The organism is Kitasatospora albolonga (assembly GCF_039535905.1).
GTDB lineage: Bacteria > Actinomycetota > Actinomycetes > Streptomycetales > Streptomycetaceae > Kitasatospora > Kitasatospora albolonga.
Genome location: NZ_BAAAYB010000059.1, coordinates 1 through 41,605, shown reverse-complemented (window position 1 = coordinate 41,605; position 41,605 = coordinate 1). Strand labels below are relative to the sequence as shown.

At 73.7% G+C, this 41,605-nt stretch carries 37 protein-coding genes, 2 tRNA genes and 4 pseudogenes; 13 read left to right on the top strand and 30 right to left on the bottom strand.

Annotated features, from left to right (window positions below; all coding sequences use genetic code 11):
• Positions 1-199: hypothetical protein (locus ABD946_RS14140; RefSeq protein ID WP_345283454.1), on the bottom strand; the 199-nt coding region annotated here is incomplete at its 3' end.
• Between the two features lie 10 nt (positions 200-209).
• Between ABD946_RS14140 and ABD946_RS14135 the strand changes: the two genes are divergently transcribed.
• A complete protein-coding gene (locus tag ABD946_RS14135; protein ID WP_345283453.1) occupies positions 210-554 on the top strand; it encodes a SpoIIE family protein phosphatase in 345 nt (114 codons plus the stop codon).
• Positions 555-837: 283 nt separating this feature from the next.
• Here ABD946_RS14135 and ABD946_RS14130 read toward each other — a convergent pair whose 3' ends face one another.
• From ABD946_RS14130 to ABD946_RS14100, 7 genes and pseudogenes are all read right to left on the bottom strand, one after another.
• The gene (locus ABD946_RS14130; protein WP_345283447.1) at positions 838-1,290 is read right to left on the bottom strand and encodes an ATP-binding cassette domain-containing protein; all 453 of its coding nucleotides are present in this window, start codon (positions 1,288-1,290) and stop codon (positions 838-840) included.
• Positions 1,201-1,438 (bottom strand): annotated as a pseudogene (locus ABD946_RS14125) (hypothetical protein); the annotation flags it as partial. The pseudogene ABD946_RS14125 and the gene ABD946_RS14130, both read right to left, overlap by 90 nt.
• A 173-nt stretch (positions 1,439-1,611) precedes the next feature.
• Entirely contained in the window at positions 1,612-1,755 is a 144-nt protein-coding gene (locus ABD946_RS14120; RefSeq protein WP_345283451.1) for a hypothetical protein, read from the bottom strand.
• A 508-nt stretch (positions 1,756-2,263) separates the two neighbouring features.
• On the bottom strand, positions 2,264-2,920 hold the full coding sequence (locus ABD946_RS14115) for an ABC transporter permease family protein (protein WP_345283446.1): 657 nt from the start codon (positions 2,918-2,920) through the stop codon (positions 2,264-2,266).
• A gap of 79 nt (positions 2,921-2,999) precedes the next feature.
• Positions 3,000-4,615 (bottom strand): annotated as a pseudogene (locus ABD946_RS14110) (ABC transporter substrate-binding protein); the annotation flags it as partial.
• Positions 4,616-4,683: 68 nt separating this feature from the next.
• A pseudogene (locus tag ABD946_RS42710) lies at positions 4,684-4,731 on the bottom strand (hypothetical protein); the annotation flags it as partial.
• A 387-nt stretch (positions 4,732-5,118) separates the two neighbouring features.
• Positions 5,119-6,126, bottom strand: coding sequence for an ABC transporter permease (locus ABD946_RS14100; RefSeq protein ID WP_345283441.1), 1,008 nt, complete (start codon positions 6,124-6,126; stop codon positions 5,119-5,121).
• Between the two features lie 285 nt (positions 6,127-6,411).
• Here ABD946_RS14100 and ABD946_RS14095 point away from each other — a divergent pair, with 285 nt between their 5' ends.
• From ABD946_RS14095 to ABD946_RS14085, 3 genes are all read left to right on the top strand, one after another.
• Positions 6,412-6,963, top strand: coding sequence for an HAD domain-containing protein (locus ABD946_RS14095; RefSeq protein WP_345283440.1), 552 nt, complete (start codon positions 6,412-6,414; stop codon positions 6,961-6,963).
• A tRNA-Ile gene (locus ABD946_RS14090) sits at positions 6,954-7,027 on the top strand. Before ABD946_RS14095 ends, ABD946_RS14090 begins: the two co-directional genes overlap by 10 nt.
• Positions 7,028-7,101: transfer RNA gene (locus tag ABD946_RS14085), tRNA-Trp, on the top strand.
• Positions 7,102-7,292: 191 nt separating this feature from the next.
• Here the strand turns inward: ABD946_RS14085 and ABD946_RS14080 are convergent.
• Positions 7,293-7,724, bottom strand: a pseudogene (locus ABD946_RS14080) (TrmH family RNA methyltransferase); the annotation flags it as partial.
• 19 nt (positions 7,725-7,743) lie between these two features.
• Between ABD946_RS14080 and ABD946_RS14075 the strand changes: the two are divergent.
• From ABD946_RS14075 to ABD946_RS14065, 3 genes are all read left to right on the top strand, one after another.
• The gene (locus ABD946_RS14075; protein WP_345283439.1) at positions 7,744-7,875 is read left to right on the top strand and encodes a hypothetical protein; all 132 of its coding nucleotides are present in this window, start codon (positions 7,744-7,746) and stop codon (positions 7,873-7,875) included.
• 126 nt (positions 7,876-8,001) lie between these two features.
• A complete protein-coding gene (locus ABD946_RS14070; protein ID WP_345283438.1) occupies positions 8,002-8,373 on the top strand; it encodes a hypothetical protein in 372 nt (123 codons plus the stop codon).
• Between the two features lie 219 nt (positions 8,374-8,592).
• Entirely contained in the window at positions 8,593-9,930 is a 1,338-nt protein-coding gene (locus ABD946_RS14065; RefSeq protein WP_345283436.1) for an LPXTG cell wall anchor domain-containing protein, read from the top strand.
• Between the two features lie 7 nt (positions 9,931-9,937).
• Here the strand turns inward: ABD946_RS14065 and ABD946_RS14060 are convergent, their stop codons facing one another.
• Positions 9,938-10,921 (bottom strand): Rossmann-fold NAD(P)-binding domain-containing protein, encoded by a 984-nt coding sequence (locus ABD946_RS14060; RefSeq protein ID WP_345283435.1) that lies wholly within the window; start codon positions 10,919-10,921, stop codon positions 9,938-9,940.
• An 89-nt stretch (positions 10,922-11,010) separates the two neighbouring features.
• Positions 11,011-11,748 (bottom strand): VOC family protein, encoded by a 738-nt coding sequence (locus ABD946_RS14055; protein ID WP_345283434.1) that lies wholly within the window; start codon positions 11,746-11,748, stop codon positions 11,011-11,013.
• A gap of 186 nt (positions 11,749-11,934) precedes the next feature.
• Between ABD946_RS14055 and ABD946_RS14050 the strand changes: the two genes are divergently transcribed.
• A complete protein-coding gene (locus ABD946_RS14050; protein ID WP_345283432.1) occupies positions 11,935-12,408 on the top strand; it encodes a hypothetical protein in 474 nt (157 codons plus the stop codon).
• 30 nt (positions 12,409-12,438) lie between these two features.
• Positions 12,439-13,008 (top strand): Uma2 family endonuclease, encoded by a 570-nt coding sequence (locus tag ABD946_RS14045; protein WP_345283431.1) that lies wholly within the window; start codon positions 12,439-12,441, stop codon positions 13,006-13,008.
• A gap of 14 nt (positions 13,009-13,022) precedes the next feature.
• Here ABD946_RS14045 and ABD946_RS14040 read toward each other — a convergent pair whose 3' ends face one another.
• The 19 genes from ABD946_RS14040 to argG all read right to left on the bottom strand — a co-directional run bounded on the left by ABD946_RS14040 (position 13,023) and on the right by argG (position 34,678).
• Positions 13,023-13,379, bottom strand: coding sequence for a hypothetical protein (locus ABD946_RS14040; protein ID WP_345283430.1), 357 nt, complete (start codon positions 13,377-13,379; stop codon positions 13,023-13,025).
• Between the two features lie 162 nt (positions 13,380-13,541).
• Entirely contained in the window at positions 13,542-14,783 is a 1,242-nt protein-coding gene (cobA, locus tag ABD946_RS14035; RefSeq protein WP_345283428.1) for a uroporphyrinogen-III C-methyltransferase, read from the bottom strand.
• A gap of 269 nt (positions 14,784-15,052) precedes the next feature.
• Positions 15,053-18,589 (bottom strand): nicotinate-nucleotide--dimethylbenzimidazole phosphoribosyltransferase, encoded by a 3,537-nt coding sequence (cobT, locus tag ABD946_RS14030; protein WP_345283426.1) that lies wholly within the window; start codon positions 18,587-18,589, stop codon positions 15,053-15,055.
• 815 nt (positions 18,590-19,404) lie between these two features.
• Positions 19,405-20,664: a precorrin-6y C5,15-methyltransferase (decarboxylating) subunit CbiE gene (gene cbiE, locus ABD946_RS14025; protein ID WP_345283425.1), complete on the bottom strand. Its 1,260-nt coding sequence runs from the start codon at positions 20,662-20,664 to the stop codon at positions 19,405-19,407.
• Between the two features lie 156 nt (positions 20,665-20,820).
• Positions 20,821-21,441, bottom strand: coding sequence for a GNAT family N-acetyltransferase (locus tag ABD946_RS14020; protein ID WP_345283424.1), 621 nt, complete (start codon positions 21,439-21,441; stop codon positions 20,821-20,823).
• Between the two features lie 149 nt (positions 21,442-21,590).
• Complete coding sequence (locus ABD946_RS14015) at positions 21,591-22,418, bottom strand: MetQ/NlpA family ABC transporter substrate-binding protein (RefSeq protein WP_345283423.1); 828 nt, start codon at positions 22,416-22,418, stop codon at positions 21,591-21,593.
• Positions 22,419-22,464: 46 nt separating this feature from the next.
• Positions 22,465-23,202, bottom strand: coding sequence for a methionine ABC transporter permease (locus ABD946_RS14010; RefSeq protein WP_345283422.1), 738 nt, complete (start codon positions 23,200-23,202; stop codon positions 22,465-22,467).
• Positions 23,199-24,224, bottom strand: coding sequence for a methionine ABC transporter ATP-binding protein (locus tag ABD946_RS14005; protein WP_345283420.1), 1,026 nt, complete (start codon positions 24,222-24,224; stop codon positions 23,199-23,201). The genes ABD946_RS14010 and ABD946_RS14005 overlap by 4 nt, the downstream gene beginning before the upstream one ends.
• A gap of 403 nt (positions 24,225-24,627) precedes the next feature.
• The gene (locus ABD946_RS14000) at positions 24,628-25,122 is read right to left on the bottom strand and encodes a GNAT family N-acetyltransferase (protein ID WP_345283419.1); all 495 of its coding nucleotides are present in this window, start codon (positions 25,120-25,122) and stop codon (positions 24,628-24,630) included.
• A gap of 256 nt (positions 25,123-25,378) precedes the next feature.
• Positions 25,379-25,699 (bottom strand): RNA polymerase sigma factor, encoded by a 321-nt coding sequence (locus ABD946_RS13995; protein WP_345283418.1) that lies wholly within the window; start codon positions 25,697-25,699, stop codon positions 25,379-25,381.
• Positions 25,700-25,728: 29 nt separating this feature from the next.
• Positions 25,729-27,153, bottom strand: a complete 1,425-nt coding sequence (gene argH / locus ABD946_RS13990) for an argininosuccinate lyase (RefSeq protein ID WP_345283416.1) — start codon at positions 27,151-27,153, stop codon at positions 25,729-25,731.
• A gap of 223 nt (positions 27,154-27,376) precedes the next feature.
• A complete protein-coding gene (locus tag ABD946_RS13985; RefSeq protein WP_345283415.1) occupies positions 27,377-27,787 on the bottom strand; it encodes a hypothetical protein in 411 nt (136 codons plus the stop codon).
• 55 nt (positions 27,788-27,842) lie between these two features.
• On the bottom strand, positions 27,843-28,391 hold the full coding sequence (locus ABD946_RS13980) for an arginine repressor (protein WP_345283413.1): 549 nt from the start codon (positions 28,389-28,391) through the stop codon (positions 27,843-27,845).
• A 24-nt stretch (positions 28,392-28,415) separates the two neighbouring features.
• Positions 28,416-29,606 (bottom strand): acetylornithine transaminase, encoded by a 1,191-nt coding sequence (locus tag ABD946_RS13975; protein ID WP_345283412.1) that lies wholly within the window; start codon positions 29,604-29,606, stop codon positions 28,416-28,418.
• The gene (gene argB / locus ABD946_RS13970) at positions 29,603-30,478 is read right to left on the bottom strand and encodes an acetylglutamate kinase (protein ID WP_345283449.1); all 876 of its coding nucleotides are present in this window, start codon (positions 30,476-30,478) and stop codon (positions 29,603-29,605) included. The genes ABD946_RS13975 and argB overlap by 4 nt, the downstream gene beginning before the upstream one ends.
• Before the next feature lie 76 nt (positions 30,479-30,554).
• Positions 30,555-31,724, bottom strand: coding sequence for a bifunctional glutamate N-acetyltransferase/amino-acid acetyltransferase ArgJ (gene argJ / locus ABD946_RS13965; RefSeq protein ID WP_345283411.1), 1,170 nt, complete (start codon positions 31,722-31,724; stop codon positions 30,555-30,557).
• The gene (argC, locus tag ABD946_RS13960; RefSeq protein WP_345283409.1) at positions 31,721-32,749 is read right to left on the bottom strand and encodes an N-acetyl-gamma-glutamyl-phosphate reductase; all 1,029 of its coding nucleotides are present in this window, start codon (positions 32,747-32,749) and stop codon (positions 31,721-31,723) included. The genes argJ and argC overlap by 4 nt, the downstream gene beginning before the upstream one ends.
• 48 nt (positions 32,750-32,797) lie before the next feature.
• Positions 32,798-33,118 (bottom strand): hypothetical protein, encoded by a 321-nt coding sequence (locus ABD946_RS13955; protein WP_345283408.1) that lies wholly within the window; start codon positions 33,116-33,118, stop codon positions 32,798-32,800.
• A gap of 105 nt (positions 33,119-33,223) precedes the next feature.
• Positions 33,224-34,678: an argininosuccinate synthase gene (gene argG / locus ABD946_RS13950; protein ID WP_345283406.1), complete on the bottom strand. Its 1,455-nt coding sequence runs from the start codon at positions 34,676-34,678 to the stop codon at positions 33,224-33,226.
• A 154-nt stretch (positions 34,679-34,832) separates the two neighbouring features.
• Here argG and ABD946_RS13945 point away from each other — a divergent pair, with 154 nt between their 5' ends.
• The 4 genes from ABD946_RS13945 to ABD946_RS13930 all read left to right on the top strand — a co-directional run bounded on the left by ABD946_RS13945 (position 34,833) and on the right by ABD946_RS13930 (position 40,418).
• Positions 34,833-35,654, top strand: a complete 822-nt coding sequence (locus tag ABD946_RS13945) for a DUF1963 domain-containing protein (protein WP_345283405.1) — start codon at positions 34,833-34,835, stop codon at positions 35,652-35,654.
• 99 nt (positions 35,655-35,753) lie between these two features.
• Positions 35,754-37,250: an alpha/beta hydrolase gene (locus tag ABD946_RS13940; RefSeq protein WP_345283403.1), complete on the top strand. Its 1,497-nt coding sequence runs from the start codon at positions 35,754-35,756 to the stop codon at positions 37,248-37,250.
• A gap of 196 nt (positions 37,251-37,446) precedes the next feature.
• Positions 37,447-39,396: a M6 family metalloprotease domain-containing protein gene (locus ABD946_RS13935; RefSeq protein WP_345283402.1), complete on the top strand. Its 1,950-nt coding sequence runs from the start codon at positions 37,447-37,449 to the stop codon at positions 39,394-39,396.
• Positions 39,393-40,418, top strand: a complete 1,026-nt coding sequence (locus ABD946_RS13930; protein ID WP_345283400.1) for a hypothetical protein — start codon at positions 39,393-39,395, stop codon at positions 40,416-40,418. Before ABD946_RS13935 ends, ABD946_RS13930 begins: the two co-directional genes overlap by 4 nt.
• Positions 40,419-41,605 lie beyond the last annotated feature (1,187 nt).

The window sequence follows — 41,605 nt, the reverse complement described above, 5'->3', positions numbered from 1 at the left end:
GGGACTGGAGACCGTCCGCTGGCGCCGCGTGGTGCTGGCCGCGTTCCGGGAGTCGGCTCCGGGCCTCGCCGACCTCGGTGACGTCGGCCGGCGCATCGAGGCGGCGCTGGAGCGCCGGACCGACGGGCAGCGTTTCGTCACCGGCATCCTGGCCCAGATCGACCTCCAGGGGCTGGTCACCCTGTTCAACCACGGCCACCCCGCGCCCACTGCTGCTCCCGGCCGGCGGGGAGGACGAGCTGGTCGAACCGTCCGAGACGGTGCCGCCGTTCGGGCTGGCCGCCCTGACGGGCGGCGGACAGCAGGACAGCGTCACGCGGTTGACACTCCGTCAGGGCGACCGGCTGCTGCTCTACACCGACGGCCTGAGCGAGGCCCGCGACCGGGAGGGCCGGTTCTACCCCGTGCGCGAACGGGGGCGCGGCCGCTGCTGCGCGGCTGCGCCCCGAGGAGGGCGCTGCGGCGACTGCGGGCGGACGTGGCCGCCTTCACGGGCGCGTCCGCCCGACGACGACTCCGCGCTGCTCCTGCTGGAGTTCGTCCCGCCGTCCTGACCCGCCGTCCGGCGAACCGCCCCGTCTCAGTGGGCGGGCCGCCAGGAGGGAGCGGGTGTAGTCGGTGTGCGGGGCGGCGAAGAGCTCGTCGCGCGGAGACTGTTCGACCAGGCGGCCGTGGTGCATGACGGCGATGCGGTCGCAGAAGTGGCGGACCACGGCGAGGTCGTGGGAGACGAAGAGGAAGGGCGACGTCGAGGCGCTCGCGCAGTTCGGCGAGCAGGTTGAGGACCTGGGCCTGGGACGGAGACGTCGAGGGCGGAGACCGGTTCGTCGGCGATGATCAGGCGCGCGGGCCGGGGGCCAGGGCCCGGGCGATGCCGATGCGTTGGCGCTGGCCGCCGGAGAACTCGTGCGGGTGGCGGTCGAGGTGGGCGGCGGAGAGGCCGACCTGTTCGAGGAGTTCGGCGGCGCGCTCGCGGGCGTTCGGGGGCGGTGAGGGCGGTGTGCAGGCGCAGCGGGGTGTCCAGGGTCTGGGCGACCGTGCGGCGGGGGTTGAGGGAGGCGTACGGGTCCTGGAAGACCAGCTGGACCTCGCGGCCAGGCGGCGGCGCAGGGCGCGGTCGGGGCGGGTGGCGTCCTGTCCGTCGTAGCGGATCGTGCCGCCGGTGGGGGCGTTGGAGGCCGGCCAGCACCCGGGAGGTGGTGGACTTGCCCGAGCCGGACTCGCCGACCAGGCGAGGCTCTCGCCCGGGGCGATCCGCAGGCTCAACCCCTCGACGGCGCGGAAGGGCATCGGCCGTGCGGAAGGGGTGACGGCGGCGGCCCGGGAAGTGCACGGACAGGTCCTCGACCTCGACCCAGCCAGGAGGTCGGGGTACGGTGGGCCGCCCTGGGTGCCGTACGGGCCGGGGCGGGTGACGGGTCGTCGACGTGGGCAGCACCGAGCCCGGGACGGTGTCCAGGGTGACGCGCGGCCCCGACCAGGGCGCGGGTGTACGGCTGCCGCGGGGCGGCCAGCAGGCTCGGCGGTCGGGGCGGTCTCCACCGTCTCGCCGTGGCGGAGCACCAGGGTGCGGTTCGGTGTGACGGGCCACCACCCCGAGGTCGTGACTGATCAGCAGGACGGCGGTGCCGTTGCTCGCGCCGCAACATCGCCCAGCAGATCCAGCACTTGGCTCTGCACCCGGGGCGTCCAGGGCGGTGGTGGTTCGTCGGCGACCAGGACGTCGGGCCCGTTCATCAGGGCCATCGCGATCATCACCCGCTGGCGCATCCCGCCGGAGAGACCGGTGCGGATGGTCGCGGGTCCGGGCCGCCGGGATGCCGACCCGGTCGAGCATCTCGGCCGCCCGGCGGCGGGCCTCCGCCGTCCCGCGCCGGGGTGGTGCAAGCCGGTACATCTCGGAGAGCTGGGCGCCGACGGTGTGGAACGGGCTGAGCGAGGTCAGCGCGTCCTGGAAGACCAGGCGATCCTCTCCCCGCGCACCCGGCGCAGCTCCTGCCTCCCACCCGCGCCGACCAGCTCCTGTCCGCCGAGACGGGCGGAGCCGGTGGACGGTGGTGGTGCGGGGTCGTGCAGGCCGAGCAGGGCCAGCCCGGTGCGGACTTGCCGGAGCCGGACTCACCGACAGCCCAGGACTTCGCCCGGGGCGACGGTCGAAGGGAGAGGCGCGCACGGCCCGTACGGGTTCGGCCCCGTCGCGGGCGGCGAAGCCGACGGAGGAGGTCGCGGACGCTGAGCACCGGCGCGGTCGAGGTGTTCGTGGTCATCGGGAAAGCTCCTGAGGCGGGGTCAGCTGAGGCGGATGCGCGGGTCGAGCCAGGCCACCACCAGGTCGGCCAGGGCCACGAAGAGGACCACGAAGCAGGCGGCGAGCAGCACGGTGCCGACCACGGCGGGGCAGGTCCTGGCCCGCCACCGCCTCGGCGGCGAAGGTGCCGACGCCGTTCAGGCCGAAGACGGTCTCGGTGATCACGGCCCCGCCGAGCAGGGCGCCCGCCTCCAGCCCGAGCAGCTGGACCAGCGGCCCGGCCGCGCCGCGCGCGCCGTGTACTTCAGGTGGGCCCGCAGCCGGCTCAGGCCCTTGCCGCGCGCGGTCCGGACGTACTCCTCGTCCATGGTCTCCAGCAGCTGGGGCGCGGGAGAGCCGGGCGAAGACGGCGGAGTTGACGAAGCCGAGCACCAGCCAGGGCAGCAGCATCCCGCCCACCCAGGCGGCGGGGTCGGTGGCGGGCGGGGTGTAGGCGGGCAGCGGCAGCAGGCCGGTCGAGTGGACCAGGCCCCACTGGGCGAGGTAGCCGAGGAAGTAGATCTGCACGACTGGCGCCGAGCAGGGTGAAGCCGGAGAGCAGCCGGTCGGTGCGGGTGCCGTGTGGCACAGCGCGGAGACGAAGCCGGTGCCCAGGCCGAGGACCAGCAGCACGGCCAGGGCCCCGGCGGTGGAGCGAGAAGGTGACCGGCAGGTGCTCGGTCAGGGCCTGGGTGACGGGCTGGTGGAGCCGGTAGGAGTAGCCCAGGCAGGGGGCGGCGCAGTCGATGACCGAGCCGTCCACGTCGCTGATCCCACGTCCGGCGACGACCCCGGCGAGGTAGTCGGTGTACTGGTGAGCAACGGCTGGTCCAGGCCCATGCTCTGACGGACCGCCGCCACCTGCCCGGAGTCGCAGCGCGGGCCGCAGGCGGCCCGGGCCGGGTCGGCGGGGCGGCGTGGGAAGAGCACGAAGGCGGCGGCGGAGACCGCGGGCCAGCACGGCGAGGGGCCTGGAGGGCCCGCCGCAGGGCGAAGGAGAGCATGGCCGGTCCGGTTCGTGGATGCGGGTGGTACGAGGTGGGTGCGGCCCGCCGGCCCGGCGGAGGCGGGGCCGTGCGGAGGCGTCAGGCCTTGAGGAAGACCCACGCGAGGCTGACGGACCCGTAGATCGGGTGGATGAAGGCGCCGCCGACGTTGGCGCCGCGCAGCTGGGTGGCGTTGGGGTAGGGCGAAGGGCAGCACCGGGACGTCCTTCATCACGGTCTGCTCCAGCGCGTACAGCTCCTTGGCCTTCTGCCGGGGCTCGCCGATCTGGTTGATCCGGTCGATCTCCTTGTCCACCGCCGGGTTGCGGTAGCGGGCCGAGTTGAGGTCGCTGTTGGCCCGGCCGTCGAAGGAGAACGGGACGAGCGTGGACGGCGTCGGCCAGTCCACCGAGCTGGTCTCCTCGAACAGGTCGTACGGGGAGTCGGCCCGGTGCGCCTCGTCCAGCAGCGCCTTGGCGTCCACCGGCTTGGGCACGATGGTGATCCCCGCCTTGGCGAAGCCGTCCACCAGCACCTGGGCGACCCGCTGCCCGTTCGGGGTGTTGGCGTACGCGTAGGTGAGGCTGGTGGGCGCCTGCTTGGCCTTGGCCAGGGCCTGCTTGGCGGCCTCCGGGTCGCCCGCGGGCTTGGCCGGGTAGAGGTCGTACTTCTGCCAGTCGAGCAGCGCCGGGGAGCTGAGCGTGGTGGCCAGCTCGCCGACCCGGGAGCCGCCGAGCACCTGGCGGGCCTGCTGGCGCGGGTAGGCCAGGTGCAGGGCCTTGCGGACCTCGGGGTCGGCGACCCGCTCGTTGTTCACCACCAGCTGGGTGACGAAGGCGCCCTGACGGCCGGTCACCACCAGCTCCTTGGCCTTCGGGTCGGTGTCGGTGGTCTGGTACAGCTCGGGCGAGAGCTGGGTCGCCACGGTGGTGGCGTTGGCGCCGCCGTCCCGGCCGGAGAGGATCTCCTGGTTGATGTTGAGCGCCTCCTTGCCGAAGCTGAAGACGAACTTCTCCGGGTACTGATTGCGGATCGGGTCGGTCTCCGGCTTCCAGTGCGGGTTGCGCTCCAGCACCAGGCGGGTGTTCTGGACGTGCTCGGCGATCCGGTACGGGCCGCTGGCGAAGGGCAGGCGGTCGTAGTCGGTGCCGGTGTCCTTGTCCTTGCGGACGGGGGAGGACGAGGACTGCGCGGCCATGTACGGCACGTCGGCCTGCGGCTGCGGGAAGCGGAGGACCAGGGTGCGCTCGTCCGGGGTCTCGATCGCGGCCAGGTCGCCGTCCTGCGGGCCGGCGCGTACTTCTTCCGGGCGTCCTCGTAACTGGCCTCGCCGGTCAGCCACTGCGCCCAGTACGGCGGGCCGACCTCGAAACCCTTCCCGAAGGAGCGCTCGATGCCGTACTTCACCTGCTGGGAGGTGATCGGCTGCCCGTCCTCCCAGGCCACGCCCGCCTTCAGCCGGTACGTCCAGGTGCGGCCGCCGTCGGTGGCGGTACCGGTGTCGGTGGCGAGGTCCGCCGACCAGCTTCGCCTTGCCGTCCACCACCTGGTACTGGGTCAGCTGACGGCCCCACAGCAGCGAGGTGTTGTAGGCGGCGCCCGCGTAGACCTTCTGCGGGTCGAGGTGGCGGAGTCGGTGGTGTTGTAGACGTTCACCGTGCCGCGGGCTTCGCACCGGGGACGGCGGGCGCCGGGCCGGCGCTCTCCTGCTCGGTCGCCGAGGGCGGCGGTGCAGCGGGGAGGTGTCCTTCGCTCCGGGGCCGCGCCACCGCCGCCCGCACCGGCTCCCGCCGAGCAGGCGGTGGCGAGCCAGCGCGGTGGCGAGGACGGCGAGGGTCGCTTTGGTCAGGCGCATGGCGGAGTGACTCCTTGCCCCGACGTGCGGGGCGGTAGGGGTGGTTGTCGTTCTGACGGTGGCTCAGCGGGCGGAGCGGGGATCCAGCGCGTCGCGGACCGCGTCGCCGAGCAGAGTTGAAGGCGAGCACGAAGACCAGCAGCGCCACGCCGGGGAAGACCATGTAGGTCGGATCGGCCTGGAAGACCTCGGAACCGCGCGAGATCATCCGGGCCCCAGTCCGGGACGGGCTCGGTGATGCCGACCCCGAGGAAGGAGAGCACCGCCTCGGAGGCCACGAAGCCCGGCACCGCCATCGTCGCGTGCACCAGCAGCTGGGCCCGGACGTTCGGCAGCAGTTCCCGGAGGACGATGTGGAATCCGCCGGCCCCCTGGGCCTTCGCCGACTGCACGAAATCCCTTTCCCGGAGGGAACGCACCGCCGAGCGGAGGGAGAGCGCGAGCGGAATCCAGCCGAATGCGGAGAACACCAGGATCAGCACCAGGAATTGCATCCACTCCGGCTCGGCCTCGCTCGGATCGACCAGCCGGGACTGCACCACGGGGCTGAGCGCGAGGAGCAGGAGCAGGGTCGGGAAGGCGAGCAGGACGTTCGAGAGGAAGCCGAAGATCCGGTCCGTCAGACCGCCCAGGTAGCCGACCGCGACGCCGGCCAGGACGCCGAGCAGGGTGGTGACGGCGGCTGCCGCGAAGGCGATCAGGAGGGAGGTGCGGATGCCGTAGAGCAGCTGGGTGAACACGTCCCGCCCGAGGCCCGGCTCCAGGCCGAACCAGAAGTCGGCCGAGATCCCGCCGTTGGGGAGCATCGGCAGGCCCGAGTCGCTGAGCAGGCCGGGCGCGTTCTGGCCGTAGTGCTCGGTGGGGTTCTTGCCGTAGGCGGCGGCGATCAGCGGGGCGGCGAGGGCGAGGAGGAGGAAGAGCGTCACCACCGCGAGGGCGGTGGCGCCGGTGCGGTCGCGGAGCAGCCGGGAGAGCGGCGAGTTGCGTACTGCGGGCATGAGAGGCGTACTCCCCGAAATTCTCCGCCGCCCCGTGGGTGAGGGTGCGCTGATGTGCATGAAGGGACGGCCTTCCAGGGGTTTCCCGGCGGCCCGTCGAATGCCATCAGATCGGATGCGATGCGCCTTTCGCAAATCATTCTCCGGCGCTGATTGCACACTGTTTCGCACAGGACGACGGCTTCATTCCACCGCAATGTTGCCGACACGGGAAAACGGGCAAATACCTACACAACGGTTCGACGGCGGCCCGACTGAGACCTCCGCCACACGTAAGGTGCCGCCATGCCTCCACTGCTCTTCCTCGATGTCGACGGCCCGCTCATCCCGTTCGGCGGAGCACCCGAGGAGTACCCCGCCCACGGGGCCGACGACGCGAACCCCCTCCTGCGCCGGATCGACCCCGCGCACGGGCCACGGCTGGCGGCGCTCCCGTGCGAACTCGTCTGGGCGACGACCTGGGAGGAGGAGGCGAACGAGTACGTCGCCCCGCGCCTGCACCTGCCGCGACTCCCGGTGGTGGTCTGGCCGGAGCCGACCCGAGCGGACGAGGAGGACGACGAGCGGCACGGGCTGCACTGGAAGACCCAGACCCTCGTCTCGCTCGCCGCCGGGCGCCCGTTCGCCTGGGTGGACGACGAGCTCACCGACGCCGACCGGAGGTGGGTCGCCGCCCGCCACCCGGGCCCCGCGCTGCTCCACCGCGTCGACCCCCGCCGTGGTCTGACGGAGGGTGACTTCGCGGCGCTCCGGTCCTGGTTGCTGGAAAACCAGGTGACCTCGGGGCGGGCGGGGCAGCAGAATCAGGGCACCGGCCGCGAGGCCGACAGCCCGTAGCTCAGTCGGTCAGAGCACCGCCCTGATAAGGCGGGGGTCGCTGGTTCAACTCCAGCCGGGCTGAGCGGGTGTAGCTCAATTGGCCAGAGCAGCCGCCTCCAAAGCGGCAGGCTGGGGGTCGAGTCCCCTCCGCCCGTGCAGTGAGCAGGACCGCCGTCAGATCCCGGTGTTGACGGCGTAGAAGGTGACCGCGGCGGCGGCTCCCACGTTGAGGGAGTCGATGCCGTGGGACATCGGGATGCGGACCCGGCGGGTGGCGGCGGCCAGGCCTTCGGGGTGAGGCCGTCGCCCTCGGCGCCGAGCATGACGGCGGCCTGGGGAGGGTGTGCGGGGCGGTGGCGTTGAGGTCGTCCGCGCCCGAGGGCGTCAGGGCGAGGAGTTCGAAGCCGGCCTCGCGGACGGTGGGCCAGGGCGGACGGCCAGGGGTCGAGGCGGGCGTACGGGACGGAGAGACCGCGCCCCATCGAGACCTTGACGGCCCGTCGGTAGAGCGGGTCGGCGCAGTCCGGGGAGAGCAGCACGGCGTCCATCCCGAGGGCGGCGGCGCTGCGGAAGATGGCGCCGATGTTGGTGTGGTCGACCAGGCCCTCCAGGACGGCCACCCGGCGGGAGCGGTGAGAAGTTCGGCGGCCTCCGGGAGCGGCTTGCGCTCCATCGAGGCGAGGCGCGCCGCGGTGCACGTGGTAGCCGGTGACCTCCTCGGCCAGCCCGGGCTCCACCACGTGGACCGGCGCCGGGGTCTCGGCGATCACGTCGGCCATCACGTCCAGCCACTTCGGGGTGAGCAGCATCGACCGCATCCGGAACCCGGCCGCCACCGCCCGGCGGATCACCTTCTCGCCCTCGGCGATGAAGAGGCCCTCCTCGGGCTCGCGCCGGCGGCGCAGCTCCACGTCGGTCAGGCCGGTGTAGTCGGCCAGGCGGGGGTCGGTCGGGTCGGTGATGGTGCTCGGTTCTGCCACCCGTCGATCTTGGCACAGGTGGGGAGGGGTGGCGTTCGGCGAGGAAGCGACCGGGCGCGGAGACGATGATGGGCACATGGCCGTCGTCCCGATCGAACCCCGTCCGCTGAACGCCGCCGAGCGCGCCGTCCTGGAGCACCTGCTCGCCGCCGACTTCCCCGGTGCCCCGGAGCTGCGCGCGCAGCTCGACCGGGTCGAGGTGGTGGCCGCCTGGTTCGAGGGGTCGGTCAGCGTCGACCTGCGGGTGCGCGGGGCGGCGGAGACGGACCGGCGCTCGGTGCTGCTGCCGGTGGGTGCCGAGGTGTACGACGAGGACGGGGCGTACGTCGGCGAGCTGCTGCTGTGGGCGGAGGGCGGGGAGTTCCTGTCCGCCCTGGAGTACGCCTGGGTGACAGACGAGATGCCGACCGTACTGCCGAGGGTGGACCGGCTCCGCGTAGGGGTCTGACGGCGGGTCGGCCGGGCCCGGCCGTTTCAGGAGGCCGGGCCGAGGCCCTCCTGAGTCCATCGCACCACACTGCCCCACCCGCCCGTAGCGCGGCGACGGTCGGGCGGGGCTCGGCCCATCGGGTGGTGGCGGACGGTGCGTCAGCCCGGCGGCGCCGTGGGTGTGATCGCCGAGCCGAGACTGGCCGGACCGATGTTCCCGGAAGAGTGGAGTCCGCCCGTGCGCCGATCGTCCGGGGTGGCCGTCGCGGCCGTGTTGCTCGTCCTCGGTGCCGCTCCGCCCGTCGGGGCCGTGCTCCCCCGGGCCGGGACCTCGTACACCGTGACCGCGTGCGATCCGAACACCACCCGGCCCGGCAGCCCGCAGCAGGTGCAGGTGGACCCGGCCTGGTTGGAGGGCGGCCGGATGGTGGCGGTGATGAACAACCCGGGCACGGTCAATCCGGGGCTGGGTGCGCCGCCGCCCACCCCCGGGATCTTCTACGGCACTCCGCTCTGCGTGGTCGGGCCCCTGGTGAACGGCGTGCCGCAGGCGGCACGTTGGGTGTTCTGTCTGAACCACCCGCTGGCCGCCTGCGGCGAGGCGCCGTTCGTCCGGGGCGGCACCGAAGGTGCGAAGGAGCCGCTGACCGCGCTGCAACGGGCCCGGGTGGCCCACCTGCTCTCCCCCGGGGTGGCCGACTACTCGACCTCCTCCACCCGGGGCCTGATGGCCCAGCGGATCTGGTGCGTGACCGAGAACCTGCCCGCCGGAGCGCCACTGCCCGACCCGGACCGCTACCCCGGCGTCACCTGCCCGGACTGGGGCACGATCGACCCGACGCTGCCCGCCGAGCCCGCCCTCACCCTGACCGCCGGGCCGGACGCCGAGGCCGGTGCGGAGATCCCCTTCGAGCTGACCAGCACGGCCGGCCGGGTGCGGGTGACGGCCACCGGGACGGACGGGCTGACGCTCTGCCAAGGCGCGCCGGGAACCCTGACGGACGGGCTGCTGGAGCTGCCGGCCGGGACGACCGCGACCAGGCTCTGCGCCCGGCGCGCGGACGGCGGCAGCGGTGCGGTGCGGGTGGAGGGGGCGGAGACGGTGACGGACCCTCAGTTCCTGATCCCCACCGAGACCCCGGAACGCTGTCAGGGGTACGTGGACACGGTGGGCTCGCGGCGGACGCTGACCGCCTCCGGCACGGCGAACTGGCGCCCGGCGACGACACCCCCGGTGGTCCAGGCCCCTCTGCCGTCGATGGCGCCCGTACCACCCGGCGCGGCGGCCCCGGCGCCGCCGAGGACACCCGAGGTCCAGGCCTCGCCGGGCGGCCCGCAGACCCCGGCGGCACCGGAGACCCTGGCCGCCCCACCGTCCGAGCCCGCCCGGCCGGCCCACCCGCCGGCGCCGCTGCCGCCCGCCGAGGCCTGGACGCCCACACCCGAGCTGCGCGTCATCGAGGGCAGCCTGCCGGAGACCGGGACCGGGGAGGCCCCGGTGCTGCTCACCGTGGCGGGCGGGCTGTCCGCCCTCGGCGGGTTGCTGCTGGCCGGTGCCCGCCGCCCGCGGCGGTGACGGCCCGTCAGGCGACGTCGAGCAGGGCGAGCAGCTCGCGCTCCCGCTCCGGAGTCAGACCGGCGGCCAGGGCCGGGGAGTCGGTGCGGACCCAGTGGAGCAGGTCGGCGAGGATCTCGGTGCGGGGGCGGTGGGTCAGGCCGGCGGCGAGGGCCGCGGCGCCCGGGCGGGTGGAGTGGCTCTGCAGGTCGGGGTCGGCCAGCCACATCGGGAGGGAGTCCGGGCCCATCCACTGCTGGACGCCCTGCTCCAGCAGCCAGTCGGACGGGGCTGGGACCACCGGGCCGGTGTGGCCGCCGACGGTGCGGGAGAGCTCCACCCACTCGCCGAAGGAGAGGACGGGGCCGACCGCGTCGAAGGTGCCGGACGTGCCCCGCTCGGCGGAGTGCAGCAGCCAGGCGGCGAGGTCACGGACGTCGATGGCCTGGGTGGGCAGGGCCGGGGTGTCCGGGACCAGTAGCGGCGCCTCGGGGGCGCGGGCGGCGCGGGCCACCCAGTAGGCGGTGCGGCCGGTGCGGTCGCCGGGGCCGCCGATCAGCCCGGCGCGGGCGATCAGCAGACGGTCGCCGAGGGCGGCGGCCGAGGCCTGCTCGCAAGCGACCTTGGCTTCGCCGTACGTCTCCCGGGCCGCCTCGCGGCCTTCGAGCGCGGGCAGCAGTGCGGCCGACTCGTCGGCGCCGACGGGGTGTTCGGCGTAGGCGCTCACCGAGGAGACGTAGCTCCAGTGCCGGGCGCGGGGCGCGAGGGCGTCCAGCGCGTCCTGGACGTAGCCGGGCTGCCAGCTCACCTCCACCACGGCGTCCCAGTCACGCCCCGTCAGTTCCCGGTACGCACCGGGCTGCGAACGGTCCGCCGCGACGAGGGTGGCGCCCTCCGCCACCCCGCCGCTCTCGCCCCGGGCGAGGCAGGTGACGCGGTGGCCGAGGGCGAGTGCCTGCCGGGAGACTTCCCGGCCGAGCCAGGCGGTGCCGCCGAGTACGAGGAGATCCATGCCACCCACCCAAGCACTCCCCACCGAGACCCGCCAGAAGCTTCGCTGACGGCGGATCAGGCGGGCGGCCCGAGCGCCGGTACCGGGCCTCAGCGAGGGCTGAGGAGGCAGAACTCGTTGCCCTCCGGGTCGGTCAGGATTCGCCAGTGGATGGAGGACTGGTCGATGCCCGGGTCGGAGGCGCCCAGGGCGCGCAGACGGGCCTCCTCCGCCTCCGGGTCGTCACCGCGGTACGGGCTGACGTCCAGGTGGACGCGGTTCCAGCCGAGCTTGGGGTCGGGGGTGCGGATGAACTCCAGGTAGGGGCCGACGCCCTGGGCCGAGCGCATGCTCGCGTGCCCGTCGGCGACCTCGTGCACCGTCCAGTCCATCGCCTCGCCCCAGAAGCGCGCCATCTCCCGCGGGTCGGCGCAGTCGACCACCACCGCGGCGACCGGCCCGGTGTCCCCGTAGACCTCCCGGGGCTCCAGGACGCAGAACTCGTTGCCCTCGGGGTCGGCCATGACCGTCCAGGGGACCTCGCCCTGTCCGACGTCGGCGAGCGTGGCGCCGAGCTCGATCAGACGCGCGACCAGCTCCGCCTGATGGGCCGTCGAGGTGGTGGCCAGGTCGAGGTGCACCCGGTTCTTCCCCGTCTTGGGCTCCGGACGGGCGATGATGTCGATGCAGACCGCCGAGGGGTCGGGGTAGGCGAAGCCGACCGGCTCGAGGTTGGTCACGCCGGGCGCCTCGCTGTCGATGCCCCAGCCGAGTGCCGCCGCCCAGAACCGGCCGAGCGCGGCGTCGTCCCGGGCCTTCATGTTGATCTGCACGAGTCGTGTCGCCATGCGGATGATCATAAGCACCGATGAGCCCGGCGCCGAGCGGCCTCGCAACGCTACGCCGCGCGCACGAAGGGTTTCTGGTGCCGCCGCTCGGGGAGCGGTGGCTTCTGCGTGCGCGTCGGCGAGGAGGATGTCGTCCACGTGGCCGGCGGCCGGTCTGCGTGTGCTGTGCCGAGAGAGGCGGGTGCGGTGGAGATCACGGTGCAGTGGGTCAGGACGTTCTGGACGAAGGAGTCGCGGGGCGGTGAGGCCGCCGCCCGGCGGAACGCCGCCGCGACGGGCTTCGTCCTGCCGACCGGCCTCGGCCCGCTCGCGCACCACGTCAGGATGGACGAGCGCCACGGCTTCGAGCCCCGGGAGTCCCGGGTGGAGCGGCGCGAGGTCGCGGTCAGCCTGCGGGAGACGGACGGCACGCTGCGGGTGCTGCCCCGGGTGGACCCGCTGTTCGGGCTGCCGCCCCGGCACCGCCGGCCACCGGCCGTACGGCTGCGGCCGGGCCAGTGGGTGCGGTGGCAGCTCAACTACCGCTTCAGCAGCGCGGCGGGGGTCCGTGACTGGTCGTACTGGCTCGACACCTTCAACATCGCCTACGGCCCGGTGGCCCTCGGGACGTTCCTGACCGAGCCGACCGTGTCCGTCGACGAACGCGGCCCGGTCCGGTAGCCCTCCGGACGGGAGCGGAAGGATGGCGGCATGGCCGAGCACCGGATCCCCGAGCGTCACGCCCAACTGCTGAAGTACGCACGGAGCCTGGCACCACCAGCGGGTTGGAAGACGGAGGTGTCGGGGGACGCGATCATCATCGCAGCCGGCCCGTCGGTGATCCACCAACGCAACCTGCTGCTGGTGCGGGAGCAGTTCGACGCGCACCGGCCCGCCGATCTGATGCCCAGTGAGAACACCGACCTGGCCTCGCCGAACGTCGGCAAGCTCCGCAATCCGGACCTGACCTACATCCCGGTCTCCGTCGTCGAGCTGGGTGGCAACGACGTCCCGGCGGAGCTGGCCGCGATCGCGGTGGAGATCGTCTCGCCGTCCAACCCCGAGAACGACCTGGTGGGCAAGGTCCGCGACTACCCGTTGATGGGCATCCGGGTCTACCTGCTGATCGACCCCCGGGAGGGGACGGTGGCGCTGTACTCCGAGCCCGGCGGCGGGGTGTACCACCGCAGGTGGACCGGGAAGTTCGGCGACGCGGTGCCCGTCCCGGAGCCGTTCGGGTTCGAGTTGGGCACCGCGGAGCTGATCCGCTACCCGAGCTGACGGGGCGGCACCGGTCAGGCGTGCCAGAGGGCGTCGCGGCGGTGGCGGGCCGGGGGGACGTCCGCGCCGTCGACGGAGTGGCCGGCTCGGTGGAGGCCGCGGATGCGGTCGGCGGCGAGGCGGGCCCGGAGCCGGGCACGGGCGTTGGACGTGGCGATCATGGTGGTGCAGCTGTCCGTCCTGCCGTCGAGGCGGTACGGATGCCAGCTGCGGAGCCGGCGCAGGGTCGGGGCCGGGACGGGGCGGCGGCCTTCGCTTGCGGCGCGGGCCAGTTCGGCGTGCGGGTAGCGGAGGTCGAGGCGGGCGAGGGAGACCGGTCCGGGCCCGGTGCTGCGGAGCCGGTACGGGGTGGTGCGGACCGTGCGGGACATCGAGGACCTCCGTAGGGCCCTCCGGGATCTCCGGAGGTACCTACGGCGGGTGCGCGGTGTCGGACACCGTGGCGACCCTCCCTCGGGCGGTCATGACGGAACGGCACGGGAACGGTACCGCCGGGGAGGCCCCGCCCGGGAGGGGCGGGGCCTGACGAGGGGTCAGTGCTGGCCGAGGACGTTGACCACGTCGCCGATGACGATGACGGCCGGGGGCTTGATGCCCTCCGCCGTGACGACCTCGGCGACGGTGGCGAGGGTGGCGTCGACGCGGCGCTGGGCGGCGGTGGTGCCCTCCTGGACGACGGCGACGGGGGTGGTGGCGGGGCGGCCGTGCTCGATCAGCTTGGCGGCGATCGCGCCGATCTTGTCGACGGCCATCAGGAGGACCAGGGTGCCGGTCATCCGGGCGGCGGCGTCCCAGTTGGTGAGGGAGCGCTCGTCGGGGCCGACGTGGCCGGAGATGACGGTGAACTCGTGGGTCATGCCGCGGTGGGTGACCGGGATGCCGACCGCCGCCGGGACGGAGATGGAGCTGGAGATGCCGGGGACCACCGTGACCGGGACGCCGGCCTCCAGGCAGGCCAGCAGCTCCTCGCCGCCGCGCCCGAAGACGTACGGGTCGCCGCCCTTGAGGCGGACCACGAACTTGCCGTCCTTGGCGTGGTCGATCAGGGTCTGGTTGATCGCCTCCTGGGCCATGTAGCGGCCGTAGGGGATCTTGGAGGCGTCGATCACCTCGACGTGCGGCGGCAGCTCGTCCAGCAGCTCGCGCGGGGCGAGCCGGTCGGCGACCACCACGTCGGCGTCGGCCAGCAGGCGGCGGCCGCGCACGGTGATCAGGTCGGGGTCGCCGGGGCCGCCGCCGACCAGGGCCACGCCCGGCTCGCGGGTGCGGAACTGACGGGCCGCCAGGGAGCCGTCCCGCAGGGCGTCCACGATGGTGTCGCGCAGGGCGGCGGAGTGCCGCGGGTCGCCGGTCAGGACGGAGACGGTGGTGCCGGAGTCGCGGCCGGTGGCGGCGGTCCAGGCGGTGGCCGCGGCGGCGTCGTCGCTGCGGGCGCAGAACACCCGCAGGCGCTCGGCCTCGGCGGAGACGGCGGTGTTGACGGCCGGGTCGTCGGTGGCGACCAGGGCGTACCAGGAGTCGGCGAGGTCGCCGTCGGCGTACCCGCGCCGGTGCCAGGTGAGCTCGCCGGCGTCGGCCATCGCCTGGACGGCGGGGGTGGTGGAGGGCGATATCAGGTGCACGTCCGCCCCGGCGGCGAGCAGTGCCGGGAGCCGGCGCTGGGCGACCTGGCCGCCGCCGATCACGACGACGCGGCGGCCGGTGAGCAGCAGTCCGACGGGGTAGGGGGTGCGGCCCTCGGTGCTGGGGTGGGGGTTGGGCGCGGGGGTGGTCATCGGCGGTGCTCCTGGGGCTGGCTGGGGAGAGGGTTTTGCGTGGGACGACAGCACTCCCCCGCACCGGCGCGCCCTCGGGCCGGTGGGGAGGAGTGCTGGGGCGGGGGCTGTCCGACCGTGCCCGCCGGATCAGGCCGGGTCGTTCGGTGCGTGCGATCGGCGTGCGGCCGGGACGCCCTCGTAGCGGAGCTACTTGGGCGTCCCGGCCGTGCGGCGAGCGTGCGTGCCGGGCGGGCCGGACCCGGCGGGCACGGTCGGACAGCCCCCAACTAGTTCTTCTCGGTGACGCCGGCGGAGTCGAAGGTGGCTACATCGTGCATCGCGCGGGCCGCACTCTGCACCAGCGGGAGGGCCAGCAGGGCGCCGGTCCCCTCGCCGAGGCGCAGGTCGAGCTCGATCAGCGGGCGCAGTCCGAGCTTCTCCAGAGCGGCCTTGTGGCCGGGCTCGGCGGAGCGGTGGCCGGCGATGCACGCGGCCAGCACCTCGGGGGCGATGGCCTTGGCGACCAGTGCGGCCGAACCGGCGATGACGCCGTCCAGGATCACCGGGGTGCGCAGCGAGGCGGCGCCGAGCAGGAAGCCGGCGATGGCCGCGTGCTCCAGACCGCCGACGGCGGCCAGTACGCCGATCGGGTCGGCCGGGTCGGGCTGGTGGAGGGCCAGCGCGGTCCGGATGACCTCGATCTTGCGGGCGTGCGTCTCGTCGTCGATGCCGGTGCCGCGCCCGGTCACCTCGGCCGGGTCGAGACCGGCGAAGACCGAGATCAGGGCGGCGGAGGCGGTGGTGTTGGCGATGCCCATGTCGCCGGTGACCAGCACCTTGTTGCCCGCCGAGACCAGGTCACGGGCGGTCTCGATGCCGACCTCGATCGCCTTGAGCGCCTCCTCCCGGCTCATCGCCGGGCCCTGGGTCATGTCGTCCGTGCCGGGCTTGACCTTGCGCGGGAGCAGGCCGGTGGTGCGGCCGTTCTGGACCGGGCCGGGCAGCTCGGAGGCCACGCCGACGTCGACCACGCAGACCTCGGCGCCGACCTGGGCGGCGAAGGCGTTGACCACCGCTCCCCCGGCCAGGAAGTTGGCCACCATCTGGGCGGTGACCTCCTGGGGCCAGGGGGTGACGCCCTGGGCGTGCACGCCGTGGTCACCGGCGAACACCGCGACGCAGCCGGGCTCCGGGATCGGCGGCGGGCACTTGCGGGACAGGCCGCTGAGCTGGGCACCGATGATCTCCAACACGCCCAGCGAACCGGCCGGCTTGGTCATCCGCTTCTGCCGGTCCCAGGCGTCGCCGAGCGCCTTGGCGTCCAGCGGGCGGATGCCGCGCAGGGTCTCGGCGAGGAGGTCCGACGGCTCCTCGCCCGGCAGGGCGCGGTTGCCGTACTGCTCCTCGTGCACCACCCAGGAGAGCGGGCGCTTCTTGGCCCAGCCCTGCTGCTGGAGCTCGGGCTCGTCCGGGAAGGAGTCCACGTAGCCGACGCAGAGGTACGCGACCACGTCGAGGTGGTCCGGCAGGCCGAGCTCGCGGACCATCTCCTCCTCGTCGAAGAAGCTCACCCAGCCGACGCCCAGGCCCTCGGCGCGGGCGGCCAGCCAGAGGTTCTCGACCGCCAGGGCGGCCGAGTACGGGGCCATCTGCGGCTGGGTGTGGCGGCCCAGGGTGTGGCGGCCGCCGCGGGTGCGGTCGGCGGTGACCACGATGTTGACCGGGGTCTCGAGGATGGCCTCGATCTTGATTTCCTTGAACTGCTTCGCCCGGGCCTTGGGCAGCGAGTCGGCGTACGCCTCGCGCTGACGCTCCGCCAGCTCGTGCATCTTGCGGCGGGTCTTGGCGGAGCGGATCACCACGAAGTCCCAGGGCTGCGAGTAGCCGACGCTGGGCGCGGTGTGGGCGGCCTCCAGGACCCGGATCAGCACCTCGTGCGGGATCGGGTCCGGGCGGAAGCCGTTACGGATGTCGCGGCGCTCCCGGATCACCTGGTGGACGGCCTCGCGGGCGGCCTCGTCGAAGCCGGCGGCCGCGGGCGGGCGCTCCTCCTCGGCGACGGCACCGGTCCCGGCCTGCTCCTCGGTCTCGGCGACGGCGGCGTCGGTGGGGACCTCCGCGGCCTCGGTCGCCACGGGCTCGGTCGCCACGGCCTCGGCGGACGGCTCGGCCTCAGGGGCCGACTCCTCGGCAGGGGTGGCGACGGCGGCCTGCCCGGGCTGAGCGGCCGGCCCGGTCTCGGCGGGCTGCTCGGCGGCGGGCACCTCAGCGGCGGCGTCCCCCGGGACGGTGGCCCGGCCCGGCTGCGGCTCGGCCTCGACGGCCGGCAGACCGTCCGGGGCCGGGGCGGCCAGGAAGGCGGAGATCCGGCCGGGCTGACGGGCGGGCGCGGCGGCCTGCGCCGGAATGGCGACGGTCTCCGGCTGCTCGGCGGTGGGCTCCACCGCGACGGCCACGGCGGCCGCGACCGCCAGGTCCTCGACGGCCGGGGCGGCCCCGGGCTCGGCGGGCACGGCCTCGGCGAGCGGCAGCTCGGGCGCGGTCGACTCGCTGACGGTCCGTTCGGTCTGCTCGGTCTGCTCGGCGGTGGCGGCGAGCGCCTCGGCCTCCGGGGCCGCCTCGGGCTGGGCGGCCGGGACGGCCTCCGGCTGCGGGACGGCAACCGGCTCCACGAAGACGGGTTCCAGCGAGATCGGCCCGGCCTGCGCCGGAGCGGCCTCCGCGACCGGCTCGGCGGACGGGTGCTCGGCCGGCTGCTCGACCGCGACCGGCTGGGCCGGCTCGACCGGAACCTCCGCGAGCGCCTCGGCCGGGGCCTGCGGCGGCTGCTGCTCCTCGACGGCGGTCCCGGCGGTCTGGACGGCCTCGGCGGGGACGGTGACCGGGGCCTCGTTGACCACGGTCTCCACGACCGGGGCCTCAGCAGCGGCCGGCCCGGCCTCGACCACCGCGACGGGCTCCACCGCGACGGACTCGACCGCAACCGACTCCACGGCCACGGACTCGACGGCCACGGACTCGACGGTGGTCTCGACCGCCTCCACCGCGACCTGCTCGACGGCCACCGCCACGACCTCCGCCGGGGCGGCCTCGGCCACCACGACGGGCTCGACGGCGATCGGGGCTCCGACGGCCTGCACGTCCTCCGGCTGGACCGGCGCGCCGGCCTCCGGCTGGAGCTGTGCGGGCACCGGAACGGCCTGCACCGGCACCGCGGCGGTCGGCACGGGCGCGGCCAGCGGAGGAGCGGGGACGATCGGCACGCCGTACGCGGGGGTGCCCCCGGACGGGCCGCGGTCGGCCAGCGAGCGGACCGGGACGTGACCGGTCATCAGGGACGGGTCCGGGATGGGCGGCCCGGCGTGCAGCGGGCGGCGCTGCGGCTGAGGGGGCGTCACCGGGACCGTCTGCACAACCGGTTCTGCGGCCGCCACCGGCGCGGTCGCCTGGACGGTGTTCGCCAGCGCGTCCGGCACCACGCCGGGCGGGGTGAACTGGCCCGCGCCGTTCCCGGCCGCCGGGGCGCCTGGGAACGGCGCGACGGCGAGCGGATCGGTGAGCGGGTCGGCGAGGGGCGCGACGGCGGGGTCGACGCCCGGCACCGGCGGGGCCAGCGGCGGCCAGGACGGCTCGACCGGGGTGCCGTGGGCGGGCGTGCCCTGGGCCACGCCGTCCTGGGCCACGGCGTCCTGGACCGGGGTGCCGTGCGCCGGGGTGCCGTGCAGCAGGGGGTCCTGGAGCGGAGTGCCGTGCGCCGGGGTCCCGTGCAGCGGCACGCCGTGCGCGGGGGTGCCGCCGAGCTCGTCGACCGGACGGAGCGTCACCGTGTCGACCAGGGGCGACCCGAGGCCGGGTGCCGAGGGCGCCGCGGGGGGCGGCCGCCGGGATCGCGGTCTCGCCGACCATCACGGTCTCCACCGCGCCGTGCACCGGGACGTCGCCCCAGGAGGCCTGCGGGCCGGGCATCAGCAGCAGGTCCTCCTCCTCGTCGTCGAGGAAGGTGTACGCGGCGTGCCGGGCCGGGGCCTGGCCGGGCAGCGGGACGCCCTCCGGGCGGCCGAGCGGGTCGGCGCCGCCGAGCAGGTGCTCGGGCAGGCCCTCGCTGGGAACGTGGCCGCCATCGGTCATGTCAAAGCTCCTTCCGGGCGCTGCCGCACCCTTGGCGCGACGGTCGCCGACCGCCGCGCCCAACTCCGCTCGGGGCGGGCCGTGCTCCCGCCCGTCCATCCGTCCGTCCAGCTGCCCGGCGTCCGCCGTGCCGCGCTTCCGGACCGGGCGCCTCCCGTGGGAGGGGTGGCGCACCATCAGAAACAACGACAGCTGGGGACAACCGGCACGACCGCGCCGGACCCAACGGCATTCTTCCGGCCCGACCCGCGCCGCGTCGAATGTCCACGGCCCCTCCGGGCTGTAAGTTCCGCCACGTCAGAAAGGTGGCAAACAGGCCGAACTGGACACGAACCGACGACCGCCGCGCAGGCGGGAGGCTTCACCCTACCGGCCCGCCCCGAACGGATACCGAATCCCTGTCCGAATCCTGATCACACCGCGGCAGTTTGGCCGGGGGCCGTTGACGGAGCCCCGACAGCCCCGGCCGGCGCCGAGCGAGGGGCGGACCGACGGACGGTCCGACGGCCCGTCAGGAGGCCAGCTCTCCCCAGAGCACCAGACTCTGCTGCCCCGTGCCGAGGGCCAGCCCGGGCACGCCGCCCGGGGCCGGGGCCAGTGGCGCGGACTGCAGCAGCGCGCCGTCCGCGCGGTAGCCGGCGGCGGTGATCGCGGTCCGGACCGCCTCCGCCTCGGCCAGCGTGCGGGCGATGGCGACCAGCCGCTCCGGTCGCCGCGCGAGCACCGCGCCGACCACCTCGGCGCCGCCCGCCTCGACCATCACCGCGTCCGGCTCGGGCAGGCCGCCGAGCACCTCGGGGCCCACCCCGTGCACCACTTCGACCTCCACGCCGTAGCGGCGGGCGTTCACGGTGATCTGGGCGCAGGCCGAGCGGGAGGCCTCCACCGCGACCACCGCCGCGCCGAAGCGTCCGATCTCCACCGCCAGCGCCCCGCTGCCCGCGCCGACCGCCCAGACCAGCTCGCCCGGCACCGGGCCGAGCCGGGCGAGTGCCAGCGCGCGGACGTGCGGCGGCAGCGCGGCCCCGGCGCCGCCCGCCGTCCCGGCGAGCTGCTCCGCCCCCGCGTACGCCCGGCCGTCGAGGGCCCAGCCCCGGTCCGGGCCGGGGAAGCCGAGGGGGCGTCCGGCCAGCCAGCCGGAGGTCTCGCCGGGAGCGTGGTTGGGCCCGGCGCCGCCGATCACCAGGACCACGGCCGGATCGCGCCAGTCGTGGTCGGGCACCCGCTCGGAGGTGAGGACGGTGACGTCCTCGTCCGGGGTGCCGAGCGCCTCGCAGACCACGAAGGTGCGGTGCACCCCGCGGAGCATCAGGGCGAGCTCGCTGGGCCCGGCGCCGGGGGTGGTGAGCACGGCGACCTTCGGGTGGGCGCGGCAGACGTTGGCCGCCCGGCGCAGCCGACCGCCGTGGGCGCTGACCACCTGGGCGTCCTCCCAGGGCATCCCGGCCCGGGCGAAGGCGGCGGCCACCGAGGAGACGGCGGGCAGCACCTCGAGTTCGAGTCCGTACTCGGGGCGGCGGAGTTCGCGCACCACCCCGAAGAAGCCGGGGTCGCCCTCGGCGACCACCACGGCGGCACCCCGGTGGGCGGCGATCCGGCGGGCCGCCTGCTGGACGCTGCCCAGGGTGAGCCGCTCCGCGCCGGCCGGCACCGGCAGCGCGGACAGCTGGTACGGGGCGCCCGCCACCAGGGTCGCGCCCGCGAGTGCCGAGGCGGCCGCCTCGGTCAGCGGAGTACCGTCCCACCCGATGACCGTGATCCGGTCCGCCATCTACCGCTGCTCCCCTTAGGCCCCGTGACGGTCCGTCCGCCCGCCCGGTCCGAGGCTACCCGGTGGGACCGGCCCGGGACGGGAAAGCGCGGCGGGAAACTCGCACAGCAGTGCGTGAACTCCCGACGACACGTCAGCGCGGCCCGTCGCCGGCGGTCAGCGCTGCCCCGCGTGGTCGGCCTCGCGCGGCGCCAATGGCTCCATGTCCTCCGGCAGCAGGCTCCACAGGATCAGGTCGCTGCGGCTCTCCTCCGCGGTGCCGTCCCCCTCACCACCGCGGACTATCCAGGCGCTGCGCAGCACGCCCTCGCTGATGCAGCCGAGCTTCTGGGCCACCTGCTGGGCTGCCGTGTTCCCGGCGGCGGTGCGCAGCTCCAGGCGGAGGAAGCCGCGGTCCTCGAACAGCCACTGGGCCACCCCGTTGACGGCCTCGGGCGCGTAGCCCTCGCCGCGGGCCCAGGAGGCGGTGACGAAGACGACCTCGGTGGAGAGCAGCCGCCAGTCGGTGGAGCGCAGTTCGACCACGCCCACCATCCGCTGGGTGAGGTGCTCGGTGACGGCGAAAACGATTCCGCGCCCCTCGATGCGGCGGGCGGGCGCCAGCATCCTGGTCCACTCCCGCGCGTGCTCCTCGGTGAAGGGCTGCACGACGTCGGTCCAGGCGTGCACCAGCTCGTCGTCCATCATCGCCACCAGGCCGGGGACGTCCCCGCCCGCGAGGGGTCGCAGCAGCAGCCGCTCGGTGCTGATCGCGGTCTCGGGGAAGCTCGCAGGCATGCCGTCTCTCTCCTCGCCGGGTCGTGGACACACGGTACGCCCCGCCCTGCCCGGGCCGTGACACGGTACCGGGTGGAACGCCGACGGCACCCCCACCACACGGATGGGGGTGCCGTTCTGAGCGGCCGTCAGGAGCCGCTGCCGGCGGTTCAGAACGCCGGGATGACCGAGCCCTTGAAGGTGTCGTCGATGTACTGCTTGACCTTGTCGGAGTGCAGCAGCTCGGCGAGCTTCTTCACCCGCGGGTCGTTCTCCTTGCCCTTCTTGACGGCCAGGATGTTGGCGTACGGGTTGCCCTCGGCCTTCTCCAGCAGGATCGCGTCGGTGGCGGGCTTGAGGTTGGCCTCGATCGCGTAGTTGCCGTTGATCACGGCGGCGTCCAGGTCGGGCAGCGAGCGGGGCAGCTGGGCGGCCTCCAGCTCCTTCCACTTCAGGTGCTTCGGGTTGCCCGTCACGTCGGCCGGGGTGGCGGCGGTGCCCACGCCCTCCTTGAGGGTGATGACGTTGTTGTCGGCGAGCAGCTTGAGCGCCCGGCCCTCGTTGGTGGTGTCGTTGGGCAGGCCGACGGTGGCGCCGTCGGGCAGCTCGGCGGCCGACTTCACCTTCTTGGAGTACAGGCCGAGGGGCTCCAGGTGCACCGTCTCGACCGAGACGATGTCGGTGCCCTTCTTCTGGTTGAAGTCCTTCAGGTACGGCACGTGCTGGAAGTAGTTGGCGTCGGCCGAGCCGTCCTGGACCGAGGTGTTGGGGGTCACGTAGTCGGTGACCACCTTGACGTCGAGCTTGAGCCCGGCCGCGTCGGCCAGGTTCTTCTGGACGTACTCCAGGATCTGGGCGTGCGGGGTGGGGCTGGCGACGACCTTCAGCGGTGCGTCGGGGCTGGAGCCCGAGGACGAGGAGTCGCTGCCGCAGGCGGTCAGGGACAGGGCGAGCCCGGCGGTGGCGAGGATGCTGACGGACTTCAGGACGTTACGCACGAAAAGTGCCTTTCTCCATGGGTGATGCGGGTGGGACGGGGTGTGGTCAGTGCGGGAGGACGAGTTCTTCGTCCTTCTCCGAGGTGGTGGTGCGGGAGCGCAGCAGGCGGGTGGTGCCACCGGAGGAGCCGCGGTCGGTCAGCCGACGGACGATCAGATCGCCGATCAGCTGGATGACGGTCACGATGACGGCCAGCTCGGCGACGATGACCCACATGAAGCCGGTCTCGAAGCGCAGGTAGCCGTAGTTGACGGCGAGGAAGCCGAGGCCGCCGCCGCCGACGGTGCCGGCCATCGCGGAGAAGCCGATCAGCGCGATGATCGTGGTCACCACGGAGGAGACCAGCGAGGGCAGCGACTCGGGGAGCAGCACCTTGCGGACCGAGGTCCAGGTGCCGCCGCCCATCGCGTGGACGGCCTCCAGCAGCCCGCCGTCGACCTCACGGACGGAGGTCTCCACCAGCCGGGCGAAGAACGGGATGGCGCCGACCGTCAGCGGCACGGTGGCCGCCTCCCAGCCGATGGTGGTGCCGGCGATCGCCCGGGTGAAGGTCTGCAGCGCGACCATGATGATGATGAACGGCATCGAGCGGCCGAGGTTGACGACGGCTCCGATGACCCGGTTCACCGGGGCGTTCTGCAGTGCGCCGCCCTTGTCGGTGAGCACCAGCAGCAGGCCGAGCGGGAGCCCGAGCAGCACGGTGACGACGGTGGAGACGCCGACCATCTGGAAGGTCTCCCAGGTGGCGGGCCACATGAGCTCCTGCATCTGGTCCCAGGTCATGCCGCCGCTCCGTCCTTCTGGTCCAGCACGTCCACCTGCAGGCCCTGCTCGCGCAGGAAGCCGATCGGCACCACGTTGTCCTGGTGGCCGCCGGGCAGTTCGACCCGCATCCGGCCGACCATCCGGCCGGAGACGGTCTCGACCGCGGCGCCCAGGATGTTGATGTCGATCTGGTAGGTCCGGGCCAGCTGGGAGACGAACGGCCGGGCCGAGCTGTCGCCCTGGAAGGTGATCTCCAGCACGGTGTTGCCGGGGTGCCCCTGGCCGAACTCGCCGAGCGGGAACAGCTCCCGGGCCACCTCCGACCCCTCGGTCGCGAGCAGGTCGGTGAGCTTGCCGGACTCCACCACCCGGCCGTCGCGCATCAGGGCGGCGGAGTCGCAGACGGACTTGATGACGTCCATCTCATGGGTGATCAGCAGCACGGTGAGGCCCAGCTGTTGGTTGAGGTCGCGCAGCAGCGCCAGGATCGAGCGGGTGGTCTCCGGGTCGAGGGCCGAGGTGGCCTCGTCGGAGAGCAGCACCTTGGGGTCGCCGGCCAGCGCGCGGGCGATGCCCACCCGCTGCTTCTGGCCGCCGGAGAGCTGGCCCGGGTAGTTGCGGGCCTTGTCGGCGAGGCCGACCAGCTCCAGCAGCTCGGCCGCCTTGCGGCGGCGCTGGGCACGGTCCAGGCCGATGATCTCCAGCGGGAGTTCGACGTTCTCCTGCACGGTGCGCGAGGAGAGCAGGTTGAAGTGCTGGAAGACCATGCCGATCTTCTGCCGGGCGGCCCGCAGCTCCTTGCCGGCCCGGTGCTCGGTGCCGGGCAGCGCGGTCAGCTCCACGCCGTCCACGGTGACCGTGCCCGAGCTGGGGCGCTCCAGCATGTTGACGCAGCGGATCAGGGTCGACTTCCCGGCACCGCTGGTGCCGACGACCCCGTACACCTCGCCCTCGCGGACGTGCAGGTCGACTCCGGCGAGCGCGGTGGTCTCGCGGCCTCGGCTTCGGTAGACCTTGGTCAGGTCCTTGGTGGTGATCACGGCTGCTTCCGTTGTTCGGGGGCGGACGAGGGCGTGCGGGGGCACACCTCTGAGGGTGGGTCAGGTCCGGCCATGCTTCGATCGTGGCCGCTGGGCGGCCGGGGCGCGCGTGGGCGTGGCCCTTACGTGTCAGGGCTCGCGGCGCGGGGGGAAGAGGGAGTTGAGCAGCCCTCAGAAGCGACACATTCGACAGCGACACATGCAGCTCTCACCCGTCGGCATGGTGCCGATGGCGGTGCGCGTCGTCGTCGTGGTCATGGGTGAAAGTAAATCAGACATATGGACACGGTCCCAATTATCAGGAGCCGATGTCCGCACTTCGGACACGACACTGTCACCTCAAGGGTGACGGCGCCCCGACCGAGGGTTCGGTCAGGGCGCCGTGGGTGTCGTGAGGGGTGGTTCAGGCAGCGGCGGCGACCGGCGGGTGCTTCTCCAGGGTGACCACGCTCAGCCGGCCGGAGACCTCGCGGACGGTGGTCTGCCGGTAGCCGTGGCGGGCGTAGAGGCGGAGGTTGCCCAGGCTGCGGTGGCCGGTGAAGAGCTGGTACGAGCCGACGGTGTGCTGCTCGTGCAGACGGCGCTCCACCGCCTCCAGGAGCCGGCCGCCGAGGCCGTGCCGCTGCATCCGGGGGTGCACCACCAGACGGCCGATGTGCGCCGTGCCGTCCTCGTCCACCGAGCCGCGGACGGTGCCGACGATCTCGTCGCCGAGGCGGGCCACCAGGACGTGGCGCTCCGTCAGCTCCGCGCGCAGACTCTCCAGGGTCTGGGTCAGCGGTTCGATCGCCCAGTCTCCGTACAGTTCGGCCTCGGACTGGTAGCCGAGGTACTGGAGCTTGAGGATCGCCTCCGCGTCCTCCACGCTCGCCACCGAGATGTTCACGCTCATGCCCATGTGCGGGGGCCTCCCCATCGTTGGTTCCGGTGCGCGCGGTGAGGGTTCCGCACCGGTCGCCCTGCCGAAGGATTGCCCGGCCGGGGATCCGCCCTGACCGGGGGTCGCGCAGACGCGTCCCGGCTGTCCTCCGGAACCGGCTCTGCGCGCACGCCCAGTATCGGGCCGGGTGAGGAGGCGTCAAGGACGCGTTCGCCACCGCTCTACCCACCGGCCCGCCGGCGGCAACCCTCCCGTGGCCTGGACGTGGCGAGGGTCACTCCGGCCGCTCGTTGTGCAGGAGGGCGCGCAGGCAGGCCAGACAGCGCGAGCGGGTCGGTCCGATACTGCCGCGCGGGAGGCCCAGCCGCGCGGCGAGTTGGCGGTACGTCAGTTCGGGCGACTCGGCCAGCGCGGTCATCAGTTCGGGGCAGCGCCCGGGCAGGACGGCCAGCGCGCGGCGCACCGCGCGCGCCCTGGCGGCGGCGAGCGCCTGGTCCTCGGCGGAGGGCACGGTCCACTCCGTCCGGGTGACGGCGGGGTTCTCCGGGTGGAGTTCGGCGTAGCGGATCACACCCGGGAAACGACGGAGGGGCACCCCTGGGGGTGCCCCTCCGCGAGTGAACGTCAGCCCTGGACCCACTCCTGCTGGGCGGCCAGGTCGGCCTTGAGCTCGGCCAGCTGGACCGCCACCGCCGACGGGGCGGTGCCGCCCCGCCCGCTGCGGGAGGCGATCGCGCCGTGCACGCTGAGCACCGAGCGGACCTCCGGCGTCAGGTGCCCGCTGATCTCCGCGAACTGCTGGTCCGTCAGGTCCGAGAGCTCGATCCCCTGGCCCTCGCAGACCTTGACGCAGGCACCCGCGACCTCGTGCGCCACCCGGAACGGCACGCCCTGCTTCACCAGCCACTCGGCGATGTCGGTGGCGAGCGAGAAGCCGGCCGGGGCCAGCTCCTCCAGCCGCTCCCGGTGCACCGTCAGGGTCGCCATCATGCCGGTGAACGCCGGGAGCAGGACCTCGAGGGTGTCGCAGGAGTCGAAGACCGGCTCCTTGTCCTCCTGGAGGTCCCGGTTGTAGGCCAGCGGCAGCGCCTTGAGGGTGGCCAGCAGGCCGGTCAGGTTGCCGATCAGGCGGCCGGACTTGCCCCGGGCCAGCTCGGCGATGTCCGGGTTCTTCTTCTGCGGCATGATCGAGGAGCCCGTGGAGAAGGCGTCGTGCAGCGTGATGAAGCCGAACTCCTTGGTGTTCCAGATGATCACCTCCTCGGCGATCCGGGAGAGGTTGATCCCGATCATCGCGGTCACGAAGGCGAACTCCGCGACGAAGTCCCGCGAGGCGGTCCCGTCGATCGAGTTGCCCACCGAACCGCCCTCGAAGCCGAGCTCGGCCGCGACCTGCTCCGGGTCCAGCCCGAGCGAGGACCCGGCCAGGGCACCGGAGCCGTACGGCGAGACGGCGGTGCGGGCGTCCCACTGGCGCAGCCGCTCGGCGTCCCGGCCGAGGGCCTGCACGTGCGCGAGGACGTGGTGGGCGAAGAGCACCGGCTGCGCGTGCTGCAGGTGGGTGCGGCCGGGCATCGCGGTGGCGGGGTGCGCCTCGGCCAGGCCGACCAGGGCGTGCTGCAGGTCCAGCAGCAGACCGCCGATGATCTTCGCGTGGTCCCGCAGGTACATCCGGAACAGGGTGGCGATCTGGTCGTTCCGCGACCGGCCGGCCCGCAGCTTGCCGCCGAGGTCCGGGCCGAGGCGCTCCAGCAGGCCCCGTTCCAGCGCGGTGTGCACGTCCTCGTCGGCGACGGTCCCGGTGAAGGTGCCGGCCTGGACGTCGGCGAGCAGCTGGTCGAGGCCGGCCAGCATCCCGCCCAGCTCCTCCTCGGTCAGCAGCCCCGCCTTGTGCAGCACCCTGGCGTGGGCCTTCGACCCGGCGATGTCGTACGGCGCGAGCCGCCAGTCGAAGTGCACCGAGGCGGACAGCTTGGCCAGCGCCTCCGAGGGGCCGTCGGCGAAGCGGGCGCCCCAGAGGCGGACGTCGGCATTCTGGTCGGCGGTCATCGCGTGGGCTCCTTCGGGTGACTGTACGAGGATTGGCATAAGTATGCACTGCATCGCATGAAACACCAAACGGGTGTCGCCTGCGGCGGGCTCGGAGGCCGCAGGAAGGGCGGGGTGGTCACCGCCCGCGGCGGGGTCGGAGGCCGGAGGGAGAGCGGAGCGGCCACCGCCTGCGGCGGGGGCGGGCCGTGGGGAGGGGAGCCCGTGGCGGGGCGGGGGTTCGCTACGGGGTCAGGTCGGCGTGGAGGCCGTGGTGCTGCAGCCGGGCACGGAGGAGCTCCATCTCGGCCAGGGTGCCCGTCGTGCCGCCGCCGGTCAGTTCCTCGGCGAGCCGGCGGGCCTCCCCGAGCGGCGCGCCCGTGAGCTCGCGGAAGGCCTTGAGGACCGGGACGAGGCTCGGCACCGGGCCCAGGCGCAGGTGGGTGGGGCCGTTGGCGGCGAGCAGGGCGGGGCGCCAGCCGGCGGAGGGCGGGTCGCCGGGGCCGGCGTGCTCGCACCGGTAGGCGTCGCAGGCGGTGCAGCGGAACTCGGCGTCCCACCACAGTTCGCCGCGCTCGACGAACTGGTTCACCTGACGCTCCGCCAGGGCGCCGCAGTCGCACGGTGCGGGGATGCGTACCGTCTGGCCGGTCATCGGGGCTCCTCGTGGCAGCGCCCGCCCCGCTGCGGTGGCGGGACGGGCGTGGGGGTCACTGGGCCTTGGCCTGGGCGAGTTGCATGAGGTGGTCGGCGAGGGCCTGGCCGCCGAAGGGGTCGCGGCTGATGAGGAGGACGGTGTCGTCGCCGGCGATGGTGCCGATGATCTCGAAGACCTCGGCCTGGTCGATGGCGGAGGCGAGGAACTGGGCGGCGCCGGGCGGGGTGCGCAGGACGACGAGGTTGCCGGAGGCGGTGGCGGAGACCATGAGCTCGCCGGCCAGGCGGGCCATCCGGCCCTCGGTGGCGGATTCGCCCATGGGGGCGCGGGGGGTGCGGTCGCCGCCCTCGGCGGGGACGGCGTAGATCAGGGCGCCGTCGCGGTTGCGGATCTTCACCGCACCCAGCTCGTCCAGGTCCCGCGAGAGGGTCGCCTGGGTGACCACCAGGCCGTCGTCGGCGAGCAGCTTGGCCAACTGGCTCTGCGAGCGGACGGGCTGACGGGTCAACAGGTCGACGATCCTCCGGTGCCGGGCCGTGCGGGTCTGCGGGACCTGCGGCGTCGGCCCGGCGGCGGACTGGTCGGAGCTGGATGCGGTCATGGCGAAGATTCTCCCGGAGTCCGCTCAGACGTTCGCGTCAGGGGTGACGCTGTTCAGGATCTCCGGCAGGGCGGCCAGGAACGAGGCGGCCTCCGCCTCGGTGAGCACGAGCGGCGGGACGAGCCGCACCGCGTCCGGCACGGCCGCGTTCACCAGGAAGCCCGCGGCCTGGGCGGCGGCCTGGATCTGCGCCGAGACCGGCGAGTTGAGCACGATGCCGAGCAGCAGCCCGGCGCCCCGGACGTGGCTGACCAGCGGGTGGCCGAGCGCCTCGATGCCGGTGCGCAGCTGCTCGCCGACCTTCTGGACGTGCTCCAGCAGGCCCTGCGAGGCGATGGTGTCGAGCACCGCGAGCCCGGCGGCGGCGACCACCGGGTTCCCCCCGAAGGTGGTGCCGTGGTGGCCCGGGTGGAGCAGCTCCGCGGCGTCGCCGAAGGCCAGCACGGCGCCGATCGGCAGCCCGCCGCCGAGGCCCTTGGCCAGGGTGACCACGTCCGGCTCGACGCCCTCGTACGCCTGGTGGGCGAACCAGTGGCCGGTCCGGCCGATGCCGGTCTGCACCTCGTCCAGGACCAGCAGCGTCCCGGTGGCCCGGGTGATCGCCCGAGCCTCCGTCAGGTAGCCCTCGGGCAGCGGGATCGCGCCGTTCTCGCCCTGGATCGGCTCCAGGAAGACGGCGGCGGTCTCCTCCGTCACCGCGGCCCGCAGCGCCTCGATGTCGCCGAACGGCACGTAGGTGACGTCACCCGGCAGCGGCAGGAAGGGGGTCTGCTTGGCGGGCTGGGCGGTGAGCGCCAGGGCACCCATGGTGCGGCCGTGGAAGGCGCCCTGGAGCGAGACCACGTGGGTGCGGCCGGTGAGCCGGCCCATCTTGAAGGCGGCCTCGTTGGCCTCGGCGCCGGAGTTGCAGAAGAAGACCCGGCCGGGGCGGCCGTCCAGCTCGAGCAGCTTCTCCGCCAGCGTGATGGTGGGCTCGGCCATGAAGAGGTTGGAGACGTGGCCGAGGGTGGAGACCTGCCGGGTGACCGCCTCCACGATGGCGGGGTGGGCGGTGCCCAGCGCGTTCACCGCGATGCCGCCGACCAGGTCCAGGTACGCCGTGCCGTCGGCGTCCCAGAAGGTCGAGCCCTCGCCGCGGACCAGCGGGAGCCGGGGGGTGCCGTAGTTGTCCATCAGCGAGTGCTGCCACCGCTGGGTGAGTTGGTCGTTCGTCATGCGAGGCCCCCCAGGACCGTGTCGTCGTCGTCCGGCACCACCATGGTGCCGATGCCCTCGTCGGTGAAGATCTCCAGCAGCAGGCTGTGCTGCACGCGGCCGTCCAGCACGCGCGCGGTGCCGACGCCGGAGCGGACGGCGCGCAGACAGCCCTCCATCTTCGGCAGCATGCCGCTGGCCAGCGTGGGCAGCAGCTTCTCCAGCTCACCGGCCGTCAGCTGGCTGATCACGTCGTCGGAGTCGGGCCAGTTGGCGTACAGGCCCTCGACGTCGGTGAGCACCACCAGCATCTCGGCGCCCAGCGCGACGGCCATCGCGGAGGCGGCGGTGTCGGCGTTGATGTTGTAGACGTGGCCGTCGGTGCCGCGGGCGATCGAGGAGATCACCGGGATCCGGCCGTCGGCGATGAGCGCCTTCACGGCGCCCGCCTCGACGTTGACGATGTCTCCGACCAGGCCGATGTCGACCTGCTCGCCGTCCACCACCGCGTACCGCTTCACGGCGGTCATGGTGTGGGCGTCCTCGCCGGTCATGCCGACCGCGAACGGGCCGTGCTCGTTCAGCAGCCCGACCAGCTCGCGCTGGACCTGGCCGGCCAGCACCATCCGGACCACGTCCATGGTCTCGGGGGTGGTGACCCGCAGGCCCGCGGTGAAGCTGGACTCCAGGCCCAGCTTCTCCAGCTGCGAGCTGATCTGCGGGCCGCCGCCGTGCACCACGACGGGGTGCAGCCCGGCGTAGCGCAGGAAGACCACGTCCTGGGCGAAGGCCGACTTCAGCGAGTCGTCGACCATGGCGTTGCCGCCGAACTTGATGACCACGGTCTTGCCGTGGAAGCGCTCCAGCCAGGGCAGCGCCTCGATCAGGGTCATCGCCTTGGGCAACGCGGTGTTGTTCCGGGCCTGTTCGCCCTTGGGTGCGATCTTCACGGTGTGGGTGTCCCCCGGCTCAGGTGGAGTAGGCGCTGTTCTCGTGGACGTAGTCCGCGGTGAGGTCGTTGGTCCACACGCTGGCCTTGGCCTCCCCGGCCCGCAGGTCGGCGGTGATGACGATCTCACGGCCCGTCATGTCGACCAGGTCGCGGTCCTCCCCCACGCCACCGTCCTTGCAGACCCAGACGCCGTTGATCGCGACGTTCAGCTGGTTCGGGTCGAAGGCGGCCGCGGTGGTGCCGATCGCGGCCAGCACCCGGCCCCAGTTCGGGTCCTCGCCGTGCAGGGCGCACTTGAGCAGGTTGTTCCGGGAGATGGTGCGGGCCACCTCGACGGCCTCGGCCTCGGTGGCCGCGTTCACCACGTCGATCCGGATGTCCTTGGAGGCGCCCTCGGCGTCGCCGATCAGCTGGCGGGCCAGGTCGGCGCTGACGGTGGCCACCGCGGCGGCGAACTCCGCCGCGTCCGGGGTGACGCCGGACGCGCCCGAGGCGAGCAGCAGCACGGTGTCGTTGGTCGACATGCAGCCGTCGGAGTCGATCCGGTCGAAGGTGACGTTCGTCGCCGAGCGGAGCGCGGCGTCCAGGCCGGGGGCGTCCACCACCGCGTCGGTGGTGATGACGACCAGCATGGTGGCCAGGCTCGGGGCGAGCATGCCCGCGCCCTTGGCCATCCCGCCGACCGTCCAGCCGCCCTGGCTGACCTGGGCGGTCTTGTGCACGGTGTCGGTGGTCTTGATGGCGATCGCGGCGGCCTCGCCGCCGTCCTCGCTGAGCGCCTTGGCGGCCTGCTCGACGCCGGGCAGCAGGATGTCCATCGGCAGCCGGACGCCGATCAGGCCGGTGGAGGCGACCGCCACCTCGCCCGCGTTCAGCCCCAGCTCGGCCGCGACCTTCTCGGCGGTGGCGTGGGTGTCCTGGAAGCCGGCCGGGCCGGTGCAGGCGTTGGCGCCGCCGGAGTTGAGCACGACGGCGGAGATCTGACCGCCCTTCACCACCTGCTCGCTCCAGAGCACGGGGGCGGCCTTGACCCGGTTCGAGGTGAAGACGCCGGCCGCGGCCAGCTGCGGGCCGTCGTTGACCACCAGCGCGAGGTCCGGGGTGCCGCTGGCCTTGATGCCGGCGGTGACGCCGGCGGCGCGGAAGCCCTTGGCCGCCGTGACGCCGAGGTTCTGACTGGTGGTCACGGTGCGACTCCGATCAAGGGGAGGCCGAGCTCCTCGGGGAGGCCGAGGGCGATGTTCATGCTCTGCACCGCGCCGCCGGCGGTGCCCTTCACCAGGTTGTCGATCGCGCTGATCGCGACGATCCGCCCGGCGTGCTCGTCCAGGGCGACCTGGACCAGCGCGGCGTTGGAGCCGTAGACCGAACTGGTCTGCGGCCACTGCCCCTCGGGCAGCAGGCGGACGAAGGGCTCGCCCGCGAAGGCCTCGGCGTACGCGCGGCGCAGGCCCTCGGCGGTGGTGCCGGGCTTCGCCTTGGCGCTGCAGGTGGCCAGGATGCCGCGCGGCATCGGGGCCAGGGTGGGGGTGAAGGAGACGGTGACGTCCTCCCCCGCGACGGGGCCGAGGTTCTGCGCCATCTCTGGGGTGTGCCGGTGGCCGCCGCCGACGCCGTACGGGCTCATCGAGCCCATCACCTCACTGCCCAGCAGGTGCGGCTTGGCCGCCTTGCCGGCGCCGGAGGTGCCCGAGGCGGCGGTGATCACCGCCTCCGGCTCGGCGAGGCGGGCGGCGTAGGCCGGGAACAGCGCCAGGGACACGGCGGTCGGGTAGCAGCCCGGCACGGCGATCCGCTTGGTGCCCTTCAACGCGGCCCGGTGGCCGGGGAGTTCGGGCAGACCGTAGGGCCAGGTGCCGGCGTGCGGGGAGCCGTAGAACTTCTCCCAGACCGCGGCGTCCTTGAGCCGGAAGTCGGCCCCGCAGTCCACCACCAGCACGTCCTCGCCGAGCGCCTCGGCGACGGCGGCGGACTGGCCGTGCGGCAGCCCGAGGAAGACCACGTCGTGCCCGGCCAGCGTCTCGGGGGTGGTCGGCTCCAGCACCCGGTCGGCCAGTGGCAGCAGGTGCGGCTGCAGCTCACCGAACCGCGCCCCGGCGTTGGACCCGCCGGTCAGTGCGCCGATCTCGACCTCGGGGTGGCCGAGCAGCAGGCGCAGCGCCTCGCCGCCCGCATATCCGCTCGCTCCGGCGACGGCCACACGCAATGCCATGACGATTCCTCTCTAGGACTAGGCATGAATATACGCAGCACGGAACATTCATGCAAGAAGGTCGAGCCGGCAGTCCCGGACGGCGAAGCCGTCGCCGAGCTGCCGGCGCAGCTCCGCCAGGGCCGCGGTGGCCCGGGGATGGAAGGCGGCCCACTGCTCCTCGCTCCAGAGCGACGGGCCACCGGGGTCGTTCCAGTCCAGCGAGGACTGGTAGAGCTCGGACAGCTCCGACAGCTCCGCCCGCAGCCCGTCCTCCACCGGGAGCTCCTCGGGCTCGACCGGGCCGTCGAGGGCCTCCGGCGTGCCGGACTCGGGCCAGAGCGGGGTGGAGACGCCGTACTCGAAGAAGAAGCGCAGCAACTTAGGCATACCTAAGTTTTCCACGGCCGGAGGGGTGCGCAGAACACACCGGGCCCCGACAGGGCGTCATGCCTGTCGGGGCCCGGGCTCCGTACGGGGTGCGGCGGCTGACGGTCAGTCGGTGCCGGACTCCATGGCCGCGCGGTCGAGGGCCGCCTCCTCGGCGGTGGGCTCGACGGTGGAGGCGATGGCCTTGGCTCCGCCCTGGTCCATCGCGCCGATCAGGCCGGTCGAGGCCGCCTGGGCGGCGCCGATCGAGCTCTGGCCGCCGGGGCCCTCGCCGACCAGGCCGAGGGCGGCGTACTGCTCCAGGCGGGAGCGGGAGTCGGCGATGTCGAGGTTGCGCATGGTCAGCTGGCCGATCCGGTCGACCGGGCCGAAGGCGGCGTCCTCGGTGCGCTCCATGGAGAGCTTGTCCGGGTGGTAGCTGAGGGCCGGGCCCTTGGTGTCGAGGATCGAGTAGTCCTCGCCGCGGCGCAGCCGCAGGGTGACCTCGCCGGTGATCGCGGCGCCGACCCAGCGCTGCAGCGACTCACGGACCATCAGGGCCTGCGGGTCCAGCCAGCGGCCCTCGTAGAGCAGCCGGCCGAGGCGGCGGCCCTCGTTGTGGTACGCGGCGATGGTGTCCTCGTTGTGGATCGCGTTCACCAGGCGCTCGTAGACGATGTGCAGCAGGGCGAGGCCGGGGGCCTCGTAGATGCCGCGGCTCTTCGCCTCGATGATCCGGTTCTCGATCTGGTCGGACATGCCGAGCCCGTGGCGGCCGCCGATCGCGTTGGCCTCCATGACCAGGTCGACCGGGGTGGCGAAGGTCTTGCCGTTGATGGAGACCGGCCGGCCCTGCTCGAAGGCGACGGTGACGTCCTCGGTGGCGATCTCCACCGACGGGTCCCAGAACCGGACGCCCATGATCGGGTCGACGGTCTCGATGCCGGTGTCGAGGTGCTCGAGGGTCTTGGCCTCGTGGGTGGCACCCCAGATGTTGGCGTCGGTGGAGTAGGCCTTCTCGGTGGAGTCCCGGTAGGGCAGGCCGTGGGCGACCAGCCACTCGGACATCTCCTTGCGGCCGCCCAGCTCGGTCACGAAGTCCGCGTCCAGCCAGGGCTTGTAGATCCGCAGGTGCGGGTTGGCCAGCAGGCCGTAGCGGTAGAACCGCTCGATGTCGTTGCCCTTGTAGGTGGAGCCGTCGCCCCAGATCTGCACGCCGTCCTCGAGCATCGCCCGGACCAGCAGGGTGCCCGTCACGGCCCGGCCCAGCGGGGTGGTGTTGAAGTACGCCCGGCCGCCGGAGCGGATGTGGAACGCACCGCAGGCCAGCGCCGCCAGCCCCTCCTCGACCAGGGCCGCCTTGCAGTCCACCAGGCGTGCGATCTCCGCCCCGTAGGCGTTGGCACGGCCGGGCACCGAGGCGATGTCGGGCTCGTCGTACTGGCCGATGTCGGCCGTGTACGTGCAGGGGACGGCGCCCTTGTCACGCATCCAGGCGACGGCCACCGAGGTGTCGAGGCCGCCGGAGAAGGCGATACCGACGCGCTCGCCGGTGGGGAGGGAGGTGAGGACCTTGGACATGGGAAGAGTATGCATCATCATGCATGGCCATGCAACGCGGTTCCGCCGCCCTCGCAGAACCGTCCCCGCGCCGCCATCCTGCCAGTCGGCCTGACGCCCCGACAGTCACGAATTGCCGGTGCGCCCCGACCGCCGCGCGGCGTACCGTGCGCCGGTGAACCCACGGACCCCCGGCCGCCCGCTCGACGTCGAGGCCCTCTTCCCCGAGGTGGTGCCCTACCGCCGCCGCACCGTTCGGCTCCACCCCAGGGCCGGCTCGCCCCGCCGCCGGGACAGCTCGGTGGGCGGGCCGCTGCTCTGGCCGGCCGAGGAGCCGTGGCCCACCTGCCCCGAGCACCCCGGCTCGCCGATGGTGGCGGTGGTCCAGCTCCGGCTCGCCGACCTGCCGGAGGAGGTCGTGCCGTTCCCGGACGGGTGCGACCTGCTCCAGGTGCTCTGGTGCCCGCGCGACCACGACGGCTGCTGGGTCGAGCCGCTGGTGGTCTGGCGCCGGGCCCCGGCTGAGGGCGCACGGGTGCGCACCGCTCCGCCGCCGCCCGCCGGGGCGGTGCGGCGGCACCTGCCCCGGCCGTGCACCGTGCACCCGGAGGCCGTGACGGAGTACCCCAGCTGGGACCTGCCGCAGGAGCTGTGGGACGCCCTGGAGGAGCGGTTCGACCGGCTGGAGGAGGAGCGCGGCTGGGCCTACCAGTACCACCTCTCCACCGCACCGGGCATCAAGCTGGGCGGCTACCCGGGCTGGAGCCAGGATCCCGACGTTCCGCGCTGCCCGGCCTGCCGACGGCCGATGGAGCACCTGCTGACCGTCGAGAGCACCGAGGGCGACGCCCTGTCGTCCACGGCCTGGACGCCCGCCGACCAGGATCCGCGGACGGAGGGCCCCGGCCTGACGCTGGGCGACCTGGGCGGGGTCTACCTGTTCGAGTGCCGCCGCTGCCCCGGCCGGCCGTTCGCCCAGCGCTTCGACTGCGCCTGACGGGAGGTCAACTCCCCTCCCGGGGTGGGGAAATCCCCAGTCCGGAGTGGCCTGGTGGCCGCATGGGGCGGGCGGGGCGTTCGGAGAAGACTTCGGGGCATGACAACGCATCGAATCGCCGCCCTCGCCGCCGCGACCGCCGTGGCCGCCTCGCTCCTCGGACTCGCCGTCCCCCGGGCCGACGCGGCCCCGCAGCGCCCGAGCTGGACCAGCTGCCCCGGCAAGGACCTCGACCCCCGCCAGCGGTGCGCCACCGTCGAGGTGCCGCTGGACCACGCCGATCCCGGCGGGCAGCGGATCACCCTGGCCGTCTCGCGGATCCCGGCCGAGCGGCCGGAGCGGCGCCGCGGCGTGCTGCTGATGGTGCCCGGCGGCCCGGGCGGCGGGGCGGTCGACTGGCCGACCAAGGCCGCGAAGCAACTGCCGCCCGAGGTGCGGGAGATGTACGACCTGGTCGGCTTCGACCCGCGCGGGGTCGGCCGGAGCACGCCGGTGGACTGCGGGCTGGCGCACGAGGACCTGTCGATGACGAAGCTGCGCCCCTGGCCGGCCGCCGACGGCTCGACCACCGCCAACGCCGACACCGCCCGGCGGGTCGCGGAGACCTGCCTGCGCAACGGCGGCCCGGTGCTGCGCACCCTCTCCACCGCCAACGAGGCCCGGGACATCGACCGGATCCGGGAGGCCCTCGGGGAGCACAGGCTCTCGCTCTGGGGCATCTCCTACGGCACCTACGCCGGGGCGGTGTACACCACGATGTTCCCGAACCGCACCGACCGGGTGGTGCTGGACAGCAACGACGACCCGGACCCGGCGAAGGTCGGCCGGGGCTGGCTGGCCGCGTTCGGGCCGGGCACCGAGGACCGGTTCCCGGACTTCGCCCGCTGGGCCGCCGCGCCGGACAACCCGCTGCGGCTGGCCGAGCGCCCCGAGCAGGTCCGGCCGCTCTTCCTGGAGCTGGCCGCCCGGCTGGACCGCGAGCCGCTGCCCTGGCCGGGCGCCAACCCGGAGGCCCTGGACGGGAACGCGCTCCGCGAGGCGCTGCTCAACACCCTCTACGACGACGAGCGCTTCCCCTCCCTGGCGCAGCTGATGCGGGCCGGGCTGGAGCGCCGCACCCCGCCCGCGCCGCAGCTGCCGCCGGACAGGGCGCTGCAGAACACCGTGGCGGTCTCGGTCGGCGTGCTCTGCAACGACGTGGCCTGGCCGCGCGACCCGGCCGCGATCGCCGGGGACGTCGCGGAGTCCCGCGCGAAGCACCCGCTCACGGCAGGCATGCCGGTGAACGTGATGCCCTGCGCGTTCTGGCCCGCCCCCGCCGAGCCGCCCGTCCGCATCACCCCGGACGGCCCGCCCAACGTCCTGCTGGCGCAGAACCTGCGCGACCCCGCCACCCCGTACGCGGGCGCCCTGAAGCTCCGTCAGGCCTTCGGCCACCGGGCCCGGATGGTCGCGGTCGACTCCGGCGGCCACGACGTCTACGCCGCCAACGGCAACGCCTGCGGCGACCGGCTGGTGACCGCCTTCCTCACCACCGGCCGCCGCCCGGCGGGCGACGTGCTCTGCCCCTCCGAGGAGACGCCGGCCCGCGGCTGACCCCTGCGGGCGGCACCCGGCACCTCGCACCCGGCACCTCGCACCGCACGGCCCGGTGGAACGATTCGTCATCGAACAGCACCGGCGCACCAAGGGGCGCACCGTGGCGGCTCCCCCGGACGGCGGTATCGCACGTGCGCTCGGCTCACTACCATGCGTAGTCAGCAGATCGCAGCCCGCTGCCGAGGGAGCCGCCATGCCCCAGTCCCCTTCCCCCTCCACCCCCGCCGCCAGAGCCGGAGTCGGTACCGGAGCCGGAGCCGAGGCCGCGCCGGCGGCCCGGGCCGTCTGGTCCGACTTCTGCGCCGTGGCACCCAGCCCGGAGCTCCGCGACCGGCTCCAGCAGGAGCTGGCCCGGCTGCGCTCCGGCCCGGACGAACTGGCCGGCCAGTTCACCGTGGGGCGCACGCCGCACCGGCTCGGCTTCGACGACGGCGCCATCTTCCCGCCCGAGGAGTTCCCGCTCGGCACCCCGTACACCACGATCAAGCAGGCGGCGGCCGAGCGGGCCCCGCTGCGCGGCGCGGTACGGGTCGTGGTCGTCCTGGCGGACTTCTCCGACAAGCACATGACGGCCGATCAGGCGCACTTCGAGAAGCTGTTCTTCTCGCTCGGCGAGCTGCCGCACGGCTCCGTCCGGGAGTACTACCGCGAGGTGACGCACGGTCTGGTCGACATCGTCGGCGAGGTGGTCGGCCCGCTCCGGCTGCCGCAGACGCTGGCCTGGTACGCCAACGGGAACTTCGGCATCGGCCGGCCCACCGGGGAGCCCCGCGCCCACCTGATGGCCCGTGACGCGCTGCTGGCCGCCGACCCGACGGTGGACTTCACCCCGTACGACAACGACGGCAACGGCTTCGTGGACGCCTTCATCGTGGTGCACGCCGGCTCCGGCGGGGAGGCCACCGGCGCCCCTGGCGACATCTGGTCCCACAAGTGGACCCTGCCCGACGTGCAGAACGTGGACGGCACCAAGGTGTTCGCCTACCTCACCATCCCCGAGGACGCCAAGATCGGCGTCTGCGCGCACGAGCTGGGCCACCTGCTGTTCGGTTTCCCCGACCTCTACGACACCGACGGCACCTCCGAGGGCGTGGGCAACTGGTGCCTGATGGGCGGCGGTTCCTGGGGCGGCGGGGGCGACGTGCCGACCCACCCGTCCGCCTGGTGCAAGGTCAACCAAGGCTGGGCCAGCGCCACCGTGGTCACCTCCGGCGGCCCGGTCACCTTCGAGGACGTCAAGTCCAGCCACACCGTCCACCGGCTCTGGAAGGACGGCGCCGGGGGCAACGAGTACTTCCTGGTGGAGAACCGCCAGCAGAGCGGCTACGACGTCTCGCTGCCCGGCGCCGGCCTGCTGATCTGGCACGTGGACGAGAGCAAGCCGGGCAACACCGACGAGAACCACTACAAGGTCGGCCTCGTCCAGGCCGACGACCGCCGCGACCTGGAGCTGGCCCGCAACCGCGGCGACGGCGGCGACCCGTACCCGGGCAGCGCGGGGCGGACGGAGTTCAGCTCCGGCAGCACGCCGAGCTCCAAGTCCTACGCGGGCGCCGACACCTGCGTCTCCGTCACCGGCATCCCCGCCCCGGCGGTCAGCATGACCGCCACCGTCTCCGTCTCCTGCGGCAAGCCGCTGGTCAAGGAGCTCAAGGACGGCGGCAAGGAGCTCAAGGACGCCCGCAAGGAGCTGAAGGACGGGCTCAAGGACCTCAAGGAGCCGTTCAAGGAGCGCAAGGACGCCCGGAAGGAGGTCAAGGAGCCCTTCAAGGAGCGCAAGGACATCAAGGACCGGGTCGAGAACAAGCGGCCCGAGCGGCCCAAGCTCCCCTTCGAGCGCAGCAGCGGGGACACCGACCCGCTGACCGAGGCGGTGCTCGACCTCCAGGCCCGGCTGGCCGCCGTGGAGCAGGCCCTGACGGGCGGTCAGGGCGGCGAGGACGAGCAGTACGGCCAGTACGGCCAGGGTGGCCAGGACGGCGGTCAGGACGCGGGCGGCGGCGAGCCGTTCATCGGGTCCTCGCTCCGCCCCGACCTGCAGGGCGGCCCGGTCTACGACCCGGAGACCGAGGGTCTCCGGCAGGCCATGGCCGGCGGTGACCCGGCCGCCAAGCGGGCCTTCGACAACCTGCCTCCGCAGTGACCCCGGCCCCCGCGGCGCCCCGCACGGTCCTCGTGCTGGCCGACCGGACCGACCTGGGTGCGGCCTCGGTGGCCCGCGCCCTGGCCGGCCGGCCCGGCTGCGGACGGGTGCTGCTGCTCGGGCCCGGAGAGCTGCTCCGGGCCCGGTGGTCGCACCGGGTGGACGCCGCCGGGGCCGCCCGCACCGTGCTCACCCTGCCCGACGGCGAGCGGCTCGCCGACGACGGGGTGGGCGCGGTGCTGCACCGCCTGACGCACCTTCCGCTGACCCGGGCGGCCGGCGTCTCGGCCAAGGACCACGACTACGCCCGGGCCGAGCGGTACGCGCTGCTCGCCAGCTGGCTGCTCGGCCTCGGGCCCCGGGTGCTCGGCCCGCACCACTCCTGCGGCACCTCCCCGGGCGCGCTCTCCCCCGCCACCGCCCTCGCGCTGGCCGGGCACCTCGGCCTGCCGGTGGCCCGCACCGGCCGGGCCACCCGGGGCGGCCTGCTCGCCGCCGGGCCCGGCGAGCGGCTGGTCCGCGAACTGGACTGGCCCGGCGGCCCCGGCGCCCCCGTCCCGGCCGAGCTCCACCCCGCCCGGGCCACCGGGCCCGGTCTCCTCCTCTGCGGCCCCCGCCTCCTCGGCCCCGCCGCCGCCCGCTACGGCCCCCGCGCCAGACTCCTCGCCGACCGCCTCGGCACCACCCTCCTGGAACTCCGCTTCACCCCCACCGGCCACCTCACCGAGGTCGACCTCCACCCACCCCTGACCGCCGGGTCCCACCGCACCGCCGTCGCCGACTGGCTCCACGACACCGCCACCGCCTGCGACGGGCCGACGACAGACAGGAGGACGCCGTGGACGTCGGGCCGGCGGCTCGTGGTCCGTTCGGACCGGACCCGACAGGGCTGCGCGCGGAGCGGGCCGGCGCGACCGGCCTGCGAACCACCATCCGCCGACACCGGTGCCAGGACACGACGCCGTCGCCGTCCAACCGCAGGTGCAGGCGCAGGCGCACGAAAGCCGACCGTCGCCCCCTGACCCTGCCCCAGCCCCGCCCGGCGCAGCCGGCCTGCTGGGCCGGCCCCGGGAGGTGGCGGGATGATCCTTCTACGGATGCCTCGAACGATCCGCCGCTGACCACGGGCGTCGAGGCGCCCACGGGCGGCCGGGTACGAGCACCTGGTGATCGATCAGGCCCGGCTGGCATCCAGGTACGACTTGGTCTGCGGGACGGCACTGGCCGGGTGGTGCCGTGGACGGGCGGCGGGATGCCGTGGCCGAGGTCTCGGCCGTCTACGCCCGCCCGTTGGAGCTGCCGGCCGCCCCGGGGGACGAACCTTGCGGCGCGGGCCGGGCGGCGGCCTCCACCGCTGCACCGACTGGCTGGACGTTTGGCCGAGCACTTGGTGGTGAGATACCGTCCGCTCGCGATGGAGTGTCGGACGTGGTCCGAAGCCCAGTTACCTGCCCATGCTGATCGCCGCGCCGGTCTTCCCGGTGCCGGAGACGCTAGGGGTGACGGGTGACGACCGGAGGAGGTGCGGGATCGTTCGCGCCGAGGAACTTGGCCGGGGTGGTCTAGCAAGTCGGGTCAGCGCATTACCGCACTAGATCTCATGCGAGGAGCTGACCACATACATGCCACACCGGCCCTACACCCCGTACTAAGCCTGCACAGTGAGCGGTTCAGATGCCGAACCACAGTTACAGGGACACGGGGCCGGGTCAACGGCACCCGTCACAGAGGTGGCGCCAACGTGGTCGAGCGGCGAGGAGGTAAAAGTATGTAATACCAGCCGCCGAGGCTCGGAAAGAGCTAACCCGCGCAAGCGATCGAATATCACGCGTACGCCAAAAAAGGACGTGGCAAGCGGGGGACGAAGAGCTGACACGGAAAGTACGAGCGACGCAACAGGCGAGAGTAGTTGACACGGAGCGGTCGTGGAAACGAGTTCGCCAAACGACGGAGTCGAGCGCTGGCCGGGATCGACGGCGGCGGCGGCCGGACGGTGCTTGGGTGTGCTTCCGGAGGATGAATCCGATGCGAAGCCTAACAGCTAATATGAATCGCACAACGGCGACGATCGCCCACCGCCCTGGCCGCGCTCGCTGGCCGCGAGGCTGCCCACACCACCTTCGGTGGCATGTGCAGTAGATAGACCCCACAGAATTGGCGTTACGCGATCGATGGAGAACCTGGCCGCGCTGCGCGGCCCGCTCTTACA

Excerpts from the sequence above, each read along its gene's own strand:
- ABD946_RS14130 (WP_345283447.1), bottom strand. The coding sequence starts at position 1,290 with ATGCCCTTCCGCGCCGTCGAGGGGTTGAGCCTGCGGATCGCCCCGGGC.
- ABD946_RS14120 (WP_345283451.1), bottom strand. The coding sequence starts at position 1,755 with ATGATCGCGATGGCCCTGATGAACGGGCCCGACGTCCTGGTCGCCGAC.
- ABD946_RS14100 (WP_345283441.1), bottom strand. The coding sequence starts at position 6,126 with ATGCCCGCAGTACGCAACTCGCCGCTCTCCCGGCTGCTCCGCGACCGC.
- ABD946_RS14095 (WP_345283440.1), top strand. The coding sequence starts at position 6,412 with ATGCCTCCACTGCTCTTCCTCGATGTCGACGGCCCGCTCATCCCGTTC.
- ABD946_RS14070 (WP_345283438.1), top strand. The coding sequence starts at position 8,002 with ATGGCCGTCGTCCCGATCGAACCCCGTCCGCTGAACGCCGCCGAGCGC.
- ABD946_RS14060 (WP_345283435.1), bottom strand. The coding sequence starts at position 10,921 with ATGGATCTCCTCGTACTCGGCGGCACCGCCTGGCTCGGCCGGGAAGTC.
- ABD946_RS14055 (WP_345283434.1), bottom strand. The coding sequence starts at position 11,748 with ATGGCGACACGACTCGTGCAGATCAACATGAAGGCCCGGGACGACGCC.
- ABD946_RS14045 (WP_345283431.1), top strand. The coding sequence starts at position 12,439 with ATGGCCGAGCACCGGATCCCCGAGCGTCACGCCCAACTGCTGAAGTAC.
- ABD946_RS14040 (WP_345283430.1), bottom strand. The coding sequence starts at position 13,379 with ATGTCCCGCACGGTCCGCACCACCCCGTACCGGCTCCGCAGCACCGGG.
- cobA (WP_345283428.1), bottom strand. The coding sequence starts at position 14,783 with ATGACCACCCCCGCGCCCAACCCCCACCCCAGCACCGAGGGCCGCACC.
- cbiE (WP_345283425.1), bottom strand. The coding sequence starts at position 20,664 with ATGGCGGACCGGATCACGGTCATCGGGTGGGACGGTACTCCGCTGACC.
- ABD946_RS14020 (WP_345283424.1), bottom strand. The coding sequence starts at position 21,441 with ATGCCTGCGAGCTTCCCCGAGACCGCGATCAGCACCGAGCGGCTGCTG.
- ABD946_RS14010 (WP_345283422.1), bottom strand. The coding sequence starts at position 23,202 with ATGACCTGGGACCAGATGCAGGAGCTCATGTGGCCCGCCACCTGGGAG.
- ABD946_RS14000 (WP_345283419.1), bottom strand. The coding sequence starts at position 25,122 with ATGGGCATGAGCGTGAACATCTCGGTGGCGAGCGTGGAGGACGCGGAG.
- argH (WP_345283416.1), bottom strand. The coding sequence starts at position 27,153 with ATGACCGCCGACCAGAATGCCGACGTCCGCCTCTGGGGCGCCCGCTTC.
- ABD946_RS13985 (WP_345283415.1), bottom strand. The coding sequence starts at position 27,787 with ATGACCGGCCAGACGGTACGCATCCCCGCACCGTGCGACTGCGGCGCC.
- ABD946_RS13980 (WP_345283413.1), bottom strand. The coding sequence starts at position 28,391 with ATGACCGCATCCAGCTCCGACCAGTCCGCCGCCGGGCCGACGCCGCAG.
- ABD946_RS13975 (WP_345283412.1), bottom strand. The coding sequence starts at position 29,606 with ATGACGAACGACCAACTCACCCAGCGGTGGCAGCACTCGCTGATGGAC.
- argB (WP_345283449.1), bottom strand. The coding sequence starts at position 30,478 with ATGACCCTGATCGAGGCGCTGCCCTGGCTGGAGCGCTTCCACGGCAAG.
- argC (WP_345283409.1), bottom strand. The coding sequence starts at position 32,749 with ATGGCATTGCGTGTGGCCGTCGCCGGAGCGAGCGGATATGCGGGCGGC.
- ABD946_RS13955 (WP_345283408.1), bottom strand. The coding sequence starts at position 33,118 with ATGCCTAAGTTGCTGCGCTTCTTCTTCGAGTACGGCGTCTCCACCCCG.
- argG (WP_345283406.1), bottom strand. The coding sequence starts at position 34,678 with ATGTCCAAGGTCCTCACCTCCCTCCCCACCGGCGAGCGCGTCGGTATC.
- ABD946_RS13940 (WP_345283403.1), top strand. The coding sequence starts at position 35,754 with ATGACAACGCATCGAATCGCCGCCCTCGCCGCCGCGACCGCCGTGGCC.
- ABD946_RS13935 (WP_345283402.1), top strand. The coding sequence starts at position 37,447 with ATGCCCCAGTCCCCTTCCCCCTCCACCCCCGCCGCCAGAGCCGGAGTC.